At 53.7% G+C, this 57,345-nt stretch carries 55 protein-coding genes and 1 tRNA gene (1 of these 56 only partly in view); 34 read left to right on the top strand and 22 right to left on the bottom strand.

What is annotated here, in order from left to right; genetic code table 11:
- Positions 1 to 170, bottom strand: a 170-nt coding sequence (locus BUB22_RS08655) for a GTP-binding protein (protein WP_254794701.1), incomplete at its 3' end; no start/stop codon positions are given.
- 544 nt (positions 171 to 714) lie between these two features.
- Between BUB22_RS08655 and BUB22_RS08665 the strand changes: the two genes are divergently transcribed.
- From BUB22_RS08665 to BUB22_RS08675, 3 genes are all read left to right on the top strand, one after another.
- Positions 715 to 2,145, top strand: coding sequence for a hypothetical protein (locus tag BUB22_RS08665; protein WP_073114790.1), 1,431 nt, complete (start codon positions 715 to 717; stop codon positions 2,143 to 2,145).
- Between the two features lie 151 nt (positions 2,146 to 2,296).
- Entirely contained in the window at positions 2,297 to 3,265 is a 969-nt protein-coding gene (locus BUB22_RS08670; protein ID WP_139258886.1) for a D-alanyl-lipoteichoic acid biosynthesis protein DltD, read from the top strand.
- Complete coding sequence (locus tag BUB22_RS08675) at positions 3,265 to 3,834, top strand: low molecular weight protein-tyrosine-phosphatase (protein ID WP_073114792.1); 570 nt, start codon at positions 3,265 to 3,267, stop codon at positions 3,832 to 3,834. The genes BUB22_RS08670 and BUB22_RS08675 overlap by 1 nt, the downstream gene beginning before the upstream one ends.
- Here BUB22_RS08675 and BUB22_RS08680 read toward each other — a convergent pair.
- From BUB22_RS08680 to BUB22_RS08690, 3 genes are all read right to left on the bottom strand, one after another.
- On the bottom strand, positions 3,806 to 5,209 hold the full coding sequence (locus BUB22_RS08680) for an FISUMP domain-containing protein (protein ID WP_073114793.1): 1,404 nt from the start codon (positions 5,207 to 5,209) through the stop codon (positions 3,806 to 3,808). The genes BUB22_RS08675 and BUB22_RS08680 overlap by 29 nt on opposite strands.
- 135 nt (positions 5,210 to 5,344) lie before the next feature.
- Entirely contained in the window at positions 5,345 to 6,367 is a 1,023-nt protein-coding gene (locus BUB22_RS08685; protein WP_073114794.1) for a M48 family metallopeptidase, read from the bottom strand.
- 71 nt (positions 6,368 to 6,438) lie between these two features.
- The gene (locus tag BUB22_RS08690) at positions 6,439 to 6,999 is read right to left on the bottom strand and encodes a LemA family protein (RefSeq protein ID WP_073114795.1); all 561 of its coding nucleotides are present in this window, start codon (positions 6,997 to 6,999) and stop codon (positions 6,439 to 6,441) included.
- An 89-nt stretch (positions 7,000 to 7,088) separates the two neighbouring features.
- Here BUB22_RS08690 and BUB22_RS08695 point away from each other — a divergent pair, with 89 nt between their 5' ends.
- The 3 genes from BUB22_RS08695 to BUB22_RS08705 are packed head-to-tail and all read left to right on the top strand — an operon-like array spanning position 7,089 to position 9,133.
- Positions 7,089 to 7,646 (top strand): flavin reductase family protein, encoded by a 558-nt coding sequence (locus BUB22_RS08695; RefSeq protein WP_073114796.1) that lies wholly within the window; start codon positions 7,089 to 7,091, stop codon positions 7,644 to 7,646.
- 16 nt (positions 7,647 to 7,662) lie between these two features.
- Positions 7,663 to 8,280, top strand: coding sequence for a hypothetical protein (locus BUB22_RS08700; protein WP_254794693.1), 618 nt, complete (start codon positions 7,663 to 7,665; stop codon positions 8,278 to 8,280).
- A 13-nt stretch (positions 8,281 to 8,293) separates the two neighbouring features.
- On the top strand, positions 8,294 to 9,133 hold the full coding sequence (locus tag BUB22_RS08705; RefSeq protein WP_073114797.1) for an MBL fold metallo-hydrolase: 840 nt from the start codon (positions 8,294 to 8,296) through the stop codon (positions 9,131 to 9,133).
- Between the two features lie 30 nt (positions 9,134 to 9,163).
- On the opposite strand, the gene BUB22_RS08710 is transcribed toward BUB22_RS08705, so the two are convergent.
- Positions 9,164 to 10,108: an Rpn family recombination-promoting nuclease/putative transposase gene (locus BUB22_RS08710; RefSeq protein WP_073114798.1), complete on the bottom strand. Its 945-nt coding sequence runs from the start codon at positions 10,106 to 10,108 to the stop codon at positions 9,164 to 9,166.
- 138 nt (positions 10,109 to 10,246) lie between these two features.
- Here BUB22_RS08710 and BUB22_RS16705 point away from each other — a divergent pair, with 138 nt between their 5' ends.
- Positions 10,247 to 10,402: a hypothetical protein gene (locus BUB22_RS16705; RefSeq protein WP_175547271.1), complete on the top strand. Its 156-nt coding sequence runs from the start codon at positions 10,247 to 10,249 to the stop codon at positions 10,400 to 10,402.
- Between the two features lie 244 nt (positions 10,403 to 10,646).
- Here the strand turns inward: BUB22_RS16705 and BUB22_RS08720 are convergent, their stop codons facing one another.
- Positions 10,647 to 11,639, bottom strand: coding sequence for a hypothetical protein (locus BUB22_RS08720; RefSeq protein ID WP_254794694.1), 993 nt, complete (start codon positions 11,637 to 11,639; stop codon positions 10,647 to 10,649).
- A gap of 133 nt (positions 11,640 to 11,772) precedes the next feature.
- Here BUB22_RS08720 and BUB22_RS08725 point away from each other — a divergent pair, with 133 nt between their 5' ends.
- Genes BUB22_RS08725 through BUB22_RS08735 form a run of 3 tightly spaced genes read left to right on the top strand, consistent with a single transcriptional unit; the run spans position 11,773 to position 15,102 of the window.
- Entirely contained in the window at positions 11,773 to 12,792 is a 1,020-nt protein-coding gene (locus BUB22_RS08725; RefSeq protein ID WP_139258888.1) for a hypothetical protein, read from the top strand.
- Between the two features lie 41 nt (positions 12,793 to 12,833).
- Positions 12,834 to 14,222, top strand: coding sequence for a sodium:solute symporter family protein (locus BUB22_RS08730; RefSeq protein WP_073114801.1), 1,389 nt, complete (start codon positions 12,834 to 12,836; stop codon positions 14,220 to 14,222).
- A 52-nt stretch (positions 14,223 to 14,274) separates the two neighbouring features.
- The gene (locus BUB22_RS08735; RefSeq protein WP_073114802.1) at positions 14,275 to 15,102 is read left to right on the top strand and encodes a hypothetical protein; all 828 of its coding nucleotides are present in this window, start codon (positions 14,275 to 14,277) and stop codon (positions 15,100 to 15,102) included.
- A gap of 85 nt (positions 15,103 to 15,187) precedes the next feature.
- On the opposite strand, the gene BUB22_RS08740 is transcribed toward BUB22_RS08735, so the two are convergent.
- Positions 15,188 to 15,766, bottom strand: a complete 579-nt coding sequence (locus BUB22_RS08740; RefSeq protein WP_139258890.1) for a M48 family metalloprotease — start codon at positions 15,764 to 15,766, stop codon at positions 15,188 to 15,190.
- Positions 15,767 to 15,770: 4 nt separating this feature from the next.
- A complete protein-coding gene (locus tag BUB22_RS08745; protein ID WP_072811551.1) occupies positions 15,771 to 17,642 on the bottom strand; it encodes a DUF4954 family protein in 1,872 nt (623 codons plus the stop codon).
- A gap of 30 nt (positions 17,643 to 17,672) precedes the next feature.
- Between BUB22_RS08745 and BUB22_RS08750 the strand changes: the two genes are divergently transcribed.
- On the top strand, positions 17,673 to 18,179 hold the full coding sequence (locus BUB22_RS08750) for a hypothetical protein (protein WP_072811553.1): 507 nt from the start codon (positions 17,673 to 17,675) through the stop codon (positions 18,177 to 18,179).
- A gap of 1 nt (position 18,180) precedes the next feature.
- The gene (locus BUB22_RS08755) at positions 18,181 to 19,431 is read left to right on the top strand and encodes a glycosyltransferase (protein WP_073114804.1); all 1,251 of its coding nucleotides are present in this window, start codon (positions 18,181 to 18,183) and stop codon (positions 19,429 to 19,431) included.
- Here BUB22_RS08755 and BUB22_RS08760 read toward each other — a convergent pair.
- The 5 genes from BUB22_RS08760 to BUB22_RS08780 all read right to left on the bottom strand — a co-directional run bounded on the left by BUB22_RS08760 (position 19,394) and on the right by BUB22_RS08780 (position 26,225).
- Positions 19,394 to 20,038: a DUF4417 domain-containing protein gene (locus BUB22_RS08760; protein ID WP_175547272.1), complete on the bottom strand. Its 645-nt coding sequence runs from the start codon at positions 20,036 to 20,038 to the stop codon at positions 19,394 to 19,396. The genes BUB22_RS08755 and BUB22_RS08760 overlap by 38 nt on opposite strands.
- 43 nt (positions 20,039 to 20,081) lie before the next feature.
- On the bottom strand, positions 20,082 to 20,447 hold the full coding sequence (locus BUB22_RS08765; RefSeq protein ID WP_073114806.1) for a hypothetical protein: 366 nt from the start codon (positions 20,445 to 20,447) through the stop codon (positions 20,082 to 20,084).
- Positions 20,447 to 21,067, bottom strand: a complete 621-nt coding sequence (locus BUB22_RS08770) for an EndoU domain-containing protein (RefSeq protein WP_073114807.1) — start codon at positions 21,065 to 21,067, stop codon at positions 20,447 to 20,449. Before BUB22_RS08770 ends, BUB22_RS08765 begins: the two co-directional genes overlap by 1 nt.
- Before the next feature lie 627 nt (positions 21,068 to 21,694).
- Positions 21,695 to 24,478, bottom strand: a complete 2,784-nt coding sequence (locus BUB22_RS08775) for a DEAD/DEAH box helicase (RefSeq protein WP_073114808.1) — start codon at positions 24,476 to 24,478, stop codon at positions 21,695 to 21,697.
- Between the two features lie 4 nt (positions 24,479 to 24,482).
- The gene (locus tag BUB22_RS08780; protein ID WP_254794695.1) at positions 24,483 to 26,225 is read right to left on the bottom strand and encodes a site-specific DNA-methyltransferase; all 1,743 of its coding nucleotides are present in this window, start codon (positions 26,223 to 26,225) and stop codon (positions 24,483 to 24,485) included.
- 642 nt (positions 26,226 to 26,867) lie between these two features.
- Between BUB22_RS08780 and BUB22_RS08785 the strand changes: the two genes are divergently transcribed.
- Positions 26,868 to 27,800: an Rpn family recombination-promoting nuclease/putative transposase gene (locus BUB22_RS08785; RefSeq protein WP_073114810.1), complete on the top strand. Its 933-nt coding sequence runs from the start codon at positions 26,868 to 26,870 to the stop codon at positions 27,798 to 27,800.
- A 74-nt stretch (positions 27,801 to 27,874) separates the two neighbouring features.
- On the opposite strand, the gene BUB22_RS08790 is transcribed toward BUB22_RS08785, so the two are convergent.
- The gene (locus tag BUB22_RS08790) at positions 27,875 to 28,855 is read right to left on the bottom strand and encodes a hypothetical protein (protein ID WP_139258893.1); all 981 of its coding nucleotides are present in this window, start codon (positions 28,853 to 28,855) and stop codon (positions 27,875 to 27,877) included.
- Positions 28,856 to 29,035: 180 nt separating this feature from the next.
- Here BUB22_RS08790 and murJ point away from each other — a divergent pair, with 180 nt between their 5' ends.
- From murJ to BUB22_RS08810, 4 genes are all read left to right on the top strand, one after another.
- Complete coding sequence (gene murJ, locus BUB22_RS08795; protein WP_073114811.1) at positions 29,036 to 30,628, top strand: murein biosynthesis integral membrane protein MurJ; 1,593 nt, start codon at positions 29,036 to 29,038, stop codon at positions 30,626 to 30,628.
- Between the two features lie 28 nt (positions 30,629 to 30,656).
- Positions 30,657 to 31,673, top strand: a complete 1,017-nt coding sequence (nadA, locus tag BUB22_RS08800; protein WP_073114812.1) for a quinolinate synthase NadA — start codon at positions 30,657 to 30,659, stop codon at positions 31,671 to 31,673.
- 37 nt (positions 31,674 to 31,710) lie between these two features.
- Entirely contained in the window at positions 31,711 to 32,802 is a 1,092-nt protein-coding gene (gene mnmA / locus BUB22_RS08805) for a tRNA 2-thiouridine(34) synthase MnmA (RefSeq protein ID WP_073114813.1), read from the top strand.
- Positions 32,803 to 32,924: 122 nt separating this feature from the next.
- Positions 32,925 to 35,060 (top strand): HD domain-containing phosphohydrolase, encoded by a 2,136-nt coding sequence (locus BUB22_RS08810; RefSeq protein WP_083535469.1) that lies wholly within the window; start codon positions 32,925 to 32,927, stop codon positions 35,058 to 35,060.
- Between the two features lie 64 nt (positions 35,061 to 35,124).
- On the opposite strand, the gene BUB22_RS08815 is transcribed toward BUB22_RS08810, so the two are convergent.
- The 6 genes from BUB22_RS08815 to BUB22_RS08840 all read right to left on the bottom strand — a co-directional run bounded on the left by BUB22_RS08815 (position 35,125) and on the right by BUB22_RS08840 (position 41,269).
- Positions 35,125 to 36,282, bottom strand: coding sequence for a hypothetical protein (locus BUB22_RS08815; protein WP_073114815.1), 1,158 nt, complete (start codon positions 36,280 to 36,282; stop codon positions 35,125 to 35,127).
- Between the two features lie 51 nt (positions 36,283 to 36,333).
- Positions 36,334 to 37,455: a hypothetical protein gene (locus BUB22_RS08820; RefSeq protein WP_139258895.1), complete on the bottom strand. Its 1,122-nt coding sequence runs from the start codon at positions 37,453 to 37,455 to the stop codon at positions 36,334 to 36,336.
- A complete protein-coding gene (locus BUB22_RS08825) occupies positions 37,448 to 38,191 on the bottom strand; it encodes a hypothetical protein (RefSeq protein WP_073114817.1) in 744 nt (247 codons plus the stop codon). The genes BUB22_RS08820 and BUB22_RS08825 overlap by 8 nt, the downstream gene beginning before the upstream one ends.
- Complete coding sequence (locus BUB22_RS08830) at positions 38,178 to 39,689, bottom strand: FecR family protein (protein ID WP_083535470.1); 1,512 nt, start codon at positions 39,687 to 39,689, stop codon at positions 38,178 to 38,180. Before BUB22_RS08830 ends, BUB22_RS08825 begins: the two co-directional genes overlap by 14 nt.
- Positions 39,690 to 40,278: 589 nt before the next feature.
- Complete coding sequence (locus BUB22_RS08835; RefSeq protein WP_073114819.1) at positions 40,279 to 40,677, bottom strand: pyridoxamine 5'-phosphate oxidase family protein; 399 nt, start codon at positions 40,675 to 40,677, stop codon at positions 40,279 to 40,281.
- A 91-nt stretch (positions 40,678 to 40,768) separates the two neighbouring features.
- Positions 40,769 to 41,269 carry an O-acetyl-ADP-ribose deacetylase gene (locus tag BUB22_RS08840; protein WP_073114870.1) on the bottom strand — a complete coding sequence of 167 codons (501 nt, stop codon included), beginning with the start codon at positions 41,267 to 41,269 and terminating at the stop codon, positions 40,769 to 40,771.
- Between the two features lie 237 nt (positions 41,270 to 41,506).
- Here BUB22_RS08840 and BUB22_RS08845 point away from each other — a divergent pair, with 237 nt between their 5' ends.
- The 12 genes from BUB22_RS08845 to BUB22_RS08900 all read left to right on the top strand — a co-directional run bounded on the left by BUB22_RS08845 (position 41,507) and on the right by BUB22_RS08900 (position 50,938).
- Complete coding sequence (locus tag BUB22_RS08845) at positions 41,507 to 42,433, top strand: T9SS type A sorting domain-containing protein (RefSeq protein WP_083535471.1); 927 nt, start codon at positions 41,507 to 41,509, stop codon at positions 42,431 to 42,433.
- Between the two features lie 20 nt (positions 42,434 to 42,453).
- Entirely contained in the window at positions 42,454 to 42,783 is a 330-nt protein-coding gene (locus BUB22_RS08850; RefSeq protein ID WP_139258897.1) for a hypothetical protein, read from the top strand.
- A 60-nt stretch (positions 42,784 to 42,843) separates the two neighbouring features.
- The gene (locus tag BUB22_RS08855) at positions 42,844 to 43,620 is read left to right on the top strand and encodes a hypothetical protein (protein WP_073114822.1); all 777 of its coding nucleotides are present in this window, start codon (positions 42,844 to 42,846) and stop codon (positions 43,618 to 43,620) included.
- 162 nt (positions 43,621 to 43,782) lie between these two features.
- Positions 43,783 to 44,481: a 16S rRNA (guanine(527)-N(7))-methyltransferase RsmG gene (locus tag BUB22_RS08860; RefSeq protein ID WP_073114823.1), complete on the top strand. Its 699-nt coding sequence runs from the start codon at positions 43,783 to 43,785 to the stop codon at positions 44,479 to 44,481.
- Positions 44,478 to 45,263 carry a ParA family protein gene (locus BUB22_RS08865; RefSeq protein WP_072811598.1) on the top strand — a complete coding sequence of 262 codons (786 nt, stop codon included), beginning with the start codon at positions 44,478 to 44,480 and terminating at the stop codon, positions 45,261 to 45,263. The genes BUB22_RS08860 and BUB22_RS08865 overlap by 4 nt, the downstream gene beginning before the upstream one ends.
- Positions 45,263 to 46,225 carry a ParB/RepB/Spo0J family partition protein gene (locus BUB22_RS08870; protein ID WP_073114824.1) on the top strand — a complete coding sequence of 321 codons (963 nt, stop codon included), beginning with the start codon at positions 45,263 to 45,265 and terminating at the stop codon, positions 46,223 to 46,225. Before BUB22_RS08865 ends, BUB22_RS08870 begins: the two co-directional genes overlap by 1 nt.
- 7 nt (positions 46,226 to 46,232) lie before the next feature.
- Positions 46,233 to 47,030, top strand: a complete 798-nt coding sequence (locus tag BUB22_RS08875) for a M23 family metallopeptidase (protein ID WP_073114825.1) — start codon at positions 46,233 to 46,235, stop codon at positions 47,028 to 47,030.
- A gap of 10 nt (positions 47,031 to 47,040) precedes the next feature.
- The gene (locus tag BUB22_RS08880; RefSeq protein WP_073114826.1) at positions 47,041 to 47,415 is read left to right on the top strand and encodes a bactofilin family protein; all 375 of its coding nucleotides are present in this window, start codon (positions 47,041 to 47,043) and stop codon (positions 47,413 to 47,415) included.
- Between the two features lie 351 nt (positions 47,416 to 47,766).
- A complete protein-coding gene (locus BUB22_RS08885) occupies positions 47,767 to 48,498 on the top strand; it encodes a metallophosphoesterase (protein ID WP_073114827.1) in 732 nt (243 codons plus the stop codon).
- Positions 48,499 to 48,556: 58 nt separating this feature from the next.
- Positions 48,557 to 48,628 (top strand) — tRNA-Met (locus BUB22_RS08890).
- An 18-nt stretch (positions 48,629 to 48,646) separates the two neighbouring features.
- Complete coding sequence (locus BUB22_RS08895) at positions 48,647 to 49,072, top strand: hypothetical protein (protein WP_073114828.1); 426 nt, start codon at positions 48,647 to 48,649, stop codon at positions 49,070 to 49,072.
- 93 nt (positions 49,073 to 49,165) lie between these two features.
- Positions 49,166 to 50,938: a DEAD/DEAH box helicase gene (locus BUB22_RS08900; RefSeq protein ID WP_073114829.1), complete on the top strand. Its 1,773-nt coding sequence runs from the start codon at positions 49,166 to 49,168 to the stop codon at positions 50,936 to 50,938.
- Between the two features lie 27 nt (positions 50,939 to 50,965).
- On the opposite strand, the gene BUB22_RS08905 is transcribed toward BUB22_RS08900, so the two are convergent.
- Complete coding sequence (locus tag BUB22_RS08905; protein ID WP_073114830.1) at positions 50,966 to 52,693, bottom strand: hypothetical protein; 1,728 nt, start codon at positions 52,691 to 52,693, stop codon at positions 50,966 to 50,968.
- A gap of 9 nt (positions 52,694 to 52,702) precedes the next feature.
- Positions 52,703 to 53,023 (bottom strand): hypothetical protein, encoded by a 321-nt coding sequence (locus BUB22_RS08910; RefSeq protein WP_073114831.1) that lies wholly within the window; start codon positions 53,021 to 53,023, stop codon positions 52,703 to 52,705.
- Positions 53,024 to 53,236: 213 nt separating this feature from the next.
- Between BUB22_RS08910 and BUB22_RS08915 the strand changes: the two genes are divergently transcribed.
- The 5 genes from BUB22_RS08915 to BUB22_RS08935 all read left to right on the top strand — a co-directional run.
- The gene (locus BUB22_RS08915) at positions 53,237 to 53,947 is read left to right on the top strand and encodes a hypothetical protein (RefSeq protein ID WP_073114871.1); all 711 of its coding nucleotides are present in this window, start codon (positions 53,237 to 53,239) and stop codon (positions 53,945 to 53,947) included.
- A 13-nt stretch (positions 53,948 to 53,960) separates the two neighbouring features.
- Positions 53,961 to 55,031, top strand: a complete 1,071-nt coding sequence (locus tag BUB22_RS08920) for an AAA family ATPase (RefSeq protein WP_073114832.1) — start codon at positions 53,961 to 53,963, stop codon at positions 55,029 to 55,031.
- A 61-nt stretch (positions 55,032 to 55,092) separates the two neighbouring features.
- Entirely contained in the window at positions 55,093 to 56,442 is a 1,350-nt protein-coding gene (locus tag BUB22_RS08925) for a VWA-like domain-containing protein (RefSeq protein ID WP_073114833.1), read from the top strand.
- A complete protein-coding gene (locus BUB22_RS08930; RefSeq protein ID WP_139258899.1) occupies positions 56,442 to 57,260 on the top strand; it encodes a hypothetical protein in 819 nt (272 codons plus the stop codon). The genes BUB22_RS08925 and BUB22_RS08930 overlap by 1 nt, the downstream gene beginning before the upstream one ends.
- A gap of 2 nt (positions 57,261 to 57,262) precedes the next feature.
- On the top strand, positions 57,263 to 57,345 hold the 5' end (the start) of the coding sequence (locus BUB22_RS08935; RefSeq protein ID WP_073114835.1) for a hypothetical protein. It continues 523 nt past the right edge of the window; only the first 83 of its 606 coding nucleotides appear in the window; the start codon lies at positions 57,263 to 57,265; its stop codon lies beyond the right edge, outside the window.

A 57,345-nucleotide genomic window follows, 5' to 3' on the forward strand; every position in this document is an offset into this window, starting at 1 on the left:
TTTTCTTCGGGAGCGTTGTCGATTTCGTCGAAACGCTTGGCGGCGGCGAGGCCGCGGGCAGCGAGGGTCGTGCAGATTGCGGCGGTCAGGGTGGTTTTACCGTGGTCAACGTGGCCGATGGTGCCAATGTTGCAGTGCGGCTTGCTTCTGTCAAAATGTTCTTTTGCCATTTTATTCCTCTTCTTCAGCAGAAGGTTTATCGCTTCAAGTCAAGAAGCCTCAAGGACTTCCGTTAATCCGGAAAGCATAGGAAGCGGTACTCTCCGAAATTGAGCCACAAATTTAGTAAATGACATTTTTTTTGCAAGCGTTTTTTTTGTTTTTTTACGAAAAAGGGGAAAAATGCAGGGTTATCCACAATCAAAAAAGCCTCTCGCGGCACGATTTTCGACTGCGCCAGCCCGTTTCTGGCAAAATGCCGTTTTTTGCACAATTTCAAGGTTTCAATATTTTTAACAAATGGATAGTTCCACTTTATCAACATTTAACTAACATTTATGAACCAAACCGCGCGCGGGTTTCCCTTCTCCTCCGTCATTATTGTAATATTTATTTTACAATAGATTTTTTTACATTCGATTTACATTTGCGTTTTCACCGTGTGACCGAGAACATAAAAAGAACACAATTAACGAGTTAGCGATTTTTTTACAAGGAATTCGATATCAATTAAAGTATCTTTGTCTGCGGTGTAATTAGGGTAATGAGGAAATTATGAAACATGCATTTTTGAAAGCCCTGCTCGCCGCGGGCGCAATCATGATCGCCTGGAACTGTTCCGATGAATCCACGACTGGCCCGAAGGCTCCCGAATATGCAGTAACATCTTCGGCATGGCTTCTTTCCACAGACCAGGACTACATCATCTACCTTGACGGGCGCGTCACCAACCCCGAAGGCGACATCATCGCCACCATCAAGTTCATCGATGGTTCCTCCGTGGGCGTCATCACCGACCTCGCGGGCAACGTGCTCTACGACGGCGTGGACGTGGCGGGCCTCCCCCTGCTCGAAAAGAACACCACAGTGTACGCCATTACCGGCCCGGCCTTCCACCTGGTGGACGAAACCGGCGACTACCTCATCTACCTCGCCGAAGACGGCGGTTCCATCGGCTTCGTGAAGGATTCCAACGCTACGGTCATCGGATTCTTCAACTTCGAGACCAACACGGTTGTCGCGCCCGATGGCGTTACCGAACTCACCAAGGTCGAAGACATCCTCGACCTCCCGGTGTTGCAGCCAGGTGACAAGTTCACCAAGGAACCCGACCCGGTCATCGAATCGAGTTCCAGCGAGTTCGTGCCTGGCCCCGAATCCAGTTCGGATATCGGCCCCACCCCCACAAGTTCCGCAACACCCAATTCCAGCAGCAGCAAGCCGAAATCCTCGAGCAGCGCCCCGAAGAGCAGCTCCTCTGTCGCCCCTGCCGGCGGATGCCCGAACATCAAGGTGAAGAGCGGTGGCAGAACCGGCTCCGGCTGGGCAACCCGCTACTGGGACTGCTGTGCACCCCACTGCTCCTGGTCGGAAAATGCCGGCGGCAACACCAGCAAGACCTGCGACTCCAAGGGCAAGAACGTTGTCGGCGGCGGCGGAAGCATCTGTTCTGGCGGCTACCAGGCGACCTGCTTGAGCCAGATTCCGTTCACCGTCAACGGCTGTACCGATATGGGCTTCGCCTTCGCGGCAGTCCCGGGTGCTGACGGCGGTACCTGCGGCAAGTGCTACCAGTTGACCTTTACCGGCAAGGGCAAGTACGCAAGCGACAACAACCTGAGCGCAATCAAGGGCAAGAAGCTCATCATCATGACCACAAACATCGGCCATGACGTGGAACAGGGTCAGTTCGACATCATGATCCCGGGCGGCGGCGTGGGTGCCTTCAATGGCTGCAGCCAGATGGGCTGGGGCAACCAGGGCAAACAGTACGGTGGCCTCCTCAGCGACTGCGAAGAGGAAAGCAACTACAACTCGTCCAAGACCCTCACCTGCCTCAAGAACAAGTGCAACAGCGTGTTCAGCAACGACGCGACCGCCAAGCAGGGCTGCATGTTCCTCGCCGAATTCATGCACGCGGCAGGCAACCCGCTGCACAACTACGTCGAAGTGGAATGCCCCGACGTGCTGAAGCAGAAATATTAGCAGAAAAAGCCGCAAGTTCGGCGACTCTACAAGCAATTTGATAAACGGCCCGCGAGCGCGGGTCGTTTTTTGTTGATTGTCGCGCACCGGCGATTTGCAAAACTGCCCGCCCGGTACGACGGACGGGCGCTCGGGAATTTATATTATAGGCATGATGTTTGGAAAGAATAGCAAGGCTTTGGCGATTGCTTTGATGGCAGTCGCGGGAATTACATGCGCCGCAAGCGCACAGACGCGCGTGGCGTGCGTAGGCAACAGCATCACCGCGGGCTACGGGCTCGGCTGGCAAGAAGACTACCCGTTCCAACTGCAAGAGATGCTGGGCGATAGCTACAAGGTGCAGAACTTCGGCGTTTCTTCCATGACGTTCGCGAACAAGGGCCCAAGCGACAACATGAGCTACTGGAACACCGACAAGTTCAAGGCGGCCCTCGAGTTTAACCCCGAGATAGTCGTCATAGAGCTCGGGACAAACGACAGCAAGTTCTTCACGAACAACTGCATCGAGAACGGACAGCCCCAATACAACTACAACTACGGGCAGTACGAGAAGGAACAGCTGTACAAGGATTACGAAGCGCTGCTCGACACCTTCATGCACCTCGCGACAAGCCCGAGGGTCATCGCGACGCTGCAACCCTATTCCAACAACTGCGGGTGGGGAATCATGGATACCGCAATCGTGAACCAGATAAACCCCATCATCGAGGAAGTCGCGACCCGGAAGGGCGTGGAGATTATCGACCTGCATTCGCAATTCAATACGCCCGCGTGGTTTTTGCCCGACAGCGTGCACCCGAACGCGACCGGCGCGAAGGAACTCGCGAGGATTATAAAGGAAGGCATCTTGAAGGCGCCGGCGGATACTTCGGGAATTACGCCCGCGGACACGGTGCCCGGGGTAAGCGATTCCACCGGGACACAGGATTCCACGACGGCAATCCGAAGGAATGCGCAGGGTTTCGCGGGGCAAGACGCACAGGGTTGGGGGTCGCAGGATGCGCAGAGTTTGGGGCAGCAAGATGCGCGCCGGTTCGACATGCAGGGCCGCACAATGCAACGGGAATACGGCAGGCGTAGCGCGACTCCGCTCGTGCAGAAAAGGCGCGGGGCCAACTAATGCCGAAAATCCTCTTCGTATGCCACGGCAACATCTGCCGGAGCCCGATGGCCGAATTCGTGATGAAGAAGATGGTCGCGGAACTGCAGGACGGCGCGGGCAATGACGCCGCGGGTTCTAGAGGCGCGGACATTGACGGCGCGGACAAAAACTGCGCGGACTTCGAGATCGCGAGTGCGGCAACGAGCACCGAAGAAATCGGGAACCCGGTGTACCCGCCAGCAAGGCGCATGCTGGAACGGCACGGCATAGATTGCAGGGGCAAAACCGCCCGCCAGATGACCCTGCGGGACTACGAGTACTACGACTATATCGTCCTGATGGACAGGAACAACCTGCGGAACCTCCGCTGGATACTGCCGCCCGCGATTTACGAGAGGGAATGCATCGGCGGAAGCGCCACGGACACACGCCTACCCCACAAGAAAGTTTCCCTGCTGATGGACTGGACCGGGAATTCGCGCGACGTAGCGGACCCGTGGTATACCGGCGATTTTGAGGCCACCTGGAACGACGTGAACGAGGGTTGCCGCGCGATGCTTACTTCTTTACGCAACGGACAGGCATAAAGCTCGTTTTGAGTTCGCCTTCGACCGTCTGGTCGAGATATTCCTCAAAGTGGATCTGGTACGCATCCGCATAGCCATCTTCCGTATTGTCCGAGAGCCATACCGACGACTTTACCAAGAGCATTTCATCGCCATCATTCTTGTAGGGGTCGTCCACATAGTACAAGCCCGAGGGAACAAACGACAGCCCGTACGCATCCGTAATTTCGAGATCGATTTCCTTGCGCATTTCGAGGGATACCACCTCGAGCACGCTGTGCGTCGCATGCCAGATATCGTAAATTTCTGCCTCAGTCGGGAGCCTCCAGCCATCCGGGCACACCTCCATCGCGGCTTCCCATGTATAGAGGCGCCCCGTAGACTCGCAATTTTCTTCCAGCCCCTGCGTGCAACGGTTAGACCCGCGGAGTTCCGGCATCGCGACAGAATCCGCATAGTTGAGGTTTTCGGCAAGCATTACGAGTCCTGCCACGCGCGTCGTCTTGTAACACTGGTTATCGCGCCCGTCAATGAACACCGCATAGTTGAAATCGGGATTCAGGTGTTCCCATGACTTCTTTGCTACGGAACAGGGATTAAAGGGTTCCGAGCTACTGGATTCCGGCTCATCGAAGGAGGAAGACGAACTGCTTACCGGCCTGAATTTCATTTCCATGAGCAGGGTATCCTTGACGCAGCGGAGCGGAGCGTAGTGCGACTTGCTCTGGTTCGAAAGACTTACGCCATCTTCGTCAAGTATTGCATAATAGGAGTTGACACGCGTAAAGTAGTCCCTGTCCTGAATCAGGCCGTAATCCCTATCGTAATCAACATACCAGTCATCGACGGAATCTTCCACCGCCGTGTGGAAGAACGAGTAATCCGGATTATACCTGTAATAATAGATGGAATAGAAGCCCGGCTCCGTGTCCGAGAAACCGTATTTTCCTAGCGAAGAAAAACCGCCCGCATAGTCCACGAGATAGAGCCATTCAAGAGTATCGGGCACATGCCAACCTTCGGGGCAAATCCCGCGGTGACGCGGTTTCGAGACCTTCGACGAGGCGTCGCCTATAAGGAGCGACTTGTCCAGATCCATCGCCTGCGTCCAGCTATAAAGGCGACCGTGAGAATCGCAGTTGGATTCCTTGTCGTCAAGGCACTTGCTGCCATCCACATGGTACTTCAGGTTCCCCGTCATCCACACGAGGGCGCCGATTTCACTCGTTGCATAAACATTAAAGTCGCGCGTATCGCAGAACTCGCCTGCCGCAAGAGACTCCGGACATTCCGTTCGTGAGGAACTGCTCGGGACTTCCGAAGCCGAACTGTAATCATCGGAAGCGGAACTGGAGTCATCGCCACAGGCAATCAGGGAGAACGGAACCGCCAGCAAAAAAATCCTTCTTAAAATATTTACTGATTTCATGTTCCGAGAAATATAAAAAAATTTACTTTGTAGACAACACCATCCGCAAATTTGCGACAGGCGGGACATTTCGGGCGATAAAGTGACCTGCGACTTCCAAAACTAGAACTGTTCCAGAAGCTTGATGCGCTCCGGAGTGTCGGGATGCGTGCAGAACAGGATGTTCGCCTTCGCGACAAGACCCTTGAGGCCCATCTCGTTGTCGAATTCCTCGTCCGGATGAATCACGTAGAGCTGCGCGATATCGTCGCGTTTTACATCGGCAAGGCCCGGATCCGCAGAAATCTTCCTGAGGGCAGAAGCGAGCGCGAGCGGGTCGCCACAGAGTTCGGCGCCACCCGCATCAGCGACGTATTCACGCTTGCGCGAGATGGCAAGGCGCGTGAGCGTGCTGAAGAGATACCCGATGGCAGCCCATACCAGCACGGCAAGCAAAATGATGATTATGCCTCCCCCGCCATTCTTGCGACTACCCCTACTGCGCGACGAGCGCATGGCACCGCTCAGGAGCCGCAGGGAGACATTCATGAGCATCGAGAATATGCCCACGAAAACGATGCACACCACCATCAGGCGCGTATCGCGGTTCTTGATGTGCGTGAGTTCGTGCCCCACGACCGCCGAGAGTTCCGCATCGTCCAGCTTATCTATGATGCCCGTGGTCAGCGTGACGGTGTAAGACTTTATATCGATACCGCTCGCAAACGCGTTGAGGCTAGAATCCTCGACGATGTTTATGCGCGGCATCTCGATGCCACCTGCGATGCAGAGGTTTTCTACGATGTTGTAGACGCGCACGTTCTCCTTGCGTTCCAGCGGACGCGCGTGCGTCGCATGCCGGATAATGAAGGTGTTCGTGAAGTACGCGATAACAAACCACGTTCCCGTCACCGCGAGCGTGTACGGCACCGCATCGAGGAAATACTGCCAGATGACATCCCAGTGAAACTCGGTCGCCTGCAGGCCTTCGGGGCAAACGCCGTTCCAGCAGAAGAACCCGAACCAGTCCAGCAAAACGACCGTGCCGAAAACCATCCCCAGGAGGAGCAGCGGGAACATGAAAAGCAGGATAACCGTATTGCGGTTATTCCGCCAAATCTGGGTCTGGATACCGACGTACTTCATAAGGATGTGTAATGTGAAATGTGAGGTGTGTAATTATTCATTTCACATTCCACACTCCACATTTTTCATTCCTAAAAACGTACCTCGGGAGCCTTGTTGAGGGTCTCGCGGCCTTCGGACGCCTCGTACATGGGAGCACGCCTGAAGTTGAACATGCCGGCGATGATGTTGCTCGGGAATACCTCGCAGGCGTTGTTGAACTCGCGGGTGGCGGAGTTGAAGAAGCGACGTGCGGCAGAAAGCTTGTTCTCGATATCGGAAAGTTCCGTCTGCAACTGCAAGAAATTCTGGTTCGCCTTGAGTTCCGGGTACGCCTCGAGGGAGACGCGGAGCCCGGCGAGCGCACCGGTAAGGGCCTTGTCGGCGGCAACCTTCTCGTCGACCGTGGTGGCACCCATCGCGGCAGCACGGGCGGATGTCACCTTATCGAGAGTTTCCTTCTCGTGGGTGGCGTAGCCCTTCACGGTATTCACCAGTTGCGGCACCAGGTCAAAGCGCTGCTTGAGCTGCACGTCGATATTCGCGAAGGCATTTTCGCGGTTGTTGCGGAGTTTCACGAGGCCATTGTACATGGAGATGAAACACACGACGAGAATGACCACGACGACGGCGATGACAATTCCGATAGTCATAAGAACTCCTTTGAAAATCGTTTTAAGAAAAAAGTATATAATTTTTTCGCAGATAGTTTTATATCTTGTAAAAAAAAAGGAGTTTTCAAATGCGCAAAGATCTCGGAGTAAAAACCTACCTGTACCCGCAACCCACGCTCGTCATCGCGACCTACAACGAAGACGGTTCGCCGAACGCGATGGTCGCCGCATGGGGCTCGGTGAGCGACTCGAACCAGGTGGCTATTTACGTGGCCGCATCGCACAAGACCGTGCCGAACATCAAGGCGCGCAAGGCATTCACCGTGAGCATGGCGACCGCGAAAGACATCAAGGCCATCGACTACCTGGGCATAACCAGCGGGAACAAGGTTGCCGACAAGTTCGCCAAGTCGGGACTCACCGCAATCAAGAGTGCTCACGTGGACGCCCCGCTCATCGCGGAACTCCCGCTCGCACTCGAATGCAGGATGGTGAGCTACGACGACGATTCGGAACTCCTGCTCGGCGAAATCGTGAACGTGACCGCCGACGAATCCGTACTTGATGCCGACGGCAAGCTCTCCGTAGAAAAACTCGCGCCGGTGTGCTACGATTCCGCAGGCCACGGCTACTACGTGATGGAACGCCGCGTCGGGAACGCCTTCAGCGACGGGAAGACGCTTTAAGGAGGCGGGAGTGCTTGTGAAGAAGTTTCTGCACGGCATGAACCCTGCCGCTTTTACGGGTTTCGCGCTTGCGGGCTTGCTCGCGGGCACGCTCGCCGCCTGCGGTGACGACAGTTCCAGCAGTTCTCCCGCTCCGGAAAGTTCCGACGCAGTCATCGAATCGAGCGACGCGCTTTTGCCGGAATCCAGCAGCGCGGCCCTGCCCGCATCGAGTTCCTCGGCGGAACCAACTCCGGGCGATACCATATGGAACAAGGCAAACCTCACGTGGTATACCTCCTGGCCGGAACCCGGCAGCGAGGAATGCGAGGACTACAACGGATGTACGTGGGCGGGCTGGTTCGCAGGCCTCGAAGACCAGCAGACAGAGGAATGGGTCAGCGAGCACAACATCATCGCCATCCACGAGAAGGACTGGGATACCTACAAACTCAAGACATTCAGGCTGCGCAAGAACGGCTACACCATCGACGCCGTCGTCTACGACAAGTGTGCCGATAGCGACTGTGACGGCTGCTGCACCAAGAACGCGGGCAAGGTCGGGTTCCTCATCGACATCGAGAGCTACACGCGCGCACGCTTCAACAACTACGGCTCGGGTACGGTGGAATGGACTTGCCTCGACTGCGAATAGGGCGCAAACGGCAATGAAGGTCCAGATTCTCATCGATAACATCGCAGGAACGTGCGGCCCGCGCAAGCTATTCGGCGAGTGGGGACTTTCCGTGTACGTGGAATATGACGGCCACAAGGTGCTGCTCGACACGGGCGCATCGCACCTGTTCGCAAAAAACGCAAACGTGATGGGCATCGACCTCTCGCAGGTGGATATCGGCGTGCTGAGCCACGCGCATTACGACCACGCGAACGGCATGGCGAAATTCTTTGCGCTCAATAAGACCGCACCCTTCTACCTGCGGAAGGGCGCAGGCGAGAACTGCTACCACACGCACAAGCTTTTCGGGCGATTTAGCTACCACGAATACATCGGCATTCACAAAGGATGGCTCGAGCGATTCGCGGGCCGCATCCGCTATGCGGAAGGCAATGCCGAAATTGCGCCGGGAATAACGCTCGTGCCGCATTCTACCACAGGGCTTGAACGCATCGGCGAGATGGCGCACCTGAGCGTGAAAGAGAACGGCAAATACCGCTACGACAGTTTCGCGCACGAGCAGAGCCTGGTGTTCGATACCCCGCAGGGGCTGTTCGTCATGAACAGTTGCAGCCACGCGGGAGCAGACAACATCGTGAAGGAAATCGGGGATGCCTTCCCCGGAAAAAGGATTTACGCGATTCTCGGCGGGTTCCATCTTTTCCGATACCCGGATGCACGCGTGCGCGCCTTCGCCGAAAGGCTACGCGAACTCGACGTGCAGAAGATTTACACAGGGCACTGCACCGGCGACCGCGCCTACGGAATATTGCGGGAAGTTCTCGGCGAGCGTGCAGAGCAAATGCACACCGGAATGACAATAGGGATTTAGGGATTCCAAAAAAGGAACCCCTAATTTGATTCACTTTTGAAAAAAGCTTGAAGCTGCGTGAATTTCGGATTCCGTCAAGCCCGTAAATTCAGCAATCTCTTCGAGGGACTTGTTCTTCGCAAGCATCTTGAGTGCTATTTCGCGGGCCTTGTTGCGTTCGCCTTCGGACAGACCTTCAGTCTTGCCTTCGGAAAAACCGATTTCGTGTTCAGCCTTCAAGTCCGTCATGTTTTTCGCCTCGCAGTTGAAAAGTTCCTCTACAAAGTTAATCAATTTAACGGAATCGAGCAAGTGTCGGAACGTCTTGTTCTGCATAATCTTTTCGGGAACGGGTTCCTCCTTGACAATCACCTTGATGGCGCGGAGCCACTGCGCCGCATCGGAGTTGTCGCTTGCGGTGATGCCCGCCTTTTCGAGTTCGAAGAACTTGTCGATTTCCACGAAAATCTTCTGAATCTTGGGGAAGAACTTCCTCCCGTTGCACATTTCGTCAACGTGATGGATGTACTTCTGCGGTTCTTCGGGGAAAAGCTCGAAATCCAGGAGCCCGAGGAAGTAGATGCGCGGCAGCTCGTACTTCTCGCTGGTGTGCACCTGGTTCTCGATGACGCGCGAGATGTAGTATTCCACGCGATCGCGGAAGAAGTCGTCACCCTGCTGCTGGACTTCGACCAGCACCTTTTCGCCGGCGTTCGTGGTGCCGATGATGTCAAGAATGCAGTCCTTCTTGTTGAAAACGCCCGGAAATTCCTGCATTTCGAGGGTGATTTCCTTGATGGCGTCGTCGCCCTGCAGGCCAAGCATCGCGTTCACGAGCGAGATGAGAAGCGAGTGGTCCTTTTCCTCGGCGAAGACAATCTTGAAAATGCCATCGCTGAGGATGTAGGCGTACTTGTAAAGTTCCTGGTACTTGAGGAGGTTGCTCTTGTCGATTTCCATCGCCTTGAGCAGGGAGTAATGTTGCGTGCGGTTCATATTTTTCCCGTTTGTTGAAGTTGCGGTTTTGGCTTGCAAACGGAAAATGCTGGGACGTAGAACACCTGCGGCACCAGACGGTTGCCGCTCGCAAACCAGTTGAATGACTGATTTTTACGTCCGCCTTTACGGTAGACGGTGCTCTACGTTGATAGCCACAGGGCCGGTTCCCTGCAGGGCAACTGTCGCGATTTGCGGATTGTCAAGTCCGCAAAGGGCAACGACCTCAAGCAGATAGTTGAACTGCCTCCCCGGTTCGAAAACGCTGTCAGGAGGATTGTCGGAATCTACTGAAATGAATATACAATCTTTTTGGAAGAAAGACAAGTCCCCGAGATGATACACCATAGCCTTACTTGCGCTGGGCGCGAACGGCGGCCTGTGAGCAGCAAATGCTCCGTATTAACGGAGCACGGTTGCGAGAGTGAGCGCTTTCCGGATTGCCCTACTTGCGCTGGGCGCGAACGGCGGCCTGTGAGCAACGAATGCTCCGTATTAACGGAGCATGGTTGCGAGAGTGAGCGCTTTCCGGATTGCCTTACTTGCGATTGGCGCGAACGGCGTCAACAGCAGCTTTGAGTTCTTCCTTCTTGGCCTGTTCCTCTTCCGGCGTAGGCTTCGTGTCTTCGAGAAGGCGGGCGGCCCATTCGTCCCAGAAGCGGCAGCGTTCGCCCTCGAGCTTCATCTTCGCGAATTTGACCGGCTCGGTCTCGACGGCGAGCGTCACGACCGATTCCTTGTAGGCCTGCGGGAGGCCCGCAACATGCGACATACGCTGCTTGAGCTCGGCGACAGTCGCATCCAGGATATCCACGTCGAAACGGCGTTCGATGTAACGGCGGGCAATGAACCCGAGCGCCATGAAGTAGTCACCCTGGTTGCCCTCGGCGAGATAATTTTTCTGCCTGAGTTCCTTGAGAGCGAGTACCGCCTCCTCGTACGGCGGGAGTCGCGGAGCCTCGCCCTTCTTCGCGAATTTCTTGTGCAGGAACCACCCGAGGAACACGAGCAGCACCACCCCCAGCACGATCAGCACGATGTAGAGCCACTGCGGCAGGCGCGGGTCATCGAGCGGGTCTTCCGCTTCCAGGATATCCGTCTCCTCGCCCGTAGTGCGCATGGAAACCTTCACGGCCACCGGGTCGGTATTCACCTTCACGGTATCGCTACCCACCACGGCGTTCACCTGCTGCGGCGCAATCAAGAAGTCACCGCTCACGAACGTGTTGAGCGTCGCGAGCCATACGAATTTCGCAGTCCCCTTGGGCATGCCCTCGGTCACCTTCTCGTTCTTCATCTCCTTGACTTCAAAGCTGCCAAGGTTCCCGACAAAGCTAGGCAAATCCACGATGGCGTTCTCCGGCGCCGTGACCTGGATTTCGTAATTGAACATGTCGCCCACGAAAACCTGGGCGTTATCGACGTTCGCCTTGACGCTCACATCGAAGGCGAAGGCGGGAAGTGCACAAAAAGCAAAAAAGACGGCCAATGCGGCGGGGCGGAAAAGGCTCTTACAAGAAAAAAGTGACATAAAGACCTCTGTGCCGAAGAATATACAAATTTTACCGCGAAAAAACACAGGATGTAGGCCACAGGCTGCAGCAGCCTTTTCACGAAAAACCATGCGGCAAATGCAGGCCGGAGAGTTTCTATATTGTAACTTTATGTTATACCCGTCCATTTGCAGAATCGTCCTCGTGCTCACGCTAGCCGATGCCGTACTTGCAAGTGCGGGCGAAAACACGAATGCGGGTGAAAAAGCGAACGCGAAGGCCGATTCGGCGACGCAGGCCATAGCCGACACGACAGAAATCTCGCAGGAGCATATCTTCAACGTGATAGGGCTCGTGCTCCCCCACAACTCGCTGCGCAATTCCAAGACGCTTCACAACTGGCCGTTCTTCGCCGTGGCCGCACCCGCCTGGGTATCGACCATCAGGCTCAAGAGGGATATCAACAGGGCTTTCACCCTCAAGGGATTCGCCACGTACGACCTGGGGTTCAACGGAATCGGGCTCCGCGTAGGCACATCGCTGGAACTTATCCACCTGCTGGAACTCGGCGTGCAGGTGAACACGGGAACGGCACTCAACTACGGCGAGACTGCGACCTTCATGGGCGTGTACGACCCCGAAAAGAGGGACTACCGCCAGGACATCGTCTTCACGCAATACGCCTACGGATTCAAGTACAATGCCGCGCTGACCATCCCGATGCTCGCGTTCCTGCCCAAGAGCAAGTGGACAAAGATTATCCTGAAGGGCACGGCGGAATACGCCTACTCGGGCTACACCGGCGCCGATGACGGCGAAGTGTGGAAGGCGGGCAGCGAGAACCTGGTGAACGGATTCAAGTACAAGTGCGGCGGCACGTTAATTTATATGCTGCCGTTCAAGCGCGTGAACATGGCCATGGTATCGGCAAACGTGAGCGGGTTCAAGCACGCCTACGATTTCGACAGCATCTACAAGGACTACAATCCCGGATTCAAGAAGGTAAGCATCACCCCGATGGCGTCGGTCAAGATAAGCGAGAACTGGAACGGCATGCTGATGGCGGTCGTATCGCGCGACCGCGTGTTCGAAAACAGGCGCTACCCGACCACCGAGGAACCCTTGCAGAAGCAGGTCGGGAGCGAATGGGACCTGCGCACCGTGATGTTTATCGCGAGCAGGAAATTCTAGGGCCGCCAGGGCTTTTTCGCATATTCTATCTTTGCGGTGTCATGACAGCCGCCCTCATCATATACCTCATAGTCCTCGTGCTTATTGCAATCCGCAGCGCACGCAAGGTCAAGGACATTCCCGACTTCTTTGTAGCGCGGAAGGGCGCTTCGGCGCGTATGGTGGCGGGGAGCCTGGTGGCGACAATTCTCGGCGGGTCGGCCGTTATCGGCGCGATCGATTCCGGAATGAAAATCGGCGGGGCCGCCAGCTGGTTCATGCTTACGGGCGCCCTCGGGCTATTCGCCCTCATCCCGTTTGCGGGTCGCGCATACAGCCACGGGAAATACACGCTCCCCGACCTGGTAGAGAACCTGTACGGCAAAGGCCCGCGGTTCGTTGCGTCGCTCGTGATACCGGTCGCGTGGACGGGTATCGTGGCGGCGCAGATTATAGCGGCGGCGAAACTCCTGATGACGTTCACCCCGATGGAATACACCACGGCCGCCGTCGTGTCGGCGGCGGTGTTCACGGGCTATACGCTCGCGGGCGGCCAGCTTTCGATTTTGCGCACGGACTTTTTGCAGGCATGCCTGATTATCGCAGGCCTACTACTCATCGCGGGCTTCGCGCTGATTAACGGGGCGGGCGATGCGGGCGTGCTCCCGGGCAAAGACCTTCCCTTCCCGTTCAACGCGGGCTTCTCGCCTTTCGACCTCTTCCTGCTCATCCTTACCTACGGCACAACGTACACCGCGGGCCCCGACATCTTCAGCCGCGTGTTCTGCGCGAAGGATATCGCCACCGCAAAGAAGGGAATCGCGATGGCAGCGGCAACCCTCATCCCCGTCGCATTCGTCATCGGGATTCTCGCGCTGTTCGGCACGAGCCTCGGTGACGTGCAGGGGGCCCGAATCACGGCCATTGCGAACGCAGTACTCCCGCCGGCGCTCGTCCCGCTGGTGGCGCTCGCGCTCCTGAGCGTCGTCCTCAGCAGCGCCGACACCACATTGCTCAGCAGCTCCGTGATACTCTGCGGGCTGTTCCGCACCGGCGCAAGCCCCAAGGAGGCTCGCGACCCGCATACCGCCGCAGGGCTCGCAAACAAAACGCTTCTCAAGGCGCGCGTCATCATCCTCGTGAACGGCATCGTGACCCTCCTGCTCGCGCTCGTATTCACCGACATCATCGGCACGCTCCTCCTCGCGCTCGCCGTCTACGCCGGCGCCTTCACCGTGCCTATCCTGTGGGGCCTCGCGGGGCTCCGTTCCAGGCCGGCAAGCGTCGCCGCGGGCATAATTCTCGGCGGTGCGCTCGCCCTCGCGGGCAAGCTCTGCCCTCCCCTTCCAGGAGCTATCGGGAGCCATACCGGCGACATCCTCACCATTGCGGCCTTCATCGTGAACGGGATTTGCCTTGCCGCCGGCCGTTTAAGGCACAAAAGCGCGTAGTCTCCGGGAATGCAGGGCCGACAGGCTCCCCGTAATATCATATCTTTTGGATATGGGTGTAAGTTTCTCCGGACATGCGGTTCACCGCCTGCTCACCTGCATACTCGCAGTTTCGCTCGCAGGCTTGCTCACCTCGTGCGCCTCCACCAAGATGGAGTACGCCAAGGAAGTCGAGATGGACGCCTACCCCGGGCCAAATATCCAGGGCATCAACCGCTACCTCAAGGAAAATACCGTGGGCTCGCGCCTGCACGGCGGGTTCATCGTGAGCAAGCTCGAACATCTCGGGGTCGACGGCGTAGAAAACAAGGACGAGTGGGATTCCGTCGACGTGGATTCGAAATACAGGATTACCTACCTGCCCGTCTACGGTTCCATCGACAAGTTCGCAAAGGGCGAACTGTTCATGATGAACATCGGGTTCGGCATCTACCACGGCATATACGCCTCCACCTCGGTCGGTATCAACACCAGGCACTTCGAGCTCGGGCTTTCCACGTTCCAGCGCTTCACCTACCAGATTATCAACTACCTCGGCTACGAAAGGGACGACGAGGGCAACCTCCACAAGCTCGAGAACTTCGACAACGAGAACAGGCTCGTGTTCCAGTACGGCGCAGGCGCCTACGCAAGCCTATTCCTTGGCCCCGTGACGCTTTCGTACAACGGCAACATCTACAGGCCGAACAAGTCCGTCATTATCGACAAGCCAATTCCGCAATTCAAGTTCGCAACCCCGTACCTGTTCACGAACAACTTCCTGGTTTCGTACTGGTACAACCCCACCACGGAATTCCAGCTGGGCGTAACGAACATCCTCGTCGACTTTAACGGCGGTCACTGGTCGCTGAACGCAGGCATTTCGCTCTGGTCGTTCTAACCGTATAGATCCTCGCCTTGCTTCGACAATGCTCACTTCGACATAGCTCAGTGCAGGCAGCACAGGCCGCGAGGATGACCCATTCTTATTTGGTTGCCGTACTTACAATCGGCTTGTTCAGTATCCGCCTGCTCCGGAGAGCAACCGTCGGGTGCTCGCGGTAAATAAGCGAGAAGAGAACCGTATGCGGGTATTCGCAGCGGGCCAGTTCCTGCAGGGCATTTTTCGCAATCTTCCTGTCGGTCTTTTCCAGCGCGTAGCGGTCGCATTCATATTCCTGGTTCCAGCAGTAGAAATGGAAGAACGTGCGGAACGGGATGGCGGCCAGGTGCAGCCACAGGACCGATTCCACTATGGAGCATTCCCACCGCACCATCAATGCGGCCATGAACCATATGGCACAGAGCGCGAAGGCGACCTTCACCAGGTTGCGCAGGATGGCGTGGTGAAACTTCGCGTGCGCCTGCTCGTGCATTTCCACGAACTTGCCCACCGTAGGCTGCTCGCGGTTTTCGGGAAGCGGCGCAAGGTCGTTCACCAGCGGCAAAATCCGCATCACGGTAAAGGCGCTAAACCTGCACTGCACCGCGCGACATTCCCGGATTTCGAGAACCACCCGCGCGACAAGTTCAATACAAAGTAATGTGACCAGCAGGAGAGACAATTTTCTACCCGAGCGACTTGAGTACGTTCGCGAGGCGCTTCACGGATTCCTCAAAGCGGGCGCGTTCCCATTCCACGAAGGCGCTGTCTACGGGGTGCGCGCTATCGTAGTCGTCGAATATCTCGCGACCGCGCTGGTTATCCTTGTCGAGCCCGTGGAACACCGACTCGAACCAGCCCTTCTCGAGCACGCGGAAGCGTTTCACCAGCTCGTCGAGCGTCTCGGGGAGCTGCACCGCACGCGCAATCTCGCGGGGCATGTCGGCAGGCAAAAGCTTGCGGAGTTCGCGCGGGGTCTGCGACAGGAGCGAGGTATCGTTTTCGACAAGCGAGATGATGCTTTCGAGCACGTAACGTTCCAGGTACTCGCCGTATGCGTGCAGTGCATTCTGGCGCACGCGCTCGCGCATAAAGTTCTCGCCGAGCCCGTCGATATGCTCGCGGGTATAAACATCGCGCACCTGTTCCACCTGCAGGCGCATCCACGCATCGTACACATAACGCACGATGTCGGGGCTGAACAGGCTACAGAACGAGGTGCTCACGACTCCCTTGCCCCGCTGGGAATACTTGTAGAAGTTGCGGTCGAGCGCGTAGGCGTTGCGCATGTAGTTCCATGCAGGGACAATCTCGTTCAGGCGCGCAGGCACGCCCATCAGCTGCGGGTCACCCGGGCGGATGAGCGAAAACGGGAACTTGAGCCTCTGCGGGAGGGTCGTGATACCGCTTGCGACAATCGTGAACGGGGATTCACGGAAATTCGCGGGGAACTTGACGTTCACGCCGAGCCCGAAGAACATCCCGCGACCGGGCATCACCTCCTGGTCGGGCATGCGGCCCGTGTGGTTGCTCCCGACGTTCGCGCCGTAACCCAGGTTGCCACAGCCCTCGGGCCATAGCGCCGCAATCAGTAGCGAATGATGGTGCATCTGCGTCATGGGGCCCATGTACGAGCTGTTTACCTCGCCCTCTTCGATATGGCAGCACGGGGCAATAATGGAAGATTTGACGATGGCCTTGCTCCCGACCTTCACGCGGCCCATAAGCACGCTCCCCTGCACCTCGGCGCCGGTATGCACCTTCACGCCCATCTGCAGGTTGGAATTCTCGACAATCACGGAATCGTACACGTGCGTCGATTCCTCTAGCGAACTCAGGATTACCGTATTGCGGATCTTGGAGGCACCCTCTATGCGGGCATGCGCGCCAATCCAGCTGTTGCGGACAATGTTCGTGTTGCTCACCACGGCACCCTTGCCCACCACTCCGAACGGGAGTGCCATCTCGGCGCGGAACTGCTGCAACTGCTCGTCGAACGACGCCTCCACATCGGGTTCGGCCTTGTGGAAAAGCTGCACGTCGACAAGGTCCGGGGTAATGTCAGGGAACACGCGCACGCTGCGCCCGCCCATCTCGTTACCCACGGTGATGGACGTTCCTATCATGTAGTTTATCTTGCCGCTGCTCACCAGCGAGCCGACATTCTCGACAACGGCACTGCTGCGCACGAGCACGTTGCAGAGCATCGCCACCTTGTACACGAGCGCGTTCTCGATTATGCTGTTGCACACGAGGCTATCGTACACGCCCGTCGGGAACGACACGTCGCCCGGCAAAAGGAGCGTCCCGTAAAAGCCCGCGAGCTTCACGTCGCCCATGAACACCGAATTCCTGACACGGGCGGGGTCGAAATTCGCCTCGACCTGCACGCGGTTCCAGTCCTCGCACCGGTTGCCGTTACCCTCGAGGGAGGCAATCTCTTCAGGAGTGAGCGAACGGAACTTTCCGCCAGAGGCCTTGGCGGCCTTGACACCTTCGGCCAAAGTCGCCAAAACACTGTTCTTCAGCACTTTTTTCAATTTGAGCAGTCGTTGCATGTACAAAAAATAGACTAATTTTGTGGTGCGATGAAGCAAGAACTCTTCAAATTGATTAGAAAGCACCACCTAAACATTTCCATCTACACGGCGGAAATATTCGAAAGGCGGTGCCAGGAAGAAATTATCCGTAGCGACGAGGACCAGAGTTCCTTCGTCTACCTGGAATTCGAGTTCGACGAAATCAAGAAAATCGCGCAGAACGACGAGGACGCCCTGAAGTTCTGGGAAGTCATGCTCGTGGCCCTCAACAGGAACAACCGCGGGAGCGACATCCTCGGGTTCCTCGAGAACGATACCGGGCTAGGCATGCTGCTCCTCGACTCGAAAATCGAAGGCTGGATACGCGTACGCGGGCGCATACTGCAGCACGCGAACAGCGAAGGGTTCAAGAAGGCGGCAAGCATCCTGACCGCCGTCGTGAAGCCCATCGTGTACCCCACCTGCATTGCCGACGCGCAGGACCTGAAGGCAATCGAGGCCGTATCGCAGGAACTCGCCGCCCCGGTCGAAAGCACGGAATCCGCACCCGCGTAACATGAAAGTCCTCGTCATAGGCTCCGTCTACCCCAGGTTCCACGAAGATGCCGAAGTCCCGTGGCTGCGCACCTCCATAGCCCACCTGAAGCAGGCCGGAGTCGAGATACAGGTACTCGCGCCCGCATACAAGGGCCTCAAGAGCCACGAAATCGACGGCGTGAAGGTGAACCGCTTCCGCTACGCGCCCGCAGGCTGGGAATTCCTCACGCACGAGGAAGGCGCACCCAGCAAGATGGCAAGCAAGCCCTGGCTGCAACTGCTCGCCATCCCCTACATCATCAGCGGGTTCTTCAAGTGCATCAAGATATGCCGCAAGTTCAGGCCCGACGTGATTCACGCCCACTGGCCGTTCCCGCACGCCTACATCGCGCTCGGGGCCGCAAAGCTTTTCCGCATCCCGCTGGTACTCAACTTCCACGGCGCGGAGCTCCTGCTCATCCGCAAAAAAAAGTGGGTGAAGCCGCTCCTGAAATTCGCCATCGGGCAGGCGCAAGCCGTGTTCGCGAACTCGAGCTTTACCGCCGGCAAGATCAAGGCGCTGCGGAACGTGGACGTGGAATGGAGCCCGTACGGAACAACGCTAGATACAAAAGACGAAAGAAGAGAGACGGGAGAGATTTCTGCCGAACCAACCCAAGCGCCGCACCCGATAAACGGCAAGTTCAAGATACTTTTCGTGGGCCGCCACATCGAGCGCAAGGGAATCTGCTACCTGATAGAAGCCGCAAAATACCTGCCGCGCGACCAGTTCGAAATCCGCATCGTGGGCGTGGGCGACCTTACAGATAAACTAAAGAAACAGGCCGCAGAAGTTTCCACGACACCGGACGCTGCGAACATCATCTTCACCGGAAAACTCTCTCCCGAAGAACTGGCGAACGAATACAAAACGGCCAACGTGTTCACGCTCCCCGCCATCGTCGACAGCAAGGGCGATACCGAAGGCCTCGGCGTCGTGCTTATCGAGGCCATGGAACTCGGGCTCCCCGTAGTCGCAAGCAACGTGGGCGGCATCCCCGACGTGGTCGTGGACGGCGTCTCGGGCATACTCGTTCCCGAAAAGGACCCGCAGGCACTCGCAAACGCCTACAAGCGTCTTGCCGCAGGCCCCGAACTGCTGAAGCAATTGCTCACCGGCGCACAAAAGCGCATCCGCGACTGCTTTACCTGGGGCAAGATTGTCGAGCGCCAAATCGCGGTATACGAAAAAATCAAGAACAAGAAGAAATTAACGAATTCCCAGACTTGATATAAGATTTATGCGCCAAACTACATTGACTCAGATATTGAACTAGCGTAATATCGTTTTTAATACATAAACTCAATATCCTTTTGTCAACACTTCCGTAAATCAGCAAAATTTTAGGGTGCAGCCGTTCAACCGTCGCACAGATTCCTGCAAAAAATACAGCTTTATAGTCTGCTCGGTTTTGTGTTCCATGCGCCCCAACGAACAAAACCGAATTTTGGGGAATATCCTCAAAACAGAAAGAATAGGATTTTTTGTCTCCAAAACGGACATTTGTTATATACGGAATTCCGTTCTCTGCAAACACTTTTCGGCTATGTTTGTTGACTCGATTCATATTCTTTTGATCTTCGATGTTATCGGACCATCCCACGCTGCGGTCTAGAGAAATCGCCCCTGCGAATTTTTTGATATGTTCAAGGTACAAAGCAAGGCCTTCAGTATAAGTCTTGCAATGTTCGTCTTCCTCATAGAAGTGAACCCAAGCGTCATGAACGGGATAATGAAGCGATTCTGAAAACGATTGCAACTTCTCTGGAATATCATCATTGTTAAAGCCATGACCCTTGTATAAAATTTGGGCGCAGCTCACTATAGGGTGCCGCATTAGCATCCTCCATTGTTAAATGTTGATGTCTTTTATCGAGACTCTAGATTTCGCCCTTCGCCTTCTGTTCCTTGAACTTGGCTTTGGCGGCAATCCATTCGTTTATAAGGCGACGGAGTTCCAATGTATCGACCGTTATTTCGTTGGGAGTCCCTTCAGGCGCGAAGTTGTCCACGATAAGTGTTTCCTTCGGGCCAATATCCCAGCAGCAATCGTTGCCGGAACATTCAACATGTTTCTTCTTTTTGGAGAGAACCTGGTCGATTTGTTCAAGAATGACTGAGGGAAACTCTTCAACATCAGAGGCAAAAAAGGTTGTGAACACATTAGGGCCTTCGTCAAAAACGAAATTCAGCGTTTTTGTTCCGTCTTCGAGCGTCGTATAATCAATTTTGTAATTATAATTCATCAGTTTTCCTCCATCAAGGGATATACGTTAACAATTTTTCCGTTGGCATTAACACGCATTCGTATACGGACTCCTTCAGAAGATGAACCTTCATACATATTGAGTGTGTTTGTTTTGAGCCGCTTGTTTGCGTACGCCTCGTTTATCGCATTCACGATATGTTGCGGCGACCAGTGTTCGGGGAAGAATGTAGACATTCCGCCCATTGTGCGCTTTCGGATGCCGTTGACCGTTACCCTGCCTTGATATACTCCTTTTTCATTCAGTTCTGATTTTGTACCGGGGATAATTCGACCTTCCGCATTCCTAATCACCTCGGTGTGGTAACCGGTCGCCTCGAGTCGTGTTTTCCCTTTACCTGCTGAAGCTGTCTTTACCTCACCATTAAATATATGTTTTATCAGGTTCGATTCAAAGAGCTCCGTATGTTCCAAAGTTTCCAAATCGCCTTTAAGGTATTGTTTTGGAAGTTTTTCAGGATTTTGTACTTGCGCCATCTCCGAAAAAAGCTCCGTCTGATGGTAATGTTTTGGAAGTCTATTCAGCAAATGCCGATGCCTTTCGGGCAACTCGGGCATTTTTTGAAAAACCACCGATTGTGTCGAGACCTTTAGTCCCATGGTTACTCCTTTGCCACATGGCAGAAAGAAAGTGAAATAAAACGTGGTGTGTTTTTAGAGACAATATTCCCTAACCAGCCGAAAGGCAAACCCCTCGGCACCACTTCAAATAACAGTGTTTTTCATCTATCCTATGGTCTTATGTTTCGCTCCTTTGGCCCAAGGCCAGTTTATTGTTCGATCTTCTTTAAAAGTAAACCATCTTCTTTTCACCCTCAAACTACACGTCTCGCTAATAAATTAGTTGCTTCAGCACCTGTAATCAAAATATTTTTACACTCTATTCCCAAATGTGTTTTGCTTTATCTTTTCCGACACTGAATAATACAATCCGCTATTTCCGTTTATCTTCATTTTGTCGTAACCTCAGTATGCCTATGCTTTTTTATGAATAAAAAAGGCGTGGTGTCGAATGCACTTACTTTCTCTGAGGGTTAGCACGCCCTTTATCCAATAAGCACAAACGACCCACGCCCTAAAAGGACGTAAGCATCGTTCTATTCTCGGATAAAATGAAAGTGCTAATTTCAGAGAAGAGAAAACAAACGATATCTTCGGTCTATGTCAAATACAATTATCTAAAGTGTTGAAAAAACTCCTTAAATTATTTCAGCATTCACCTTTTCACTAACCTTGCATCAGCTTCCATCCTTCAGCGAGGTTGCCCTTTTCGTCCTTGTAACGATAATTATCGGAACAATTACAATACCAAAGTCCGTTTTCACGAACGCACAAGCCACCAACAAATTTTTCTTTGCCGGCAAGAGTGTTCAAATCGCGCACTTTTTTTGAAAGGGCTTCCGCACGTCCCTCAGGATTGGCTGCTGTAAATCCACTCTTGGTATCAAAAATGCCGATGCGACCATCTACAAATTTCACAATCCAGTCGGGATAGAAAAGTCGTTCTCGATTTTCAGTGGTATTGAAATACTTGAGTGCGTAAAAATCCTTGCCGTCATCATTCTGCTTAAACCACCATTCTACTGTAACTAGGTTTTCAAGAAACTCGATAAAAGCGATTTCGTTATCGCGTCCTGAATATTCTGCTTTAAGTTTGAATGGACGAAGCATACTCTTCTTGCTAGCGTTATAATCAACATAATCGCTCGAATACGCATAAGATGTCTTGACCTTGAACGGCAAAGCTTCTTGCATTTCTTGTTTACGGCGATCGGCAACAAAGGCATCGCGAATTGGTCTATATTCCTTGAGCGCTTGTGTAATGGCTTTGCGGAATACGCTCGCTGAATTCTTGAACAAGTCCTTCAAGAAAATTTTGTAGCGACCGACATTATCGATATTCGTCATCGAATAACGATCAAACCATTGACGAAGTGCTTCCTTAAACGGTCCCCAAGAACGTGCAACGTTGCCGTACTTAGCGTCGGGTTCCGTTTGTTCATCCAAAATGTTGTAGCAAGCATTCATGAAGTTCTTTTCGACTTCATTATCACTCATTTCGTGTTCAACATTCTTGCCCAAATCGTTTGTTCCTGCAAAAGTAGCGTTCGCCAAAACTTCAGCTGTAAGCGTTTGGGTCATATCTATGCCAAATTTTTCAAGGACGCCCTCTTGCGCAAATGGATTGTTGTAAGCATTTTCGGTAATTCCGAAATAAGCATTCATTGACTTAACAAAAGAACTTTGGAAACTGCTAGCCTTACCAATATCGCCATAGTCCGCACGACTGATGAAATCACTTTTCAAAAGCGGGTCAACGATGAATGAAGACGGCTGTTTTTGGACGAGCGTTTCTGCAAAATCGCGAGTAGCTTCGGCGACAATTTTTGTAGCCTTATTCGCAACACTCTCTCCAAAATGCTCCGTCAATATAGCCTTGACATTTCGAGTAGCCGTTTCAACAATTTGTTCCGTCTTTTGAACTTTTGTTGCTGAAGAATCCGCTTCGCCCAAAAGATTCAATTCAGGAAGAACTTCTGACACAGAATTTTCCGGATTTGGCGACAATTCTGGAGCAACTTGTTTAACTGCTTCTTGTAACGCAACTTCGATTTTGGGTGCGATATCTGAAATCGGCTTGCCCGAGCCATTCGCAACTAGTTCGTCAAGCATAGAAGTTTTCAGTTCTTGTATGACGTTGTGTGTTGCTTCTTGCGTTGCAAACCCGCCGAAAAGATGCGGAGCAAGATTCGTCACTTCAGTTTTGGGTTTGTTTTCAACAGTGTCGGGAATGTCCGAAATTTCGTTTTTGCGGTAGTTTGTGTAAAGGAAACCTTCGCGAAGTTCAGGGAACGCCGTCAGATCAATTTTCGGAACAGGGTTGCGTAAGATTCTTCCGAGAGTCTGCGTTTTGAATGTTGGCGATTCAATTTCACGGAACATCACGATAACATGAGCACGAGGGCAATCCCATCCTGTACCAGCCGCATACTTGAAAAGCATAAAATCTACGAGACTATCGGCATCAGAAATATGTTCCAGATTTTCTTTCTTGTTGTCAAACCATTTAGCGATTTTATTTGCAGGAACTTCGCAATTTTCCGTCAGAAATCTCGTGACGAGTTCTTCCTTCGTTTCTACGCCTTGGTCCTTGAGTTTAGAATCGTCATTAGGCAACTGAATTAAAACGAGCGGGTTTATATTTTGTCCGAGGCGAGTCCACTGTTCTGCCAAAGATTCTCGTTTTTCCTTAGCAAGCCGCAGCAAGGCGAAATCTAAATCTTCACCCTCAATGGTTTTCAAATCTTCTTCGGTTTGCGAAATAATCTGTTCCTTGATAAGACCAGCGGCAACAACATCGGAGCGTTTGACTTCAACATAGCCTGCACGCAGATTTTGCACATCGCTAATGTTGGGGATTTTTTCAGGTGTCGCGGAAACATTCAATATGATTCGTGGATTAAGCGGCGTAATAACATCACGATAAGCCGATGCAGTCACGTTCTTGTGGCTTTCATCGATAATCATCACAATTTCGCGACCTTCTTTCTTTGTATTTTCCGCGACATCTTCAAAGTAGAATCCCTGTTCCTTTTGCAGTTCTATTTCGTCTGGGCGACGCAGCAAACGCTTTTTGGCATCTTTTGCCACTAACTTTTGCCAATTCAGGAATAGAATATCGTCTTTGTGCAAAATGCCTTCGGAAAAATCTGCAATAGTCAAAAGGCTTCGCCCGATGTTCGGGAAAAAGTAATCGTAAAACTTGTCGCGACTTTGCATCGCAAGGTCGTCTGAGAAAGTAATCCAAACGAAAGCGACATCGTCATTAAAAGCAGGATCATTTTGCAATTCGCGAACAAAATTTGACACCATGAAAGTCTTGCCAGAACCAGTCGGAGACTTGAATGTAATATCGAGATTATGGTCGCCTGTTTGCCAAAGTTTCTTGAAAGCCTCTACGAGACCGTTTGTGCCGAGGACCGCATTTTCTTGGAAAGGAAGCATCTGCATATTGTTACCCGTTCAAAGCCTTGTAGATTTCGAGAATCGGTTTGGGGATTGCCTTGATTTCGATGTTTTTCAAATCATCGAATTCGTTTTCAAAGAAGTCGGGAGAATTCCAACTGAATACATAAACCGTGAATTTTGATTTTTTATCAGCAGCACGCAATTCATCAATTTTTGCAACAAAATCAGAAACTTTGCCATAATCGCCATTATGATAAATGCATGTGTAGCGTTTTTTCTTTTCCACATTATCGGAATAGATTTGCCAGAAGCCCTTTGCCGCTTTGGGAACCTTGATTGTTTCTAAGGTGTTTTCTGCTAGCGCGATAAGGCAACCTGCTTTTTCGGCAAGTTCCACCTTGTCTGCATCATTGGCATTTTTGCTCTGATGCTTGCCGACGAAACCAGTCTTGTAATATTTAAGTGAACCACCTAAACCTTCAACACTTTCGCCCTTTGCGTTTGTGTAGCCACACATTACACGACGGTTGCGTTCGTAGGTGACATTTTCACAGATGTTATTGTCGCCTTCGGATTGTTGAACAAGAATACATTGGCGATTACCGTCATCTTCTTTGTTAAGGTTGAGTGTGGCATGTAGAGTCGTACCTGAGCCAGCGAAGAAGTCGAGAATGATTGAATTATTGTTTCCTACCAATTTAGATAAAGACTCTAACAATCCCAGGGGCTTTGGGGTATCAAAAATATTTTGATTTATTGTTTTCTTTAATTGTTCTTTTGCCAATTGAGTTGAACCAACGTCATCACAATATAAAACTGAATTAGCAACCATTCCTTGTTTTACTTCGGATAGATACTTCTTTAATCTTGGTACATTTTTCCCATTTTTTCCAAACCATAATTTATTTTCTTCGTATGCTTTTTTCAGACTGTCTTTACTTAGTCGAGGGTAAGCCCCCTCATTTGGTTTCCAATACACTCCATTGGGAAAGGTGTAATCATAAATGTTTTCTGCTGAACCGCTCTTTGCTGTTAAAGCAACGCTAGTCCATGGACCTTTTGGGTCGTTGTCTGGATTTTCATATCTAGCGTTTGCTTCCGCCGTTCGGGGCAACAAATTAAATGACTGTAAGCAAATTGATTTTCTGTAAGACAGTATATATTCATGATTCGTGGATGTAAATTTTGCGTCGTTTTGAACAACTTTTTTCTTTTCCCAAATAAATTCCGCGACAAAATTTCCTTCCCCAAATACCTTATCACACAACAATTTCAAATTCGCCTGTTCGTTATCATCAATACTGATGAAAATCACGCCCTTATCACTCAACAAATTCTTCGCCAATTTCAAACGTTTTTCCATAAACGAAAGCCAATAGCTATGGCGAAGCGGATGTTCCTTGGGAACTTTCTGCCCATCGGGAAATTCCGTCAAGAAACGTTTGTCCTTGTAAGTAAATCCATCTGACCCCGTGTTATACGGCGGATCAATATAGATGACATCAATTTTACCACGATGAGTGTAATTCAAGCAAGTGAGTGCATGGTAATTGTCGCCTTCGATAATCACATGGGGCGGTCTGCCAGCCAAGAGGCCTTCTGCATTGACCGCCTTCTCGGAAACTTCTTCGAGAATTGGAATTTTGTCTTCGGAATCCTTGTCAAAGGCTTCTGGGACATCCATCCAGTTGAGTCCATAACGGACATTCTTGACTTGGGACTTCCAGCGTTCGACTTCTTTTTCCAGTTCGCGGATGCGAACCTTGAGATCGTCCAATGTTTCTGCCACGTGAACCTCACGGCTAAGGGTGCACGCCCTTATTTAGTGCTGTTCGCGTCACGACTTCAAATAAAAAAAGCGTGGCGTCGAATGCACTTACTGAAGTGGAGGCTCTGGAAAACCTATCTATAAATAAGCACAAACGACCCACGCCCATTGCTGGACGTGAGCGCTCGCCTTATTCTCAATAGATTTTGAAATTTTCCAGATTTCCACTTCGAGAATAAGAGCTAACTCTACGTTAAACTCGCGCCTGTGGTTTTTATGCCACAGGCTATGTCAATAACAATTTAAATAAAAATGAGCATAGTAATATGCAAATTTTGCATATTACCCGTCTTTTCCCTTATAGTGGTCATCAAGGTTTTCTGGACGGCCCGCCCAACTTGTGCAAAAATTGCACAGGTTCAAATCCGGGCCGACGACTGAGCGCCCGCAGAGGGGGTAGGCAAAGACTTGCCTTGGACCCTATCGTCGCTACGCTCCTCCAGGGTGACAGATGGGCAAGGCTTTGCCGAGGGGGAGACCTCCCCCGCTTGTTTTTTCGCCCGCCTTTTTGTATATTATAACCAACACCAGAAAGGGTGCTATTAGAAGATCGCTATCCGCGCAAGCGGGGCGGTCTTTTTTGTTTTGAAAAACGGAGACAACATGGAAAAACAGACCAAGACCAAGCGCAAGCCGCTCAAGGACTGCATCGTGAAGCCGGGAGAAAAGAGCCCTTATGCGAACCTGCTCGTGGACCTCGCCTTCAAGAAGGCGTTTGACCCCGACAAACCCGTTAGCCGGCAGAACCTCGTGAATCTGCTGAACGACCTGCTAGAACCGCAACTTAAGCGGCCGATTGTGACGGTGAAAACGCGCAACGTGGCGCACAACCTGAGCGGGAGCAAGGTGTCGCGCACAGCGATCTTTGACTTGCATTGCAAGGATGACATGGGGAACCTGATCGAAATCGAGGTGCAGATTCGTCGCATGACAAATTTTTTGAAGCGGCTCGCCTTCTACGCAAGCGAGATGGTTGCAAATCAAGCGGATCCTGGCGATGATTGGAATTACAATGTGAAGCCGACCTACGTGATTGCCTTTGCACGTCAGAAGATGTTTGATGATGATCGTATCATTCATCGTGCAACAGTCACTGACCTTGAAACTGGTGAACAGTTCGTGGACACCTACAATTTCACGGCCATCGAACTTTCGAAGGTTCCCTTCTTCATAGAGGCTGGGTCTTCCAGCATTCGCAAGTGGCTGTTTTTCTTCCGCTATCTGGATAAACTCAAGGAATTGCCTGCCGAGCTGGACGAGCGTAAGTTCGAATCCTTGACAGAAAGTTCAAAAGTGTCTAAGTTTAGCAAGGAAGAATTCGAGGCATACCAGAAGATGTTCCACGAAAAATGGGATCACAATGTCCTAAAAGACAGTTTCTTTGAGGAATTCGCGGACGAGATCAACGCGAAGGTTAACGAAAGCGTCCTTGATAAAACTCGTGAAATGGCGAAAGCGATGCGAGAACAAGGTATTCCTGATTCGACCATTGCCATTATTTCCGGTCTTTCCGAAGAAGATATCCGCAAATTATAGAGACCTGTCCAAAGTGGTCGTTCCGAACTGTCGCAAAATTTGCGACAGTTCAAATCCAGTACGTTGCAGCGTAACTAGTAGTTAATGGCAATGTAGAGGCTACCTGCACCGAAGCGGCGGCCAAAATCGCTGAAGCCGTCCCACAGGGCATCCCACGTGGCACCGAGTTCCAGCTGCATCGCGGAATTGCGGAAGAACACTATGCCCGCCTCGACTCCGCCGGCAATACCCAGCGCGAAATATTCGCTAAACTCCGCATAGTGGTTATCCAACTGCGCGCCAAGTCCGATTCCGGCACCAAAGTACGGAGAGACGGCCCCCGACTGGATGTAGTAGCGGCCACCGATAAGGAACGTCTCGTGAATCTGCCAGCCCTTGCCGAACACCATATTCGTGTTGTTCAGCATGGTAATGGCGGCATGGTTCGACACCTCGAAAATCCTCGCGTAGTGGACCACGAATGACGTCGACCAGTCGCGGTCCACGTCCTTGTCGTCCTCGTTATCGGGGTCGGCAGAGTAGTCGTAGTTGTGCCACAGGGCAACGCCCAGGCCAAAACCGTTGTAGTTGCGCGTGGGGCGCTTCTTCTCGAGCGTATCCGGTGCGGGCTTTTCCTCGTACTCTACGGTAACGACAGACGTGTTCACCGGGAGCGGTTCCTTCTTCGCCTCGGCCGTACTCTCGGCAGGAGCCTGGTCGATAAGGTTTTCCTGGGGGCCCAGGAGCGCCTCCACGGTCGCCTTCTCGATAGATACATCCAGGTCGTCAACGCTCGCAGACTTCTGCTTGCTCGAAACCACAACGGCGCCACCCTTGAGCTGTTCGCAGATCACCAGGATGTAACCGCCCATGGTCATGATGCTCGTGCGGAGCTGGATTTCGGAAGAATCCTCGACGGGCGTATTGCCCGACTTGCTCACCGCCGCGCGGAGCAGGGACTTTACCACCGTCGGAGCATCATCCGAAAAGTCGGCACCCGTCGGCTCGAGTATCTGGACGTTCGCGGCGAACGAAACCACCGCGAGAGAGAAAAGCGCTGCGATAAACTTTTTCATATTCATAAAGATATAAAAAAGTGCCAAAAGTGGGTGAACCGTGCATACAACTTTCTATTTTTTTAATAAATACAGGACTAGATCCTTCGACTTCGGGCTTCGCCCTCCGCTCAGGATGACAATCCTAATGACTATTGACCAATAACTAATGACCAATGACTATTGACTAATAACTAACCTATGAATAAAGCCGCCATCATCGTCGCCATATCCATGCTCCTGAGCCGTGTCCTCGGGATTTTCCGCGAAATGTTGCTCGCCCATGCCGCAGGCGTATCGCTCGAAAAGAACGCTCTCGACCTCGCCTTCATGATTCCGGACATCCTCAACCATGTGGTGAGTACGGGCTTCCTCTCGATTATCTTCATCCCGATTTTCACAGGCTACAAGGTCGCGGGCGACGAGAAAGGCGGCTGGAAGTTCTTCAGCAACGTGCTGAACACCTTCGGCATCGCATTGCTTATTCTGGTGATTCCCGCATTCATCTGGATGCAGGAACTTCTGCAGCTCTTGACCGTAGACGGAGCCACGCCGGAACTTATCGAGCGCGCCACGTACTATGGCCGCATCATCTTGCCCGGCCAGGTGTTCATCTTCGTGGGGAGCATCCTCGTGGCCGTGCAGCACACCCGCAAGCAGTTCCTGATTCCCTCGCTCACGGGCCTCATCTACAACGTGGCCATCGTGGGCGGCGGTGCCCTCGGGCTCGCGCTCGGTAAGTACACCGGCACGGATTACGGCCTGGAAGGTTTCGCCTGGGGCGTGCCGGTGGGCGCCTTCATCGGGTTCTTCGCGCTCCAGATTCTCGGCGCCCGGCGTGGCGGCGTGCACTACGAACTCCTGGTACAGCCGACACACCCGGATATCGTGCGCTACTTCAAGATGATGCTCCCGATGTCGCTCGGCGTGGGTTCCATGTTCGGGCTGGAATTCATTATCCGTAGCTTCGGCGCGAACTTCGGCACGGGAGGCATCTCTAGCCTCAACTACGCCTACCGCGTCATGTACACGCTGGTAGCGGTCTTCGGGTTCTCCGTAAGCGTCACGAGCTACCCCGACATGGCGCGCCTCGTGAAGGAGGGCGACTTCGGGCAACTCAACCGCAAAATCTGGAAGAGCCTTTCGCGCATGTTCTGCATATTGATTCCGGCAGTCGTCGCCGTGTGGGCGCTCAGCTTCCCGGCCGTGCGCATCCTCTTCGAGCGCGGCGCCTTCCAGCGCGAAACGACCGAAGCCATTTCCGAAATTCTCCGCTGGTACCTGCCCGTAAGCCTCGGGCTCTGCCTGCAGGCGGTTCTCGTCCGCAGTTTCTATGCCTGTGAGCGCATGTGGGTGCCGACCCTCCTCAACACCGGCATCTTCGCGGCAACCATTCCCGCGTACATCGTGCTTGGCGCTCCCGAAGCGGGGCTCGGCATCAAGAGCGTGCCCATTGTCGGCGCCACGGGCGCCATACTGCAAGTTATCTCGATGATTTTCATGTGGGCCAAGAAGAACGGCACCGACGGCATGAGGGATGCCCTCCTCAACATGCTCCGCGCGCTTATCGCCTTCGGCATCATGATTGCGGCCGCCATCGGGCTCGACCACGTCTCCGGTGAATTTGTACGTAATACAAGCCTTATCGTCCTCGTCATATACGCCTGCGCAGCGGGCATCGGGCTCTTCACGCTCACGCTCATCGTGCAGCGCTACCTGGGCAGCAAGGACGCAAAGGATATATTGAATGAACTGCTCGGCAAGGTGCTCCGCAAGTTGCACCTCGCTAGGTAATTCCCCACCATTTTTCTATATTTTAGGCATGACCGCAGACGAACTTTTCAACAGACTGAACAAGATCCAGCCGGGCGCCGTGCTCTGCCACTACACCCGTGAAAAAGTCGAACAGATGCTCCCGCTGATCAACGAGATCAACGAGCGCAAGAAGGACCAGGATACCGTCATCCTCGCCCACAGCTACTGCGCACCCGAAATCGTGCTCGGCGTCGCCGACTACACGGGCGACAGCTACAAACTGAGCGAAGACGCCACGAAGGTCCCGCAGAACACCATTCTGTTCTCTGCAGTCCGCTTCATGGGCGAAACAGCCAAGATTTTGAGCCCGCAAAAGGACGTGCTCATCCCCGGTACGCTCACCGGCTGCAGCCTCGCCGACTCCATTACCGGCAAGGACGTGATGGCGCTCCGCGAGAAGTACCCGGACCACGCGTTCATCTGCTACATCAACACCACCGCCGACGTGAAGGCGGCCTGCGATGTGTGCGTCACGAGCGGCAACGTGATGAAGATTGTGGAAGCCTACCCCAACGACAAGATTTGCTTTGTTCCGGACAAACTAATGGGCCAGAACATCATCACCGAAATGGAAAGCCGCGGCGTCAAGAAGGACATCGTGCTCTACACGGGCAGCTGCTACGTGCACGAGACATACGACGCCGAACTCATCCAGTTCTTCCGCAGCCAGAACCCAGGACTCAAGGTGGTGAGCCACCCCGAATGCAATCCGTCCGCGGCGTTCTATAGCGACTTCGTGGGCAGCACCGGCCAGATGGTCAAGTACATCGACGGCCTGCCGCCCAAGAGCAAGGTGCTGCTCCTTACGGAATGCGGGCTCAATGCGCGCATGCACTACGAGCACCCCGACATGGAATTCATCGGGAGCTGCAGCATGTGCAAGTACATGAAGTCTAACTCGCTCGAGAACATCCTCGAGACGCTCCGCCACCCCGAAAAGGCGAACCGCGTGGAACTTGACGAAGACACGCGCGTGAAGGCCAAGAAGTGCATCGACGCGATGTTCCACTACGCGAACCTCTAGCGCACAACTACACAGCAACCAACAAGCAGGCACACGCATGGCAAAGAAGGTAGCAGTCGGACTTTCCGGCGGAGTGGATTCCGCCCTCGCCGCTTTCCTACTAAAACAGCAGGGTTACGAGGTCATCGGCATGACGATGGCCACTTGGGACGGCTCCATAGACATGCCGCACGTGGAAGGCCGCGAGGGCTGCTTCGGCCCGGGCGAGGATGCGAGCATCGCCGAGGCGAAGACGGTCGCCGACCGGCTCGGTATCCCGCACCACGTGGTACGCATCTCCGAAGACTACAAGCGTGAAGTTCTCGACTACTTCCGTGCCGAATACCGCGCCGGACGCACGCCGAACCCGTGCGTGCGCTGCAATCAGTATATCAAGTTCGGCGCGCTCCAGACGGCGGCCCGCCGCATGGGAATCGCGTTCGACTACTTCGCCACCGGGCACTACGCCCGACTCGATTTCAAGAACCCCGACGTTCCCTTCCTGTACGCGGCGCTCGACCACGGCAAGGACCAGACGTACTTCCTCTCGCGCCTCACCGCAGAGCAACTCTCGACGGTACTTTTCCCGCTGGGTGGCATGACGAAGGTCGAGGTGAAGGAACTCGCCAAGCAGATCGGCTGGGTGGATTTCGCCACCAAGAAGGAGAGCATGGACTTCCTCGAGTGCGGGGACTATTCCGTACTGTTCGACGAGTCCGACAACGTGCCCGGCGACTTCGTGGACCTGCAGGGCAAGGTACTCGGCCAGCACAGGGGAATCATCCACTACACCATCGGGCAGCGCAAGGGCCTCAACATTGGCGGGCAGCCCGAGCCGTTGTTCGTGGTGGCAATCGACGTGAAGAAGAACCAGGTGGTTCTCGGGCCCCGCAGCACACTGAGCTGCACCGAAGTCGCAGGCACGGAACTCAACCTGATGGTATCGGAATCCTCCCCGCTCCTGAAGGGCGAACTGACGGCGCACATCAGGCTCGGCCACAGGGGCGCCGTCGCGCGGATTATCGCGCTCGACACTGCCGCCGGTACCATCCGCGTGCGGTTCGACGAACCGCAGTTCGCCTCCGCTCCCGGCCAGATTCTCGTGCTCTACGCCGACTCGGGCGTGGTCGCCTCTGCAATCATCGCCTAGGCCGCCCGCGACCCACCCGCACAATTCGCCCTCTTTTCTAAAAAATTACGTGCCGCAGGTAAAAAATCATAATAGATTTTATACGTAGATTTTCCCGGACCTAGGTCCCCGAGGTGTATTCGATGAAACTGATATCGATACTGAAATCAAAGGACTTGCACTATGCCGTGGCGCTTATCGCCATCGCGTTCCTCGTCAACATAATCCCCTCCAAGATAGCGATTGCGCTCGGAATCCCCGTCTTCATCGATTCCATCGGCACAATCCTCGCCGGTATGCTCGGCGGCACGCTCCCCGCGGTTATCGTGGGCTTCTGCTCCAACGCGTTCAACAGCATATCCGACCTCCCCACGCTCTACTACGGCATCATCAGCATCCTCATCGGCGCAATGGCCGCCATATTCCAGCAGAAGGGCTACTTCAGGACACTCCCCAAGATAATCGTCACGGTGCTCATGTTCGCCATCCTCGGCGGCGTACTCGGGTCCGTCCTCACCTATTTCCTCTATGGCTACGATTTCGGCGAAGGCGTCTCGGCCCCGTTCGCCATCGGCATCCACGAGCACCTCGGGCTTTCCAAGTTCACCTCGCAGCTCGTCGCCGACTTCATCATTGATGTCATCGACAAGATATTCGTCGTCGCGGCAGTCATCATCACCTACCACAAGATTCCGCTGCACGTAAAGACGCACTGCAGCAGGGTGTTCCTCTTCGACCCCAATCCCGTCGCCCAGTTCGAGGATGACGGCACCCGCGCCATCAAGCATTCTCTCCTGCGCAGGGTGGTCGTCATCGTCATAACGGCAGAAATCCTACTCGGTGTGCTGGCGAGTATCACAGGTTTTGTCCTCTACCGGCAGCAGTCCATCGAGAAATTCACCGACATCGCGCACGGCCTTACCGAGGCGGCATCCGTCGCCGTCGATACTGAGCGGATAGACGAGTTCATCGAGAAGGGCCGCAAAGCGGAGGGCTACATCGACATAGAACAGAAACTCTACAAGATGAGGGACGGGTTCCCGCAGGCGCTTTACCTGTACGTCTACCGCATACAGCCGGACGGCTGCCACGTGGTGTTCGATCTCGACACCAAGGAAGGCGAGAAGGCGAGCCAGCCTGGCGACCTCATCGACTTCGACCCGAGTTTCGAGCCATACCTGCCGCAACTGCTCAAGGGCGAACCCATCGAGCCAATCATCTCCGACGACCAGTACGGCTGGCTCCTCACGGTCTACAAGCCGCTCAAGAACTCTTCCGGAAAGACGGTCGCCTACATCGCCGCCGACATTTCCATGGGCGAAATCATCACCGACCAGGCGGAATTCTTCATCAAGCTCCTTTCGATGTTCTTCGGCGTATCCATCCTCATCATGAGCATCGTGCTCGAGTTCGCGAACAGGAGAATCGTGCACCCGGTGAACCGCATGGCATCGGCCGCGATTCACTTCGCCTACAACATGGAACAGGACCGTGCAAACGACATGCACGAAATCAAGAGTCTCAACATCCACACCTCCGACGAAATCGAACACCTCTACAAGGCGTTCACCAAGACATGCATGGATTCCATCGGGTTCATCAACAGGCTCGAGGCCGCCGCCGAACGCATCCAGCACATGCAGGACGAAATTATTATCAACTTCGCCGAAATGGTGGAGGCGCGCGACACGAGCACCGGCAACCACATCAAAAAAAACGCGTTCTACGTGGAAGCCATCGCGCGCGAACTCCTCAAGGAAGGCAAGTACAGCGACGTGCTCGACGAGAAGTACATCGAGAAGCTCAAGCGTTCCGCGCCTCTGCACGACATCGGCAAGATTGCCGTTTCCGACCTGATTCTGAACAAGCCGGGCAAGCTTACCGACGACGAATTCGCCATCATGAAGAGCCACACCACCGAGGGTACAAACATCCTCGCGAAAATCGAGGCTAACACGAACGACACGATGGACTACAACTACCTGAAGGAATCCATGGAGATGGCGCACTACCACCACGAAAAGTGGGACGGCACCGGATACCCCACGGGAATCAAGGGCGAGGAAATCCCGCTGTCGGCGCGCATCATGGCGGTCGCGGACGTGTTCGACGCCCTCGTGGCCGAGCGTGTGTACAAGAAGCCGTTCACCTACGAGAAGGCGATGGCAATCATCACGGAAGGCGCAGGCAAGCACTTCGACCCCGTCGTGGTGGAAGCATTCACGAAGATCTCGCAGAAACTCTACGACGAACGCACTACGCTAAACAGCAAGGTGTAGCGCCAAGGCCCGGTAACAGCCCCCCGAAAGAACAATGCAGTAATCCTGCAGGACTACGCGAAGGCTAGTAGTTCACTGCCGCGTAGAAGTTGAACGCACCGAACACCTGGTCGTTGAAGAACCCGTCCTCGACGGCATCGTAAACGGCGCCCACTTCAAACTGATACTTGCAGTAGCGGCAGAACACCATACCCGCATTCACGTCGCCCGCGATATTTATCGCGAACTTGTCGCGGAACTTGCTGTAATGGTCGTCGTACTGCATGCCAAGCCCGAACTGCGCGCCAACAAAGGGAGTCACCGCGAAGTTGAAGAAGTTGACGCGGAAACCTATCATGTACATCGCGCGCCAGCCCCAGTTGTGCCACGCGTCGCCCGGGTTCCACCCGTAGATGTTGAGGGAAGTAAATGCGAACCTATCCCCGGTATCGAAAATCTTTCCTTCGCGCAGTATAACCGCCTTGCTGAAGTCCCGATCCGGGTTCAGGTCCTCGTCTTCCCAGTTGTACCAGATAGCCATGCCGCCGCCCAGCGTGCGCCAGGTACGGGAGTCGTGAGACTTCTCTTTTTTGTCCGAGGTATCGGTATCGGCATCGGCAACCTTCTGCTCGTCACTCTGGTCAAGCAACGCTACCCCCAGCTCGCGGGAATCACCCGACAGGGGAGCGCTGACGTTCACGAACACCCAGTTCTCGTTCTCGGTATAGACTGCAAAATCGCACACCTTCTTCCCGTCGGCTGCAATGCAGGTCCACGCCCTGCGCTTGTCCAAGTCCTGCCCCTCGGTCCTTACCGCATCTTCCGAATTCGTGACCCTGTTCTGCCCCATCTTCCATTTCAACATCATCTGGATCTTGGCGGAATCCGTCTTCGCGTACTCCAGCATCTGCTTGAAATCGCCGATCAGCGCACTCTTGCCAAACGTCTCTATCAGAATACGCTCGTTCCCCGCATTGCGTTCGAATTTCACCTTTTGGCTGTTCGACGTGGAACTGTTTTCCACACGTTTCCAGCTCGGTTCGGGCAAGTACACCATCATCTCCTCCGGAGACTTCAGCATGTATTTGCCGGAATACCACTCGTCGGCCTTGCTGGACCCGGAACCGCTATGCACCACGGCGCCCACGGCATCGTTCAGGACGGAACGTCCGATAGACCTGACGACACTCGCGCAGCCTGTCAGGGAAAATACAATCAGGAGAAGGAGTATTTTAGTTTTCATACCACTAATATACTCTCATTGTAACGAAAAAGAAACAATTTTTTCGTTTTTTTAGTAGTTCACTGCCGCGTAGAAGTTGAACGCACCGAACACCTGGTCGTTGAAGAACCCGTCCTCGACGGCATCGTACGATGCACCCAGTTCAACCTGGTACTTGCAGTAACGGCAAATCACGAGACCCGCATCGACATCGCCCGCGAGGTTTATCGCAAACTTGTCCGCAAACTTGCTGTAATGGTCGTCGTACTGCATGCCAAGCCCTATATGGGCGCCAATGAACGGAGACACGAACGCGCTGAACATGTAGATGCGGAAACCGAACATGGTCATGTAGCGCCAGCCCCAGTTGTGCCAGGCGTCACCGTAGTTGAATCCTAATAGATTCGAGTAGTTGAAAGCGAGCCTTCCGCCAAAGTCGATGATACCACCCCGACGGATGAGCAGCGCCTTGCTAAAATCGCGGTCAGGATTCGCATCCTCGTCCTCCCAGTTGTACCAGATGGACATGCCCACGCCGTAGCTCTTCAGCACGCGGGTCGCATGCTTCTCGTAATCGCTCAGTTCCGCGTTGTCTATCATGGAAAGCGTCCGCGTACCGAGTTCCTCGGCGTTCACGTCCTTAGGGGCAACCACACCCGAAATCACCCAGTTGCCTTTTTCGGTCACGATAACGAAGGTGCACTTGTTCTTGATGCTGTCGCTCATGCAAACGTGCCCGCGGTTCGCGGTGCGCACGACGCTCCCAATCGTAGCTGCCGCAGACGAATCGCCCGCAGGGGCCTTGAAATCCCGCATTTCCTTCTCGAGCATCTTCCAGATTTTCACGGAATCCGGGTCGGCAGGGTTATAGTCCTTTATGCCATCGGTCCTGAGCTTTTGCGGGGTCGTTGCCGAAACCGAGACGCTCACGCGGCCCGAATCGCGGTAGAACGTCACCACTTTCGAATCTGCGTCCTCGTACAGTTCAAGCGCGCTCCATCCGGTATCGGCAAGCGCAATCTTCATGGGCTCGGGCGAACGGATCATGTAGTTGCCGAACACGCGCGTGAACGTCATGTTCATGGCAGGCGCCGCATCTTCTTTAGGCGTGAACCGGAATAAACCCGCACAGCCTTCGAGCACAGTCGAAAGCACAAGTAAAAATGCAAGCAAGAGCATGGTCAGTCTATTCATCGAATTTCGCCTCCTGAATTTCGCGCGCCGCCTTCTCGATCTCGCGCTCGCGCAAGACCTCGTCCACCTTCGCACGCAGAACATCTTCCTCGTGAAGTTTGTAGAGCATGTTTCCCTGCTCCACGCAGGGGCGCAACACGCGCAAGTAGCTCACCATAAGCCCGACCATCGCGGCACATGCCGCAAAACAGCCAGACCAGGAATCTGCAATCTCGGCGAATGCCACCACGATGCCGACAAGAATGAAGGCAAGGAAAATAACGAGGTCGCGCCCGGTCACGGGCGTGTATTGAATACCGCGCCCGTCAAGCAGCTTCTGTTGCCGCCGTGCGATATCGCGCAAGATGAACACATCGAAAATATGCCCGATGTAGGGGAGGAGCACCGAACAAACAACCGCAACGTTCGGAGAGAAGGTCGTCGTCGTGAGGCAGCGCAAGTTCCTTATGGCACGGTAAAGCCACAATATCCAGTAGACGAAAAAAAGCCAGAACACGACAAAGCATACGGCCATAGTTCCAATCATCGGAACCAAGGCTGCCAAAAACAGATAGTAGAGATGCCGGGCGGTATCCGCATCCGTCACGGCCCCGCTCGCCATATAGCCCGTAACCTGGATGACGGTATTGCACAGCACCAGGAATACGACGATAATGATATACAAGAATTTCAGGAAGAACATGGCGCGTGCGCCGCGCCGGGAATTATCTTCCAGACGCACGCTACCTGAACTCATACACCTTGGTAGCGAGCACGGTCTCGCCGCTAAGCATGCTGACCTTGATCTTCACTGTGGTCATCTTGCCGCGCGGAATCTGCACCGTGGCGCTGTAGCCGATACCCGTTTCCGAGGGCACGTACTTCGTCTCGTACGTCTTGCCGCCAACACTGACCTCGACCGACTTTATCTGCGAGGGGTCATTGTCCACGATGTGTTCCACGTCGAACAGGAGCTCGGGATAGAGCGCGGCACCCTGCGAAACCTTCTTCTTGAAGACTTCCTTCGCGCCACCGCGCACCTTCACCTTCACGCCCGTCTTGGGGAAGCAGGCGAATTCACGTTCGATGCTGGCGTCGACGCCCTCCACGTTCTCGGGCACGAACCTGTACTTGAACGTACCCGGCAACAGCTTGAATGTAGCCGCGTAGTCCCTATCCAGCGTGACTTCCTTGAGGAGGCTGTCGTGCGCGAATATAGAGAGCTTGCCCTCGTTGTCCCTGAACCCGGACGTGGTGTAGAGCACCTCGCACTTGGTCATGTCGGACTTGATAACCTTCACGCTGCGGTCGAACCTGTAGACAAACGAAATGTTGCCACATACAAACGAATTGTGTTCGGCAGTGCATACCACCTCGAACTTCTTCGGGCCAAGCGCGGCACGGCTCCAGGTGGGCACAAAGCGCATGCGCTTGCCGTCGGAGGTGTAGCGTTCGGGGCCAATCGCCACCTGCATGCCTTCGGTACAGGTTGCAAAGATCTCGATGCTGTCGGCGTTCACCAGCGTGGGAACGGGCTCGAACCGGCATTCGTACTTGGACCGCAGGTCCTCATTGCGCTTCTCGATAGTCTCGTCGATTTCCTTCGCCTGCTTCTGGATATCCTCGACGGACTTCGTCGTATCGTCCACGGCCTCGCTTATCTTCTTCGCGAAGTCCGGATCGCCCGCGTTCTTCGCCTCGACAACCACGGGCGGCTTGCCCTTGCGGAAGGCGACAAACTGCTGCGCATGAACCGCGACTTCCTGGCCGTCCTGTTCCATCACCATCTCGCCCGAGTTGAGCGAACCGAACGACTGCCCGCCGTTGGTCACGCCGATGGTGCCGTCCGTACCGCGGATCGATGCGGTCATGGTCCCGGTCTTGAACTTGAACTGGCTCTTCTTGCCGGTCTGCTTCTGCGCGTTGAAGCGCAACAGGCCCTTCTTGATATTGACTTCAGAAATCTGCGAATCCTTGATGAACAGCACCTGCGTAAACTCGACAAGCGCGTTCTCCTCGATGGAGATCGTGCGGCCCTCGGGCATCGAGATGAGCACGCCGGATTCCACATCCGTCTGGATGAGGTCCTTGTCCTGGACCTTTGCGCCTACGCGCAGGCTAGCCCAGTCGCCATTACCCTTCTTCTTGAACGAGACGTCGCCAAGAACAGAACGTACCTTGGCGCTCTGCGGGGCAGCCATCGTGAAGGTGACCGCCAAAACCACCCAAACCGTTAAGCTCCTGAATATAGACATAGGACCTCTCGGAAACAAAAAACACTACGCCACAAGGCGCAACACAAACATAAATATAGACTATAATTTTCAAAAAAGCACGCGCCGCTTTATTCCAAAGCGGTATAATCAAGCCTATCACGGCGATAATGCAATTCCGCGTGACGCGAACGACTACTTTTTTCCAGCAGTCGATTGCGGAATTGTCAAGTCATCCTGGCTCCGGGAAGGTCATATTTTCAACATAGCATCCGTATACGTAACGTTAATTCAATGTTAATACTATGTTAATTTACGATTTGTGATAGTAATTAGTAATTTCCAAACCGCACAAGTTATCCACATGAGCAACCCGCGTTTCACGTGAAACATCCCAAAAATTGGAATCAATCCAAAATTTATTCACGAATATAAAAGTCAACTTTTGTGCTACCACGCATTTTGTTAATAGAATGTTTACAATATAATTAACAGAGCAAGGGCTTCTTACAATATAAAATGCCCCGACGATGAGGTCGTCGAGGCAAATTTTTCTGCCAGCCGCGCCGTCCAAAAGATTCCGGGTCAAACCCGGAAGACGCGTGGAAGGTCTTTCTTGTGAAACAGGCGCCTAGAACTTCACGGTGCGGGGAGCCGCCGTAAAGCTGTAGAACGTGGCAACCGCGTCCTTGAAGTAGAGCGTCTCGGTGTTGTCGTCGTCGGGCGAGTACATCGACTTGAGCTCGGGGTAGTGCTCCAGCATGTCGACCTTCGGTTCGCGGCGGTCGTCGCGGACGAGTGTTCCGGCAACGCGGACCCACTCGTTACCGGCCTTGTTCATGGCACAGATTTCGACCTTGCCGTTCTTCTGGATCTGCTTGGAGCAGTCCTTCGACTTGCCGGTCTGGATGTAGAGCTTGCCCTCGAAAATGTTGGCGGTACCGAACGGGCGGACGCGCGGCTGGTCGCCGTCGGCCGTCGCGAGGAAATACGCACCGCATGCCTTGAGAAATTTTACGACTTCTTCCATCTTGTTTTTCCTTAATAACGTCTGTTATTGTTTTTGTTAAAAGTTCGCTGTTGCAGTCAACTATATATAATATACAAAAAATGGATTTCACCTATTTCCGGTACGCGTCCCGATAAACTTTCAACATCTGTTCACCGAAACAGCAGAAGACCACCTTCTTGAGGCATTTTGCAGGGTACTTATCAACAGTTCGGATTGCAATCTCGGTTGCGGCCTCCCAGGGGTAGCCGTAGACCCCGCAGGAGATGGCGGGGAAGGCGACCGTCTCGCAGCCGTTCTCCTCGGCCAAATCGAGGCAACTTTTGTAGCAGGATTCCAGCAGTTCGGGTTCGCCGTGCAGGCCATCCCGGTAGATGGGGCCCGGAGTATGGATCACGAATTTGGCCGGAAGCCTGAACCCGGGGGTGATTTTCGCCTTGCCCGTCTCGCAACCGTTCAGGGGGATGCACGCCTGCAACAGTTCCGGACCTGCCGCCCGGTGGATGGCGCCGTCCACACCACCGCCACCCAGCAGGGAACAGTTCGCCGCATTCACGATGGCATCCACCGCAAGTTTAGTGATGTCGCCCTGGATAATCTCGATTTCTACCATATAGGCCTCCGGCATAAATATACTATTTATACCACATGATAAGCAGAACCGTTATGAAAATTGCCGCGATGAGGGAACACATGGGAACCTCCCTGGAATGGTCCTGCCGGCAATATATAAACATTTGATGACAAAGAATGTCAATAATAAAAAAATATCTCAAATAAACGAATTTTTCGCGAAAACTGAATATATATTTGGGTATCAGGGATTAAGCCCTCCTTAAAAGGAGAAAATATGGATAGGAGAATGATTTTCATGGCGCTCGCCTGCGCCGCTACAACTGCACTTGCGGCAAATACCGCCAGCCCGACATTTTTGTGGCTCGCCTCGACCGACACCATAGGCCGAGTCGAAACCGGGTCACCCGACTCTACGTCCGGCTGGTGGTTCGATTACACCGATGCAGCTGATAGCGGAAATTCCACTATCACGTTCCCTTCTGATATCAAACCGAACGCATACGGCAATTTCTATGGTCCGCTCATTGAAAACTACAACGGTATCCAGGCCAGTGTAAAAATGGGCGATGGCTACGAGTTCCCCTATGCCGGAATCGGTTTCAATGTCTGGAACGAGCAAAAGGAAGGCGCAGACATTTCCGCCTGGGGAGGCTTTTGCCTCGAGTACCAGTCCACAATCGGTTTCAGCATCGAACTCGTTCCCGAAAATGAAGAGGACGTGACCGCATTCAACAACTACAAGGCAACTGTCGCGAAGGCGGCATCCATGAATACCACGAATTTTCGATGGGATAAATTCAGGCAGGAGACCGGATGGGGCAAGGAAGCCAACCTGGATTCCGTACTTGCAAAGACGGCCTCCGTCAAGCTGGCATTTAATGAACGGGCGGGAACTGAGGGGGATTTCCTGATTTATATGGTCGGTTCTTACGGTATGTGTTCATGTTGCGGTCCAATGCCCGACAGAATCGGGAGCGACCCCACCACGATTCCCGTCAAGGCGACCCTTTCGGGCCGCATACTGCAACTTACCGGAGCGGTAGCCCTCGGGAAGGCAACCGTCGTCGATCTCCAGGGGAATGTCGTGATATCGGCACCAGCTACCGGCATAATGGATCTGTCCACGCTCAAGGCAGGCATGTACATGCTCCGCATCGAGGGTCCGGGAATCAGCCACTCGCAGAAAATTCTCCTGAAGTAAGACAATAGGGGTGGTTTCACGTGAAACATTATATATTCATCATATTGCTCGTAATGATTGCCGGCGGGATATCGTTCGCCCAGCTACTGCCACAAAAGCAGGCAGAGCACTTGCCGAAAATCGACCGCGCCATGATATTCAAGGTGGACTACAGTGACGAGGTGGAGATGCCCGCCGATACTTCCAGGACCATCGAGCAGCCGGTCCGGAGCGCAGAAAAGAGCGAACTTGCAAACAATACGCTGTTTATAAATACGCTCTGCGCGACAGGGGCGGTACTCGGGGCAGTCCTTGGCGGGAACGGAACCGCCGGTTGCTTCGTGATACCCAGCAGCAAACTGAAGTTCTGATGCCTTGGACATGTTGGTTTCACATGAAACATTCTGTATTGATTTATATATATTAGCGATATGAGGAGAACATTAGCCATACTCGCATTTTTGGTACTGAACGCCCATGCGGTCGACTGCATCCGCGCCAAGTTCGATATCTTTGTCGCGCAATACGAGGCACTCAACGACAATTACACAGGACTGATTATCGACAGCACGAGCTCTGACAATACCCAGGAAAAATTCACCTTTTCAAACGACCATACCTACCTATGGACATCGTACGCGCGCTTGAGTCCGAATAGCGAATTCAAGAAAAATGAACCTCAACAGATGAGTTACAAAGCGGAAATCTCCCAAGAAGGAGACTTCAAGATATATGACCGTGGTCCCCTAGTATACAGGGTATTCCACACGGAAGATTCCATTTATGTCGAGAAGTTATCAAACGAACACTCCGATACGACTATAATAATTTGGCACATCCGGAACGACACCCTTTACGAAAAGACCTCAAGCACCCTCATTGTTACGTACGATCCCGGATTCGAAAACAGGTGCTTCGAGACCCGGACGAATAACAGTTCTTACGAGGTACTGTACGAGTACGAAACCAAGGGGGATACCCTCATTGAATACTATGGTGCACTCCTAGGGAATGTGGGCTATCCTTCGGCAAACAGCAAGGCTACCGACAGCATTTGGACCAAAACCTTCTACGTACCATTCAACACCGAGCAGTCTCTGGGGATTTTCCAGACACCACGCCCGACTAACATCTCTAAAAAGGGAAGACACTTCGACCTCCTCGGACGCCCCGCGAGGGGAAAGTACACCACGAAGTTTTCAAGGTAAGTTCACAGCATTTCAACATTTATCAAAAACTTATTAACGGATATTTTAAAAAAGTGAAAGGGTGCCGATGTCGGCGCTCTCTTTTTTTTGTGAGATATACTAAATTGTGTTTCACGTGGAACCAAAATCTTTGACGATTTTGGTTCCACGTGAAACATAGCAATGAGTTACAGAACGAACATAGAGCAGCAGAATCTCCTGAACCAGTTCCTGAAGGAACATATTCTCTCTGAGTTGTCCAAAGAGCAAATGGACAAGCTCTATGACTTTGCCGATCTGGTGGTGGAAACCAAGCAATTCGGCAACTTGATTTCAGCGAAGGATTCCGAGAAGTTTCTCAGCAGGCACATCGCCGACTCGCTCATTCCCTATATATATATAGTGAAGGAATTGGACATTGCGATAGAATCTATGGATCCTATCGGAAACTCCGTTTCCTCCAGGATGACAATCGGGAAAAAATGGGCCGACATGGGTGCAGGTGCAGGGTGCCCGGTCTTCCCGCTCGCCATCGCGATGCCCGAGGTCCAGTTCTATGCGGTCGAGCCCCGCCACATGCGCGTGGAGTTCATGAACTACGCGAAGGAAAAACTCGGACTCAAGAACCTGACCGTGGTGGGCAAGCGCTTCGAGACTTCGGGCCTTGCCAACCTGGACTTCATCAGCTGCCGCGCCCTCTCGACATTCGAAAACGACTGGGAACGTGCGCAGCCCGCCCTCAAGAAGGGTGGACTATTCCTCACATTAAAAAGTTTCAATAGCATTTCACACCTGGAAAACGACCCGGCAGTCAACATCTGGAAATACAAGCTGCCGAACGAAGAACAGGATTACGCCTTAGTCACTCGAGGTAATAAATGAGTAAAGTGATAGCAGTATGCAACCAGAAGGGCGGCGTGGGCAAGACCACGACAGCCGTCAACCTGGCTGCAAGTTTTGCCGCTCTCGAAAAGAAGACTCTCCTTATCGACATGGACCCGCAGGGGAACGCGTCGCAGGGGCTCGGCTTCAACGAATCCCAGGAAGTGGATATCCACGAGGTTTTGGACCTGGCGGAAAACCCGGACAACATGACGCTCGAGAACATCGCGCCCGCCGTCATGGACACGAGCCTCGACTACCTGAAGGTCATTACCTCTGGCCCGGACCTCGCCGTCATGGAAATCGAACTGGTGAACGCGATGAGCCGCGAACACAGGCTCGAGCGAATCATCAACGTGCTCAAGAACGAATACGAGTTCATCATCATCGACGCACCCCCGAGCCTGAACCTGCTCACGCTGAACGTGCTCACCGCCGCGACGAGCGTGCTTATCCCTATCCAGTGCGAATATTACGCCCTGCAGGGTATGACCGAACTTTTCAAGACCATCCGTGAAGTGCAGAAGAACCTGAACGCGAACCTCAAGATCGAGGGTGCGCTCCTCACGATGTACTCCGCAAACCTGAGCCTCTCGAAGCAGGTCGCCGCCGAAGTCCGCGAGAACCTCTCCGACACGGTATTCCAGACGATGATTCCGAGAAACGTCCGCCTGAGCGAAGCGCCCAGCCACGGCAAGCCGGTCATCCTGTACGACGTGCAGAGCACCGGCTCGCAGGCATACATGAAACTCGCCGAGGAAATTCTGAACAAGGGTAAGTAATGGGAAAGAAATCTTTTGCACTGGGTCGCGGCCTCGCCGCCATCATGAAGGACCACGACATCAATTTTAAAGGTGAACAGGCGAACACTATCAACAATCCTTCCGAAACTGCCGAAAAGTTCGAGAAGATTGTTGAAATCTCGATTGACCTTATCGACCCGAACCCCTTCCAGCCGCGCAAGGCGTTCGACGACGAGGAACTTTCCGAACTTGCCGACTCCATCAAGCAGCAGGGTCTTATCCAGCCGATCGCCCTGCGCAAGGTGGGCGACCGTTACCAGATTATCAGCGGCGAACGCCGTACCCGCGCGACCAGGATTGCAGGTCTCCCGACAATCAAGGCGCAAGTCTTCGAGGACCTTGACGACAAGGCGATGGCGGAATGGGCGCTCATCGAGAATATCCAGCGCGTCGACCTGAACCCGGTCGAAATTGCACGTTCCTATCAACAACTTATCGATAAGCACGGCTACAAGCACGAAGACCTGGCCAAGATTGTGAGTAAGTCGCGCTCCGCGATTACCAACAGCCTGCGCCTCCTCAAGCTCCCGGAACAGGTGCTCTTGTGGATAGAGGAAGGAAAGTTGAACAGCGGTGCCGCCCGCGCACTCTGCAGCGACAAGATTGGCGACCCCGAATCGCTTGCGGAACGCATCATCGAGGAAGGTCTGAACGTTCGCCAGATCGAGGCGATTATCCGCGGCGACGACGATGGTTCGACAGGCTCACCAACCGAAAACGTCAAGGTCCCTGAGCCTGCCGAAGGGCCCGAGACGCCCGCGAAGCCCAAGCCGGAACTGAGCGCCGACATGAAACAGTTCGAATCCAAACTGGAGACGTTCTTCGGCACGAAGGTGCAGCTCAACCCGAGCAGCTCCGGCAAGCCGGAAGGCACCATCGTCATCAAGTACTACAGCATGGACGACCTGACTCGCATCCAGGAAATCATGGAAAACCGCTAGGCAGCTCATGAAAAAGAAGTACTACACAGTACAGATTATCCCGGAAGACTCGCACGAAATCAAAAAGTTCAAGGTTTCGACGAGGTGGTTCCTCTTCTGGAAGATTTTTCTGGTAATTTTCATAATTGTTCTCGGTGCTTTCTGCTACAATCTGGCAAAAATCAACCGGATTGTCGCAAGTTACGAGAAAATCCGCGTGGTCAATGCCCAACTTATCAAGAAAGACAAGAACTACGAGGAAATGTTCGAGCGCCTTGACTCCCTCTGGATACTGGAACAGCGTATCCAGAACATATTCGAGACGTTTATCGAGAACGACTCCAACAAAATCAACAGTATTATAGACAGGAACAGGTTCGCTCACTCGCCTTCCGAGAAAAACGAAATCGATTTCGAAGGACACGGGTGGAAAACCCTCGAGGAAAAGTTAAAAATCGAGAAAATTCCGGATATCGTACCTGTCGTGGGTATCGTGAGCAAGAAATTCAGCGGAGAAAGCGGCCATCTCGGTACGGACTTCTCGGCTAACCCGGGTAACCCGGTCTTCGCTACCGGAACGGGAACCGTGGAATTCGCAGGCAAGAAGGGCGAACTCGGGAACACCATCGAAATCAACCACGGGAACGGCTACGTCACTACCTACTCGCACCTGATGAACATCAAGACGAGAAAGGGGAGCCCCGTTCACAAGGGCGACATCATCGGATCGGTGGGTGCCACGGGTACCACGAACGGACCGCACCTGCATTATACTATTATTAAAGACGGGGTCCCGCAGGACCCGGAAACCTATATCAACTACTAAGAGGTTAAAAATGGCTACAAAAGGCGAACAGGAAATTACCCAGATTGGCGGCAGCATCACCATCAAGGGTGACATCAGCGGCAAGAGCGACGTGCGTGTTGCCGGCAACGTGAACGGCAGCATCAACATCGAAGGCGAGCTCATCATCGAGCGCAGCGGCTACATCGAAGGCGAAATCAAGGCCACCAACGCCGTTGTCGCCGGTAGCGTGAAGGGCAATATCGACGTGTCCGAAAAGCTCATCCTCGAGAGCTCCTCCAAGTTCGTGGGCAACATCAAGACCAAGCAGCTCATTATCCAGGAAGGAGCAATGTTCCAGGGCAACTGCCAGATGGGCATGCCGACACAGGCTGCAGCACCTGCCAAGAAAGAGGAAAAGGCCTAATCCACCACCATATCATAGTTATCTATTTATTTATATATATAGTAATAACTATGATGCTGTTTATAGTGGATAAGTTTTCCGGCTATTTTGCATAAGGTGATGATGGTCAATAGGTTATGAAGAAATGTTGAAGGTTGAGAAATGTTGAAAAGTTTATAGTCTCTCAACTTTTTTCAATGTTCACAAGTGTTGAACCTTACTTTTCAATGGCTGTGAACAACTATTCACCACCCCCTTATTGAAGAATCCGGAAACCTGCAGGTCTGTGAATATGCGAAATATCACACTCAGTGCAGATAAATTCTTTTTTCTTGTATAAACGGCAGTTAATATTTTATATTAAAGGCACTAATGTCGTCTAAAGTATTGAAGATAGGTCAGATAACGGATATCCATATCGGTGAGGATGAAAACCTTGTCCAAGGGATCGATGTTCGCAAGAACTTCCTTACCGCGTTGAATTCCGAATCCATGAAGGATATCGACCTTCTCGTGCTTTCGGGCGACCTCGCGAACGAGAACGCCGAGCCGGGCGCCTACCGCTATATCGCGGAACAGCTCAAGGGGGTCAAGTGCCCCGTGTGCATTATCCCCGGCAACCACGACAGTCTCGACGTGATGGTGAAGTTCTTCGACATGCCGGTGAAGAACGGCAAGTGCTATTTCCGCTACGACCTCGAAGGCAAGTCCATGTTCTTCCTGGACAGTGCAATCGGTGAGGTTTCCCGCGACCAGCTCGACTGGCTCGAGGAAGAAGTCCCGAAGGTCGACGGCGAAGTTATACTGTTTATGCACCACCCGCCCTGCTTTTGCGGGCACAAGTTCATGGACCTGCACTACCACCTGAGGAACATGATGGAGGTGCAGCAGGTTCTCTCGAAGTTCAAGAACCTGAACCACGTTTTCTGCGGGCACTACCACAGCGAGCACCAGATGAAGTTCTCGCACATCCACGTGCATGCCGCTCCGCCTACGCAGATGCAGATTGACGCCGACAGGCCGTACTTCAAGTTGAAGAGCACCGAGCCCGGTTGGCAGGTTATTTACTGGGGCGATTCCGTCAAAACCGAGGTACATTACTAGTTTTTTTCGGGAAATCCCTTGAAATTGCTCGACTACTATGCTATATTTGCCCCTACGTGGCGGTTTAGCTCAGTGGTAGAGCACTGGAATCATAATCCATTGGTCCGGGGTTCAAATCCCTGAACCGCTATTAAAAAAAGAGGCGCATATGTCGAAACGAATTCTTGCAATTTCAATTCTGGCTATCGCCTCTTTTTTTGTTGCCTGTGAAAACGACGATGGCGACCAGCCGCAGATGCAGCAGGTGCAGGCGAACCTCCCGAAATCCGTACCCATAGTGAACGTCGACCCGTTCACCGCCCCTGCAGAACCCGTGGTGACGCAGGACCAGGCGAACAAGTACGTGAAGGCGAGCGCCGCCCTCGTGGAACTCGGCGTGAGCTGGTCCAAGAAAATCGAGGAAGCGAAGGAAGGCGAGAAGGTCCAGATTCTCGACGCCTACAACGTGGCCCGCGACCAGCTGTGCGCACGCATCGGCCTCAAGGGCATCGCCGAGTACAACTGGATTACCGAGGTGGCGCTCCCCAACCCGCGCAACATCCCGTTCTTCGAGGCGGCAGGCCTCAAGAAGTAGCGAAAGCCCGCAAGAAAAAATTTGCAGAAGACCGCCCGCTGGGGCGTTTTTTTTTATAGATATATGTTGTCAACCTTTATGCCGGAGATCTAGATGCCGATCCGTATTACTATCAACCCGAATTCAGAATCCAGCGCGGAGTGGGCCATTTTCCATATGGCAGAAACACTCGGACCCGCGTGGGACGTGTGGATGAACCGCCACCTTGTTTTCAACAGCCGTGCGTGTGGCGCCATGAACAGGGAGGTTGACTGCATTCTGTACCACCGTGAGTACGGCATGCTTATTGTGGAATGCAAGGGCGGCAAGATTTGGACAAGGTATAACGAGAAATCAAAGGCCACGGAATGGTTCAGTGGTAATAACCCGCTGGTGCCGCCGCCGAGCGAGCAAGTGGGTTCGCTTATTTCTCCCCTGCACGAATACATGAAGGAAATCCTCGAGCCCGCACGCGAAGGGAAGATGCGCAAGGTGCGCGTGCAGTGGGCGGTATGCTTTAGCGACATGGACAGCATGGAAGGGATTCCCGGTTCGGAAATCCCGAGGAAGCGCGCGCTGCTGCGGCCAGACGTTCTCAACGCGAAACGTTTCGAGAAGCGAATCATCGAGATTCTCGAAACTCCTGTACAGGCGAACGGCAACATGCCGTTCATGAACGAGTACCTCGACGAGGATTCGCTCTTTAGGCTCAGGAACTTCCTTGACGGCCAGGGCGAAAAACCCGATGCGGCAGAAATCATTAAGAGCAGTTACGAGAACTGCTTCCAGGAGGCGACCGAGATGCAGCAGATGATGATGGAATCCATCTCGCGCAACCCGCGCATGCGCATCGAGGGAGTGGCCGGTTCTGGGAAGTCGCACATGGTAGTGTGGGATGCGCTTCGCCTTTCGCGCATAGGCAAGAACGTGGCGATAGCCTGCTATAACGACCTGCTGGCAACAGAACTCAAGCACGATGTAGACAAGGTAATAAGCAAGGACCGCATAGGTGTCGAAAAGAAGTATGCGCAGGACGGCGGCGTGAGTTACGGGCGCGTAGACGTGCTTGCCTATTCTGAATGGTGCGAGAAATATGTACGCGCCGCGAAGGTGAAGGTAGCGAAGAGTGGCGACAGGTCGCTGTATTTTGACAAGGAACTCCCCCAGGCATTCGTGAAGGCGCAGAAAATTCTGGCGAAAGACAAGAAAACGCGCGAGAAGTTCTTTTACGATGCGGTAATCATCGACGAAGGGCAGGACTTCGCGAGCGAATGGGTAGACTCATTCCTCGGGCTCTTGCACAACGAGGAACACGGCACCGTGAGGTTCTTCTACGATCCGGCGCAACGCCTGTATGCAAGCCGCAACGGTATCGATAACGCGCAGGTCGAGAAGATGCCCGTGATGGTGCTGAACCGCGGGTTCCGCAGCACGAAGCGTATTCTCGAATGGGTGCGCAAGAATACCGGGTTCAGGCTGCAGGCTTTCGACAACATAGTGCTTGGTGAAACTGTCAAGGAAATGCAGTACAGGGACGGTGCAGAGCAGGCGCAGATGCTGCGCGCTCGTATCGACGAACTCATAAAGAAGAAGCACCTTTCCGTTTCGGATATCCTCGTGGTATCGATGAAGAGCGACAAGAGTTCCGCGCTCAAGGGTATTTCTGATGACCGCATTGTATGGAATGCGGGGGGCGACAAGACTCTGATTAAGGACAAGGTAAATATCGTGAGCGTCTACCGTATCAAGGGTCTTGATTCTACGGCGGTAATACTTACCGACATCGAGGAACCCGCCGAGGCGAGCAGGCACGAAGACTGGAAACGCTGCCTGCTCGTAGGCGCCACCCGCGCGAAATCACTCCTTACAGTTTTCAGGAAGAAGTAGCGAGCGCCTTGCCGCGCGGGCTATAAGCTACCACGCGAAATCGACTACGATACGCCAGTAGTTGTCGGTATCGAACCTGTGCGAGTGCCCGCTGCCGCCTACGCCGAAGTTGAACTGGTATTCGGCGGAGAAGTGGCGCGTAATCTGCAGGCCAATCCCGAGCCACACGGAGAACGTGAGGTCCTTCACTCCGTTGAAGCGCGTCTCGATATCGTCGAGGAACCCGAGCCCGAGCTGGTCCTTCGCCGCCTCCTTGACTTCTTCTTCCTTGCTCAGTTCCTTCTCGGATTCCGGAGCCTCCACCTTGTATATCTCGAAGATGGGCTTGTGGAAGTTGAAGGTCTGGCTTATGAACGGCTTGAATATGGGAATGTAGGGCACGCCTAGCCTGAACGATATCGGGATATCGAGCCCGATGTTGTGGTAGTAGATATCTACTTTGTCTGTAAGAGCGAGGGTATCTTCGAGGGTGAATTTCTTGTAGTGGTAGAACGTGCCCATGCCTATGCTGAACGCGCCGCCGTCGTAGAAGTACCAGCGCAGGTAATAGGTGAGCCCGCCCTCGTATCCGGTTTCGTCGTCAAGGTTGCGGATGCGTCCGTAGCCCTTCTGGTAGTAGCTGTGCTCGCCGAAGTTGCCGTACGTGAATTCCATGACCTTGTAGAAAATGCGGTCCTTCTTCTTTGTGGAATCGGCCGGGGCGGATTCGGCGGCTTGCGGGCAGGCCGCGGGTGCGGGCTGCGCGGCCGTGGTGTCGGCAGGTGCGCTTGCGGGCGCCTGCTCTACTGCGGGTGCCGCCTTTGCGGTATCCGCGGGTGCTGCGGCCGCTACCGGCTTGGGTTCTTCGGTCGGGTGCATCTCGAGGATGGCGAATTCAGCGCTTGTGAACGTGACGGTGTAACTGCACTTGCCTTCCACGTTGCAATGCGCCTGCACGGAATCCGCGATGGCGCGGGCCATCTCTTCGCGCAGGAGCTTTGTACGGAACTTGAGGAGGCTGTCGGCGTATGCCGTCTTTTCGGCAATCTCCTTGTCGATGGCGATGATGTCGCGGGTGTTCTGCTCGTGCGCCTTGCACTGGCACGAGGATTCCGCAAGCTGGCAGAACGCCTTGAGTTCGGCTTCGGCCTTCGCGGCGGAATCGGCGCGGGCGATAGAATCTGCGTGTGCCTTCGCGAGCGCCGCGGAATCGGGCGGCGTTGCAATTTCTGGTTCCTGCTCAATGAGAATCACGTCGCCTGCGGGCTGTGCAGCGAGCGCGCAAGTGTTGCAGCGGTCGGTGCATTCCTGCGACATCGGCGCGATGGGCAGCAGGCTACGGCGCCTCTGGAGCGAATCGACCGTAGCGTTTGCGGCGCGGATAGCCTGGGGCTGCATCTTGAGGGCGCGTTCGCTTGCGTCGGACGTACCCGAGAGCAGCTGGAACTTCGTGAGCATGGTGCGGCCCTTGTCCATCGACTTGTAGTATCCGTTTTCGAATGTGATGCTCCGGGCACATGCGGCCTTGTCGCAGCCTGCGAGAATCGCCTCGGTGAGCTTGCGCTTGCCGAGTTCCACGCCCATGTTCTTGGATTTCGCGCTGTCGATGACGAACGGGCAGTTGCAGGTGGATTCTATCTTGTCGCAGTTCTCGGCGCGTGTTTCGCCGTGGCACGATACGCACAGGTCATAGCACATCGAGTCGGCGAGGGCGGAGGTCGCAAGGAAGGTGGCGAGGATCGCTACGGTCGGGAAATTCTTGAAAAAGTTTCGCATGGTAGCCCCCTAGAAGATGATGGCGAGGACGATGAAGGCGACTGTACCGATGGCCGACATCACGATGGGGAATATCGGGATGTTGCTTTCCGGCTTGGCGGTATTGTCGCATTCGGGGTTGGACTGCGCAGGTGCGGCTTCTTCTTTTGCAGGGGCGGCGCTCTCGGCCCCTTCGGCCTTTGCCTCGGGTGCCTTCGCGTTGTCTTCGTCGACGAGTGCGGCATCGTTCTTGTCGGTGCGGCCGGCAGCGGGTGCGGCCACGGAATAGCATGCCAACAAGCCCACGAGCAGGGCGATGGCGGAAAGAGTCGAAAATCTAGACGTAGTCATGCGCAGAATCCTCTGTACCTATATAACATAATTTAACACCTTTTGCGCGCTAGCGTACCGGATAATTCGCGTTTTTCCCTATTACCTGGCTTTTTTTGACAAAATTTCGGTATAAAACGATAAAATAATGCATTCGTCGGGAATTTTTCGGCCAATTTCCAAAGCGACATTATTTGTCGCAGTTGGATGGTATATTATGCACAGGACGCTATTATGGTTAATAAGAACAAGGACCGTTCTTTTGAACGGATTGCGTACAGGTATTGGGAAAAGCTGGTTGGCGGGATTCTTGTCCCCGGTGAGCGGGGGTATGTGCCTTCCGAAGGGGAGGTGCTTTGCGCTTATAACGAACTGAAGGAACGGCACCTTGAATGTGATTGCATTGTACTTAGGACTGGCACACATTCGGGGGAATTCTACCAGCAAGGCGATAAAATCGCTGGTGTCAGAATTGTCCGGCAGCTTGATTCTGTCGGTACTATCGAATTCCGTTTGTCGACCGATTTCCATGTGCGCCTCGATATCGAAGGGCTTTCACCATTATCCCGGACGGAAGCGAATTGCGATCTGTCACAGACAATAAGCAACTTTGAAAATTTCATCGACAATTTCCCGCGGTACATGGAAGGGCTCGAACGAAAGAAACTTGAATTCGAGAAAAATAACAAGCTGGAGGAAATGGCGAAGAGCGGCATCCAGGCGACCGTTTCACAGCTCCTTACACCGATGGGATACCGTTGGGACCTGGTAGAACGGGGCAGGGATTACCTGCTCAAGGTTGGAGGGCACGGAACCTGGATGGAGTTTACGCTCAACCGCAGGAATTTTGCCAAGCGTCTGGCGGAGTTGCCCGATGTGCTCGGGCAGATAGAAGCCCTGAGCAAGAACATGACGTTTCCGATGAATATAGAGATAATAAAATAGACAAGAGGATTGTATGGCGGTAAGAATAAACGCGAATGAATTGGAAAAGCTGTTGGCAGCGACTCCCGCATCGCAGAACATAATGCTCACGGGCAAGCACGGGATTGGCAAGTCGCAGATCCTGGAGAGGTTCTTCACGGCGCGCGGAGAACGCGTGGTAATTCTGTTCCTCGGGCAGATGAGCGATCCGGGCGATTTGATTGGGCTTCCGCGGCTCGACGAGGTCGCAGGCAAGACCATTTTTATACCGCCGTACTGGTTCCCGACGGACGGCAAGCCCGTGGTCCTTTTCCTGGACGAACTGAACCGCGCCCGCCCGGAGGTTTTGCAGACCATCATGGACCTGACGCTCAACCGGACTCTTGCGGGCCGCAAGTTGCCCGAGGGCTCCCGCGTGATTAGCGCGGTGAACGACGGCGAGGAATACCAGCTCACTGACTTGGATCCGGCACTCGTGAGCCGCTTCAACATCTACGAATTCAAGCCCACCGCGCAGGAATGGCTCCTGTGGGCATCCAAGGCGGGGCTCGATTCCCGCGTTATCGACTTCATCTCGGAAAACCCGGATATGCTCGACGGTGCCGCCTTTACCCGCGAGGACCAGGGGCTCGAAAAGTCGCCCGACAGGCGCGGGTGGGAGCGCGTCTCGAAGGTGTTACAGACAAACGAAGTATCGGCGCTTTTAAAGACCGTAATTGCGGGCATCATCGGGATGCCTGCCGCATCGAAGTTCTTCGCGACAATCAACCAGAAGAAACTCCCAAGCGCGAAAGACATACTACTCGGCGATTTCGCGAAGCATAAGTCGGCAATCAGGAAGTGCACCACGCCGCAACTTGCCTCCGTGAACGAGTCCGTATTCCGCTTCATTGAGACGAAGGGCTACGACGCAAAGGACGAGACGAAGGTGATAGAGAACTTCGCCGCATACTTTGAATTCCTTTCGGGCGAAAAATTCCGCGAGGCGCAGGCGCATTTCGCGAACCTGTATTCCTCCTCGATGTACCCGGCCGCCATGACGCTTGTCATCATGAAGTGCCCCGAACTGTACAAGAAAATCACGCAATTCGTCCAGTCAATTTAACCCAGTTTGTCATCCTGGAGGCCTCAAAGAGGCCGATAGGATCCATCGAGATTGAGTAGATATGAATGCTATAGACCGCATCAAGAAAATCGGCGAGCGGTGGTTCCTGACGGAGCCGCTGCTGTTTGCGGTTTACTGCAGTCACGAATTCGTGGAGAACAGTGCGATTGAAGTGCCGATGAGAACTGGCAACATGAAGATTGAATTCGCCCCGAAAATTCTGGACAAGATTGCAGACGACGTGCTGGCGGAATACATGAAAATCGAGATGTTCCGCATATTGCTCAAGCACCCATACCAGCGACAGCCCCCTTTCGCCGCGAAGGCGCTGCTGACCATGGCGAGCAATATAACGATTGCGGACGTGTACGATGTATCGCGCGAAGTGAAGAAGCAGATGAGCGGTACGGAGCAGAAGCTCCCCGGCGGGCTGTGCTTCGAGGAATACTACAATCTGCTCCTGCAAGAATCGACACCGAATTCGGGAAAGTCTGGTGGCGAGTCGCAGAAAACGGATAGTGGCCCCGGTCAGGGCGACAAGTCTGAACAGGGAGAAGGCGGGCAGGATGGAAATGGTTCCGGTCAGGAGGGCGACGGCGAAAGCGGCGGCAGTTCTGGCCAAAATAATCGCGGCAGTTCTGGCCGAGACGGCGGCGGCTCCGGTGGCAAGGGTTCGGGCGCTTCGGGTAATTCTGGCGCCGGCAATTCGCAGGAACATCGCAACTCGCAAATCTCGGAACTCTGGGAAGACAACGAGGAGGCGTGCTGCAGTATAAACGAGTTTATCGAAGTCGCCACCGCGAGCAACAACTGGGGCACCGTTGCGGGCAAGTTGCAGGGCCTCATCAAGGCAAGCCTGAAAGTTGACATGGACTACCGCAAGATGCTTAGTTTGTTCAAGACCTCGGTCATCTCAAGCAGGCGCCGCCTCACGCGCATGCGGCCCAACCGCCGTTCCGGTTTCGACGCGATGGGCAGCCGCTACGAACTCTCGACGAACTTGCTTATCGCGGTAGATGTAAGCGGGTCCGTCACCGACAGGAGCCTACAGTTTTTCTTCTCGGTCATCAACCGCCTTTTCAAATACGGAGTCGAGAAACTGGACGTATTGCAGTTCGACGCCCAAATTCAGGGCGAAATCGAGCCGCTCAAGAAGGCGCGCAGGACCGTGAAGATTATGGGCCGCGGCGGTACGAGTTTCCAGCCCGCTGCCGACTACTACTGCGAACACCCCGAATACGACGGGCTCATCTACTTTACCGACGGCTACGCCCCGCCTCCGGTATTCAACACCAAGCGCCCCATCGACGTGCTGTGGGTCATTTGCAGCAGGCAGTGCTATGCAGAGAACTCTACGTGGATCCGCAAAATCAGGCGCAATCGCGTCACCTTTATTCCGAGGAGTGAATGATGAAAAAAAAGAAACTTCTAGAGACCTCGTGCCATTTTTTGATGGCTGAGTTCTGGCGCGGGCTCACCCTGGGGCTCGGCAGGTCGCGCGAAGACGGGAAGGACCCCTACTGCAGGGATTACAAGATAGTGGCCTACAAGATGACCCTCTTTGCGAATGAAATAAAGGACTATCATAACGAGATACTCAGGCGCCTCAAGGACTCGTGTGTCGAAATAGAATTCAGTCCCAAGGCGTGGAGAGAGCGGTCGAAAATGGGCATCAAGCTCTCCGTTAATCTTGCGACTGGAATAGGGCATATCTTTTTCCGGAGCAAGATCGGCCTTTCCAGGGGCGATTACGTACACATGATATCGGAAGACATCCATGACGTGGATATCTGCGCCTCGCTGGAAGACCTGCGCGGTTTTCTTGAGAAGTACCCGGAGTACGAGAAGCAGGCCGAGGCGATTATCGAAGAGAAAAGGACCGAGGAGATAAAGCAGAAGAAGCTTGCGGAAATGGCGTCGAAGAGTATCGAGACCATCGTGCCGCAGATGATGTCGCAGTCCGGCTACGAGTGGAACCTGGAAAGCGAGTACAAGTATTTTGGTACCGGCGGCACGCCGGAACGCTACATTCTGCGCATCAAGACAAAAAAGCACAAGATGATAGAAATCACCCTGAACAAGAACAATTTCGCGGAGAAGATTCCCGAAATTTTGAATGTGGTCAAACAAATCGAGCAACTGCTGGAACAGACACCCTTCGCCGTAAACATCGTCAATTACGGCCCGGGTACCCGCTGGATCAAGGGGACGGAAAACGTGAAGGAGTAAGCATGAAAAAACGAGCAGAACAAACAAAGAGTATTTTCATCCTAGAGGTTTACGAGTTCGCACCCTGCGAAAGTCATATATATCA

It is taken from the genome of Fibrobacter sp. UWCM (assembly GCF_900129735.1).
Lineage (GTDB): Bacteria > Fibrobacterota > Fibrobacteria > Fibrobacterales > Fibrobacteraceae > Fibrobacter.

What these genes read in the sequence shown, in the direction of transcription:
- BUB22_RS08665 (WP_073114790.1), top strand. Translation starts at nt 715, where the DNA reads ATGAAACATGCATTTTTGAAAGCCCTGCTCGCCGCGGGCGCAATCATG.
- BUB22_RS08670 (WP_139258886.1), top strand. Translation starts at nt 2,297, where the DNA reads ATGATGTTTGGAAAGAATAGCAAGGCTTTGGCGATTGCTTTGATGGCA.
- BUB22_RS08675 (WP_073114792.1), top strand. Translation starts at nt 3,265, where the DNA reads ATGCCGAAAATCCTCTTCGTATGCCACGGCAACATCTGCCGGAGCCCG.
- BUB22_RS08685 (WP_073114794.1), bottom strand. Translation starts at nt 6,367, where the DNA reads ATGAAGTACGTCGGTATCCAGACCCAGATTTGGCGGAATAACCGCAAT.
- BUB22_RS08690 (WP_073114795.1), bottom strand. Translation starts at nt 6,999, where the DNA reads ATGACTATCGGAATTGTCATCGCCGTCGTCGTGGTCATTCTCGTCGTG.
- BUB22_RS08695 (WP_073114796.1), top strand. Translation starts at nt 7,089, where the DNA reads ATGCGCAAAGATCTCGGAGTAAAAACCTACCTGTACCCGCAACCCACG.
- BUB22_RS08705 (WP_073114797.1), top strand. Translation starts at nt 8,294, where the DNA reads ATGAAGGTCCAGATTCTCATCGATAACATCGCAGGAACGTGCGGCCCG.
- BUB22_RS08710 (WP_073114798.1), bottom strand. Translation starts at nt 10,108, where the DNA reads ATGAACCGCACGCAACATTACTCCCTGCTCAAGGCGATGGAAATCGAC.
- BUB22_RS08720 (WP_254794694.1), bottom strand. Translation starts at nt 11,639, where the DNA reads ATGTCACTTTTTTCTTGTAAGAGCCTTTTCCGCCCCGCCGCATTGGCC.
- BUB22_RS08725 (WP_139258888.1), top strand. Translation starts at nt 11,773, where the DNA reads ATGTTATACCCGTCCATTTGCAGAATCGTCCTCGTGCTCACGCTAGCC.
- BUB22_RS08730 (WP_073114801.1), top strand. Translation starts at nt 12,834, where the DNA reads ATGACAGCCGCCCTCATCATATACCTCATAGTCCTCGTGCTTATTGCA.
- BUB22_RS08735 (WP_073114802.1), top strand. Translation starts at nt 14,275, where the DNA reads ATGGGTGTAAGTTTCTCCGGACATGCGGTTCACCGCCTGCTCACCTGC.
- BUB22_RS08745 (WP_072811551.1), bottom strand. Translation starts at nt 17,642, where the DNA reads ATGCAACGACTGCTCAAATTGAAAAAAGTGCTGAAGAACAGTGTTTTG.
- BUB22_RS08750 (WP_072811553.1), top strand. Translation starts at nt 17,673, where the DNA reads ATGAAGCAAGAACTCTTCAAATTGATTAGAAAGCACCACCTAAACATT.
- BUB22_RS08755 (WP_073114804.1), top strand. Translation starts at nt 18,181, where the DNA reads ATGAAAGTCCTCGTCATAGGCTCCGTCTACCCCAGGTTCCACGAAGAT.
- BUB22_RS08760 (WP_175547272.1), bottom strand. Translation starts at nt 20,038, where the DNA reads ATGCGGCACCCTATAGTGAGCTGCGCCCAAATTTTATACAAGGGTCAT.
- BUB22_RS08765 (WP_073114806.1), bottom strand. Translation starts at nt 20,447, where the DNA reads ATGAATTATAATTACAAAATTGATTATACGACGCTCGAAGACGGAACA.
- BUB22_RS08770 (WP_073114807.1), bottom strand. Translation starts at nt 21,067, where the DNA reads ATGGGACTAAAGGTCTCGACACAATCGGTGGTTTTTCAAAAAATGCCC.
- BUB22_RS08775 (WP_073114808.1), bottom strand. Translation starts at nt 24,478, where the DNA reads ATGCAGATGCTTCCTTTCCAAGAAAATGCGGTCCTCGGCACAAACGGT.
- BUB22_RS08785 (WP_073114810.1), top strand. Translation starts at nt 26,868, where the DNA reads ATGGAAAAACAGACCAAGACCAAGCGCAAGCCGCTCAAGGACTGCATC.
- BUB22_RS08790 (WP_139258893.1), bottom strand. Translation starts at nt 28,855, where the DNA reads ATGAAAAAGTTTATCGCAGCGCTTTTCTCTCTCGCGGTGGTTTCGTTC.
- murJ (WP_073114811.1), top strand. Translation starts at nt 29,036, where the DNA reads ATGAATAAAGCCGCCATCATCGTCGCCATATCCATGCTCCTGAGCCGT.
- nadA (WP_073114812.1), top strand. Translation starts at nt 30,657, where the DNA reads ATGACCGCAGACGAACTTTTCAACAGACTGAACAAGATCCAGCCGGGC.
- mnmA (WP_073114813.1), top strand. Translation starts at nt 31,711, where the DNA reads ATGGCAAAGAAGGTAGCAGTCGGACTTTCCGGCGGAGTGGATTCCGCC.
- BUB22_RS08810 (WP_083535469.1), top strand. Translation starts at nt 32,925, where the DNA reads ATGAAACTGATATCGATACTGAAATCAAAGGACTTGCACTATGCCGTG.
- BUB22_RS08815 (WP_073114815.1), bottom strand. Translation starts at nt 36,282, where the DNA reads ATGAAAACTAAAATACTCCTTCTCCTGATTGTATTTTCCCTGACAGGC.
- BUB22_RS08820 (WP_139258895.1), bottom strand. Translation starts at nt 37,455, where the DNA reads ATGAATAGACTGACCATGCTCTTGCTTGCATTTTTACTTGTGCTTTCG.
- BUB22_RS08825 (WP_073114817.1), bottom strand. Translation starts at nt 38,191, where the DNA reads ATGAGTTCAGGTAGCGTGCGTCTGGAAGATAATTCCCGGCGCGGCGCA.
- BUB22_RS08830 (WP_083535470.1), bottom strand. Translation starts at nt 39,689, where the DNA reads ATGTCTATATTCAGGAGCTTAACGGTTTGGGTGGTTTTGGCGGTCACC.
- BUB22_RS08835 (WP_073114819.1), bottom strand. Translation starts at nt 40,677, where the DNA reads ATGGAAGAAGTCGTAAAATTTCTCAAGGCATGCGGTGCGTATTTCCTC.
- BUB22_RS08840 (WP_073114870.1), bottom strand. Translation starts at nt 41,269, where the DNA reads ATGGTAGAAATCGAGATTATCCAGGGCGACATCACTAAACTTGCGGTG.
- BUB22_RS08845 (WP_083535471.1), top strand. Translation starts at nt 41,507, where the DNA reads ATGGATAGGAGAATGATTTTCATGGCGCTCGCCTGCGCCGCTACAACT.
- BUB22_RS08855 (WP_073114822.1), top strand. Translation starts at nt 42,844, where the DNA reads ATGAGGAGAACATTAGCCATACTCGCATTTTTGGTACTGAACGCCCAT.
- BUB22_RS08860 (WP_073114823.1), top strand. Translation starts at nt 43,783, where the DNA reads ATGAGTTACAGAACGAACATAGAGCAGCAGAATCTCCTGAACCAGTTC.
- BUB22_RS08865 (WP_072811598.1), top strand. Translation starts at nt 44,478, where the DNA reads ATGAGTAAAGTGATAGCAGTATGCAACCAGAAGGGCGGCGTGGGCAAG.
- BUB22_RS08870 (WP_073114824.1), top strand. Translation starts at nt 45,263, where the DNA reads ATGGGAAAGAAATCTTTTGCACTGGGTCGCGGCCTCGCCGCCATCATG.
- BUB22_RS08875 (WP_073114825.1), top strand. Translation starts at nt 46,233, where the DNA reads ATGAAAAAGAAGTACTACACAGTACAGATTATCCCGGAAGACTCGCAC.
- BUB22_RS08880 (WP_073114826.1), top strand. Translation starts at nt 47,041, where the DNA reads ATGGCTACAAAAGGCGAACAGGAAATTACCCAGATTGGCGGCAGCATC.
- BUB22_RS08885 (WP_073114827.1), top strand. Translation starts at nt 47,767, where the DNA reads ATGTCGTCTAAAGTATTGAAGATAGGTCAGATAACGGATATCCATATC.
- BUB22_RS08895 (WP_073114828.1), top strand. Translation starts at nt 48,647, where the DNA reads ATGTCGAAACGAATTCTTGCAATTTCAATTCTGGCTATCGCCTCTTTT.
- BUB22_RS08900 (WP_073114829.1), top strand. Translation starts at nt 49,166, where the DNA reads ATGCCGATCCGTATTACTATCAACCCGAATTCAGAATCCAGCGCGGAG.
- BUB22_RS08905 (WP_073114830.1), bottom strand. Translation starts at nt 52,693, where the DNA reads ATGCGAAACTTTTTCAAGAATTTCCCGACCGTAGCGATCCTCGCCACC.
- BUB22_RS08910 (WP_073114831.1), bottom strand. Translation starts at nt 53,023, where the DNA reads ATGACTACGTCTAGATTTTCGACTCTTTCCGCCATCGCCCTGCTCGTG.
- BUB22_RS08915 (WP_073114871.1), top strand. Translation starts at nt 53,237, where the DNA reads ATGGTTAATAAGAACAAGGACCGTTCTTTTGAACGGATTGCGTACAGG.
- BUB22_RS08920 (WP_073114832.1), top strand. Translation starts at nt 53,961, where the DNA reads ATGGCGGTAAGAATAAACGCGAATGAATTGGAAAAGCTGTTGGCAGCG.
- BUB22_RS08925 (WP_073114833.1), top strand. Translation starts at nt 55,093, where the DNA reads ATGAATGCTATAGACCGCATCAAGAAAATCGGCGAGCGGTGGTTCCTG.
- BUB22_RS08930 (WP_139258899.1), top strand. Translation starts at nt 56,442, where the DNA reads ATGAAAAAAAAGAAACTTCTAGAGACCTCGTGCCATTTTTTGATGGCT.